Consider the following 57208-nt stretch of genomic DNA (forward strand, 5'->3'; position numbering starts at 1 on the left):
TGCCTGAGGGCCCTGGGCCGCACCCCGTCGTGGTCGTCGTCCATGGCGGCTTCTGGCGTGCGAAGTACGGGCTGGAGCACGTCGGCCACCTGTGCGCGGACCTGACCCGGCGCGGCTTCGCGACGTGGAGCCTGGAGTACCGGCGCGTGGGGCAGGAAGGCGGCGGCTGGCCCGGCACGCTGGAGGACGTGGCGCGGGGCACCGACTTCCTGCGCACGCTCGCGCCAGCGCATGCGCTGGACCTCTCGCGTGTCGTGGCGCTTGGCCACTCGGCGGGAGGGCACCTGGTGGCGTGGCTGGCAGGCAGACACCGGCTGCGGCCCGGTGATGCACTGTTCGCTGAGGCGCCGTTGCCCCTGCGGGGCGTGGTGCCGCTGGCGGGCGTCGTGGACCTCGCCCGTGCGTTCGCCCACCGGCTGGGGGACGGCATCGTGGAGACGTTCCTGGGGGGCACGCCGACCTCGGTGCCAGCGCGCTACCGCGCCGCCTCGCCCGCGGCGCTCCAGCCGCTCGGGGTGTCCCAGGTGCTCGTCCATGGAACGGAGGACGACACCGTGCCCGTGTTGATGAGCGAGGACTTCTGCGCGCGTGGCCGTGAGCTGGGGGACGACGTCCGCTGCGTCACCTTGCCGGGGGCAGGGCACTTCGAGGTCATCGACCCTCGCTCTCGCGAATGGCCGCACGTGGTGGCCGCGGTGCAAGCCTTGATGTGAGGCTTGGGCCGTGTCCGGGACTCGATTCCGAACACGGCCCTCCACGCTCGAAGCGCGCCTGCGTCAGGGGGCTGGCTCAGAAGCCTCGCTGCGCGCCGCCGTCCACCGCGATGGACTGGCCGGTGATGTACGACGCCTGCTCGGAGGCGAGGAACGCCGTCAGCGCGGCCAGCTCCTCCGGACGGCCCAGCCGCCGCGCGGGAATCTGCGGCGCCACCTTCTCGTCCGTCAGCCCCAGCTGCTGCATGCGCTCGGTGGCGTGATAGCCCGGCAGCACCGCGTTCAGCGTGACGCCGTGCTGCGCCACCTCGTTGCTCACCGTCTTCACCAGCCCGAGCAGGCCCGCGCGCAGGCCGTTGGAGATGGTCAGGTTGTTCATCGCCTCGCGCGCGGCCAGCGACGTCACCAGGACGATGCGGCCCCACCCGCGCTCCTTCATTCCCGGGAGCACCGCCTGGATGCCGTCCACCGCGGCCATCCACAGGCTCTGGAAGCCGAGCTGCCACTGCTCCGCCGTCAGCGACTCGAAGCCGCCCGCCGGAGGCCCACCAGAGTTGACGACGAGGACGTCCACGCCGCCCAGCTTCGCGGCGACGGTTTCGACCAGCGCCTTCGCGGCCCCGGGCTGCGTCAAATCACACGGCACCGCGAGCGCCGCGCCCAGCTTCTTCGCGGCCTGCTCCAGCTTGTCGCCGCCGCGCGAGCAGATGGCCACCGTGGCGCCTTCCTTCACCAGCGCCTCCGCGATGGCATACCCCAGCCCCGCGGACGCGCCCATCACCAGGGCGCGCTTACCCTTCAGTCCGAAATCCATCCGCGTGCTCCTTCATGAATGGCGCCAGCCGGCTCCGGATGAGCTCCGCCGCGCGCGCCAGGTCCACGTCCTCGGGCCGGGCCAGGCCCTCGCTCAGCTCGGCGACGATGCCGTCCGTCAGCGCCCCCATCTCATAGGCCAGCCGGTAGGGCACGCGGCTGAAGCTCACCAGCGAGTAGCGGCTGACGAACTCGCCCGGGAAGGCGTTGAGCAGCACCTTCTCCACGGCCTTCCGGAACTGGAAGCGCGGGTCGCCGGTGCTGTCGCGCATCTCGACGAAGTTCTCCACCGCCATGTCGGCGATGGCGTCCGCGTTCGTCTTGCGCAGGCGCTCGAAGTCCGCGAACACGCGCGCCCAGTCGCCGCCCCGGCCCAGCAGCTCATCCAGGACGACGCAGTCCTCGAAGCCGCAGTTCATCCCCTGCCCGAAGAAGGGGACGATGGCGTGCGCCGCGTCGCCCAGCAGCAGCGTCTGCCCGCCCACGTGCCAGGGCGCGCCCTTCACCGTCACCATGCTGCCCGTGGGGCGCGAGAAGAACGCCTCCACCAGGTCCGGGATGAGCGCCTTCGCGTCCGGGAACTGTGCGTCGAAGAACGCCTCCAGCCGCGCGGGCGTGTCCAGTGACGCGAAGCTCACCGGCCCCTGCCAGGGCAGGAACAGCGTGCAGGTGAAGCTGCCGTCCTCGTTGGGCAGCGCAATCAGCATGAAGGTGCCGCGCGGCCAGATGTGCAGCGCGTGCTTCTCCATCTGGAACGTGCCACCGGGGCCCGGCGGAATCGTCAGCTCCTTGTAGCCGTGGCCAAGCTGCTCCTGCGTGCCCTGGAACTCCGGCCGCTTCTCCATCGCCTGACGGATGGCGGAGGCGGAGCCGTCCGTGCCGAACACCACGCGGCCCGGCTCCTGCCGCACCTGGCCGCTTGCGTCGTCGTGCACCGTGAGCGCGCCGGAGCCGAAGTCCACCTGCGTCACCCGCTGCTTGAAGCGGATACGCACCTTGCCGGTGGCCTCGGCCGCCGTCATGAGGAAGGCGTTCAGCCACGCGCGCGACAGCGAGTTGATGTGCTGTGAGTCGTCCTTGCCGTAGGGCTGGTAGACGAGCGCGCCCTGCGGCGGGTGAATCATCCGCCCGCGCATGGGGATGGCGTGCTTCAGCGCCTCGTCCTCCAGGCCCACCTGCCGCAGCGCGTGCAGCCCGCGTGTGGAGATGGCCAGGTTGATGGAGCGGCCCGCGTCGATGACCTCGCGCCGCATGTCCAGGCGCCGCTCCAGCAGCTCCACGGTGTGGCCCCGGCGCGCGAGGTAGATGGACAGCAGCGAGCCCACCAGACCCGCCCCCACCACGGTGACGGTGTCCTTGCGCGCCTCACTCACGGGCATGGCCCTCCAGCGTCTTCACGAAGCGGTACACGTCCGAGAAGGAGTTGTAGAGCGGCGCGGGCGCGGCGCGGATGATGTCCGGCTTGCGGAAGTCGCAGATGATGCCCGCGTCACCCAGCCGCTTCAGCAGGCGCTCGGGCTCGCCGCGGAAGCGCAGGGAGAGCTGCGCGCCACGCTGCTTCACGTCCCGGGGCGTGGTGATGCGCACGAAGCCCTCGGGGAGCCGGTCCAGCAGGAACTCCAGGTAGCCGGTGAGCCGCTCGCTCTTGGCGCGCAGCGCCGCCATGCCGGCTTGGTCGAACAGCTCCAGGGACGCGCGCATCGCCGCGAGCTGGAAGATGGGAGGGTTGGACAGCTGCCACCCCTCGGCGCCCGGCAGCGCGTGGAAGGTGGGCCCCATCTGGAAGCGCGTCTGCTTGTCGTGACCCCACCAGCCCTCGAAGCGGGGAAGGTCCTTCGTATGCGCGTGCCGCTCGTGGACGAACACGCCGCCCAGCGCGCCCGGGCCGGCGTTGAGGTACTTGTACGAGCACCACACCGCGAAGTCCGGCCCGTCGTCGTGCAGTGACAGCTTCAGGTTGCCCGCGCCGTGCGCGAGGTCGAAGCCGACGAAGCAGCCCTTCGCGTGCGCCGCCCGCGTAATCGCGGCCAGGTCGAAGGCCTGTCCGGTGAGGTAGTTCACGCTGCCCAGCATCACGAGCGCGATCTCGTGGCCGTGGCGTTCAATCGTCTCGAGGATGTCCTCGGTGCGAAGCGTCTCCTCGCCCTCGCGGGGCTTCAGCTCCAGCACGGCCTCGCGCGCGTCGTAGCCGTGGAAGCGCACCTGCGAGGCGACGGCGTACTGGTCCGACGGGAAGGCGCCGGCCTCCACCAGGATTTTGAAGCGCTGCTTCGTGGGCCGGTAGAACGACACCATCATCAGGTGCAGGTTCACCGACAGGGTGTTCATCACCACGACTTCCAATGGCTTCGCGCCGACGAGCCGCGCCGCCTGCTCGGTGACGAGCTCGTGGTAGTGCAGCCACGGGTGGCGGCCATGGTGATGGCCCTCCACGCCCAGCCGCGCCCAGTCCTCCAGCTCTTCCTGGATGTAGCGCGCGGCGTTGCGCGGCTGGAGTCCCAGCGAGTTGCCCGCGAGGTACACGACGGGCTTTCCGTCCGGCCCCGGCGGGAAGTGGAACGCGTCGCGGAAGCCGCGCAGCGCATCCTCTGCGTCCAACGTGTGGGCAAAGGCCTCGGTGTCCTCGAAGGGGTACGGCGTCGTCATGGTGCGAAGTCCTCGGGGGCGCGTCCCAGCCAATCGAAGGCGTTGCGCCAGAGCAGCCGCTCCCGCGCGGCGGGCTCCAGCTCCTTCAGGGACTCGATGAGCGTGCCCGGGCGGTCCTCGCCCAGGGGGAAGGGGTAGTCGCTGCCGAGCGCCACCTTGTCCTGGCCGAAGAGCCGGACGATGTAGCGCAGCGCGTCCGGGTCGTGGACCAGCGAGTCCACCCAGAAGCGGCCCAGGTAGTCCCGGGGCGGCACCTTGTTGTCCACGGCCACCAGGTCAGGCCGGGCCTCGAAGCCGTGTTGAATCCGGCCGAGCGTGTGGGGGAACGCGCCGCCGCCGTGCGCGAAGGCGAAGCGCAGCTTCGGGAGCCGCTCCAGCACGCCGCCGAAGATGACGGAGCAGATGGCCAGCGACACCTCGGCCGGCATGCCCACCAGCCACGGCAGCCAGTACTTCTGCATCTTCGCCTCGCCCATCATGTCCCACGGGTGGACGAAGATGGACGCGCCCAGCTCGCTGGCCGCCTCGAAGAAGGGGAACAGCGCCGGGTCGGAGAGGTTCCAGTCGTTGACGTGCGAGCCAATCTGCACGCCCGCCAGCCCCAGCTCCTTCACGCACCGCTCCAGCTCGCGCACCGCCAGCTCCGGCGACTGGAGCGGCACCGTGCCCAGGCCGATGAAGCGCTTGGGGTGCGCCTGCACCACCGAGGCGAGGTGGTCGTTGAGGAAGCGCGACAGGTCCGCGCCGTGCTCCGGCTTCGTCCAGTAACCGAACATCACTGGAATCGTGGACAGCACCTGGACGTGGACGCCAGCCGCGTCGCACTCCTCGATGCGCTTCACCGGGTCCCAGCAGTTGCTCTCGATTTCGCGGAAGAACTTGCCGTCGTCCCGGAGCATGCGCGCGCGGCAGGGCGCGTGGTGGTCCAGGGTGATGAAGCCGCCGTAGCCGTAGCGCTCGGCGAAGCGCGGCAGCTCGGCGGGCAGCAGGTGCGTGTGGATGTCCACCTTCATTGGGCGGGACCTCCCTTGACCACCTTCGTCCCGCACTTCTTGCAGGTGCAGTTGGCGGGGTTGCCGTAGAAGTGCTCGAAGATGGGCGGCAGCTGCGTCACCAGGTTGGTGACGTGCACGTACTCCTCATAGAGCTTCTCGCCGCACCGGGGGCACAGCCACATGAAGCCGTCCAGCTCCTGCGGCTGACGGCGGCGCTCCAGCACCAGGCCCACCGTGTTCGCGGGGCGCTGCGGCGAGTGCGGCACCTTGGGCGGCAGCAGGAAGATTTCCCCTTCATGGATGGGGATGTCCTGCACCTGGCCCTCGTCGATGACCCGCAGGTTCATCGTGCCCTCGAGCTGGTAGAAGAACTCCTCGCCCTCGTTGATGTGGAAGTCCGTGCGCGCGTTGGGGCCGCCGACGACGGTGACCATGAACTCGCGGTCCGCCCACACCTGCTGGTTGCCCACGGGCGGCTTGAGCAGGTGGCGGTGCTCGTCGATCCACTTCTTGAAGTTGATGGGAGTCAGGCGGCCCATTCACTCACCTCCGATGGTGGCGATGCACTTGAGCTCGATGGCAATCGGCGTGGGCAGCCGGTTGATTTCGAGCGTCGTGCGGCACGGCGGGTTGTCCTTGAAGTACTCCGCCCACAGCCGGTTGTAGGTGGGAAAGTCCTTCTTCATGTCGGTGAGGTACACCGTCACGTCCACCAGCTTGTCCCAGGACGAGCCCGCCTCTTCCAGGATGTAGCGGACGTTGCGGAACACCGAGTGGCACTGCGCCTCGATGTCGTACGAGACGATGTTGCCCTCCGCGTCCAGCTCCACGCCGGGAATCTTCTTCGTGCCGCGCTCGCGCGGGCCCACGCCGGACAGGAACAGGAGGTTGCCCACGCGCCGGGCGTGGGGATACAGGCCCACCGGCTCCGGGGCCTTCTGCGAATCGACTCGCGCGCTGTCACTGCTCACGGCGTGCTCCTCACGTTGGGGCTAGGGGCTTTCACAGCTTGATGCAGACGTTCTTCGGCTCGGTGAAGAAGCGCAGCGCGTCCCAGCCGCCCTCGCGCCCCACGCCCGAGTCCTTCACGCCGCCGAACGGCGTGCGCAAGTCGCGCAGCATCCACGTATTCACCCAGACGATGCCGCTGTGCAGCCGCGAGGCGAAGCGGTGCGCGCGCTTCACGTCCTGGGTCCACACGCTGGCGGCCAGGCCGTACTTCGTGGCGTTGGCCCACGCGAGCACCTCGTCCTCCGAGTCGAAGGGCATGAGGCTGGCCACCGGCCCGAAGATTTCCTCCTGGTTGGTGCGGCAGCCCGCGTCCAGGCCCTCGATGAGGGTGGGCTCCACGAACCAGCCGTCGCGGCAGCGCCCGGGCACGCTGGCGCGCTGTCCGCCGGTGAGGATGCGGCCACCCTCCTGCTTCGCGAGGCTCACGTAGCCCAGCACCTTGTCGAAGTGCTGCTGCGACACCAGCGCGCCCTGGTCCGTGCCCGGCTCCAGCGGGTCACCGACCTTGAGCGCGCGCGTGCGCGCCACCAGCGCCTCCTTGAAGCGCTCGTAGAGGGGCCGCTGCACGAAGATGCGCGGGCCGCAGAGACAGATTTGCCCCTGGTTGGCGAAGGACGAGCGGAGCGTGGTGGCCAGCGCCTCGTCGAAGTCGCAGTCCGCGAAGATGACGTTGGGGTTCTTCCCGCCCATCTCCAGCGACAGCTTCTTGAAGGCGGGCGCGGCCACGCGCGCGATTTCGGCGCCGGTGCGGGTGCTGCCGGTGAAGGAGATGGCGCTGATGTCCGGGTGCTCGCTCATCGCGGCGCCCACCTTGGGGCCCAGGCCGTGTACCAGGTTGAGCACGCCCGGCGGCAGGCCCACGTCGCGGCAGACCTGGGCCAGCAGGTACGCCGTCATCGGCGTCACCTCGGAGGGCTTGGCCACCACGCAGTTCCCCATGGCCAGCGCCGGGGCAATCTTCCACGTCAGCAGGTACAGCGGCAGGTTCCACGGGGAGATGCAGCCCACCACGCCCAGCGGCGCGCGCAGGGTGTAGTTGAGGGCCACGTCGTCCGTCTGGTGCGCCTCGCTGGAGAACTGCGTCACCGCATCCGCGAAGAACTCGAAGTTGAGGATGCTGCGCGGGATGTCCACCGACGAGGCCACCGACAGAGGCTTGCCGGTGTCGATGGACTCGGCGCGGGCGAAGGCGTCCAGGCGTCCGCGGATGGCGTCCGCGATGCGGCGCAGCATGCGCGAGCGCTCGGTGGCAGGGGTGGCGGCCCAGGCGGGGAAGGCCCGCGCGGCGGCCTCCACCGCGCGCTGGACGTCGGCCGCGTCGGAGTCGGGGACGAGCGCGTAGTTCACGGCCGTCGCGGGCTCGGGCTTGTCCAGCCACGCGCCGCTCCGGGCGGGCAGCAGCTCGCCGCCGATGTAGTTGAGCACCTTCTCCATGGCCGCGTCCTCCGGTAGCGCATGCCCACGGACCCGGCGACGGGCGTGCCCCGCCAGCCCCTGTGGGAGGGCGCGCAATGTACGCCGCCCCTCCGTACCTCACCAGCACCACGCGCGCCCGCAGTCCACTGTCGTGGATTCACGCCCGCTCGCCTGGAGGCTCCGTGTGATGCCGCACTGCGCGAAGGAAGGTGCCGCTTTCACCCGGTGTGGAGCCTGGGGTACCTGCGACGCCGGCGGGCGCCGCTACGGGCCGTTACCTCGAGCCACGTGGCTCTGGCGGGGCGCAAGTCGCGAAGCGGTGCGGCGTCGCCACAGCCCTCACGCTCGGGCCGCGTGGTTCCGGCGGAGGCGCCGGTGCGGTGCCGGCGCTCCGCCACGGCCGCCACGCTCAGGCCACGGGGGACATGCGGATCGCAGGCCGCCTGTCGCGTGTGCGCGCTGTCCGCTATCCGTGCGCCGGCCGTGGCACGCGCAGTCCGCCCCGGGGAACCCGGTCCTGGCGGCCCGCGCGGCCCAGCGCCCAGCCCGCGGCGATGAGCAGCACACCGAAGACGAGGAAGCCGACATCCCACGCGAGCTGGGCCGGCCCGGGCTTGACGTGATGCAGGTCGAAGAGCTGGTGGTCGAGGAGTCCCTCGACGACGTTGAAGAAGCCCCAGCCCGCGAGCATGGCGCCGGCGAAGGTGCGCGTGGACCAGGGCACGTCGGAGCGCTGGCCCGCGCGCCAGAGCGCCCAGACCCCCGCCAGCGTCATCAGCCAGGTGAACGCGTGGAAGAGGCCGTCCCAGAACATGTTCACCTTGATGCGGACCACGTCGTCGGGAGGCAGCGGCGTGGAGAGCATGTGGTGCCACTGGAGCACCTGGTGCAAGACGATGCCGTCCACGAAGCCGCCCAGGCCCACGCCCAGCAGAAGCCCCGCGAGCACCAGGGGCGCCCGGTTCCGCGCGTTCATCGGCGGCGCCTCGGACCCGGTGCGTCGGAGCGGCTCTTCACCGGCACGGCGGAGGGAACCTCGCGTGTGGCCAGGACCAGCGCCCCCACGATGAGCAGGAGGACGAGGAAGGGCAGGACGGTGAGTGACAGGCGTCCCCAGAAGTGCTCGTTCAGGATGCCGGCCACCACGTCGGGGCGGCAGGTGGGACAAGCGGAGGCCGCCGTGCTCGTCAGCAACGCGGCCGTGGACCCGGTAGTGATGACCCGCCTCATGTGGCGCCCCCTGTCGTGACGGGAAGCTCGCCACCCCGCTGGGACGAGGCAAGCTCGGGGAAGGCACTGGAGGGAGACGGGTCGCCCGCCAGCCCCTCCTTTCCAGGCGGCCCGGTGTCGACAGACCGTCATGCCCAGGTTGCTCGGCTATAAGACAGGCCCAGGGAGGAGTCACCATGTCGCGGAAAGTGGCGCTCATCACGGGAGCCTCGGCGGGTCTGGGAGAGCAGTTCGCGCACTGCTTCGCGCGGGACGGACACGACGTCATCCTGGTCGCGCGCAACGCGGCGCGACTGGAGGCGCTGGCCGCGAAGCTGGAGTCGGCGCACGCCGTGAAGGCGCATGTCTTCCCCGCCGACCTGTCCCGGCCGGAGGCGCCCGAGCAGCTCTTCGAGGCCGTGCGCGCGCGGGGGCTGGCGGTGGACTTCCTGGTGAACAACGCGGGCTTCGGCTCCTGTGGGCCCTTCCTGGAGCAGGAGCTGGCGCGCGAGGCGGAGATGGTGGAGGTCAACTGCACCGCGCTGCTGAAGCTGACGCACCTGTTCGCGCGGCCCATGCGCGAGCGCGGCAGCGGGCGCATCCTCAACGTCGCCTCCACGGCGGGCTTCCAGCCCGGGCCGTACATGGCCACGTACTTCGCGACCAAGGCCTTCGTGGTGTCGCTGTCGGAGGCGCTCGCCCACGAGCTGAAGGGCACCGGCGTGACGGTGACGTGCCACTGCCCGGGCGCCACGCACACGGAGTTCACCCAGCGGGCGGGCAACGGGCAGACGCGGCTGTTCCAGCGGCCGGGCGTGGCGAAGGCGGAGGACGTGGCCGCCCATGCCTACGCGATGATGATGCGCGGCCGGGTGCTGGCCATCCACGGCCTGCTCAACTGGGTGGGGACGGTGGGCGTGCGCTTCAGCCCTCGCGCGGCCGTGCGCGCGCTCGCGGCCAGCCTCAACCAGCAGGGCTGAGGCTGGCGTCCGCGGAAGGACTCAGTTGTACGTCGCCGTGAAGACCAGCGACAGCGTGGTCACATTCCAGCTGTCATTGCTGCGTTCGTTGCTGATGCGGCCCAGCGCCAGCTCGGCGCCGATGCCCAGGCCCCAGTTCTTGCTGACCCACCACTCCTTGCCCACGCCCAGGTGCAGGCCGCCGCCCGGCTCCGACTCCGCCACCGTCTCATCCCCGTCGGAGACGCTGAGCTGGGTGTAGGTGAGCGCGCCGGACAGGTAGATGTTGGCGGGCATGAAGTAATAGGTGACGCCCAGGCCCACCGCGGCGTAGTTCATGCTCACATCGCTGTCCTGCCCCTCGAAGGTGAGGTCTCCCACCTGGACACTCGGGCTCGGAGCGGACGCGCCGTAGAACTTCGCGTGGAGGATGAAGTTGTTGATGAGCGCGAAGCCGATCTCCGCGTTGAAGTTTCCGCTGCCGCCCTTCACCACCACCTCGGGGGAGACGTCGGTCGCCTTGGCCCGGAGGTAGCCACCGCCCACCTGCAGGCGCAGGTAGAAGCCATCGTGCACGTGCTCGTCATATTCCTGGGCGCTGGCAGCCGTGGCGGTGAAGAGCATCGCCGCGATGATGCTGGGGTAACGCATGACAACAACTCCTTCGGAGATTTCCATCCGGTCTGACTTTGCACGTTATGCAACAGATGCCGCCTGGAAGGCCAGGGGCCCCGCGTCTCCAGCGCGTGGTCGCGAGGCTTGCATGGCCGCGCGTGGGTGCCGGAAGCTCCGCGCCCACCATCCGGGCGGGGCGCCATGGGGGCGTGGCCGCAACGACAAGAGCGAGGGCAGGGGATGACCGCGACCGTGGACCATGAGGCGCTGGCACGCACGCTGGATTCGGCAAGGCTGGAGCGCCGCGAGGTGGCGCCGCTCACCCGCGAGCATCCGGCGCTCACGGTGCCGGATGCCTACGCCATCCAGGAGGCCGGCATCCGGTTGCGCCAGTCGCACGGCGAGCGCGTGGTGGGCCTGAAGATGGGGCTCACCTCCGAGGCGAAGCGCAAGCAGATGAACCTGGACTCGCCCGTGTATGGCGTGCTCACGGACCGGATGCAGGTGCCCGCGGACGGCGTGATTCACGTGGCCCAGGGCATCCACCCCAAAATCGAGCCGGAGATTGCCTTCCGCATCGCGCGCGAGCTGCGGGGCACGGTGACGCGCGACGAGGTGCTGGACGCCTGCGCGTCCGTGTTCGCGGCCATGGAAATCCTCGACTCGCGCTACCGCGACTTCAAGTACTTCTCCCTGCCCGACGTGGTGGCGGACAACGCGTCGTCCTCGCTGTTCGTGGTGAGCACCGCCGAGCACCCGCCGCGCGCGCTCGACCTCGCGCGGCTGGAGATGACGATGTCGGTGAATGGCGAGCCCGTCCAGTCGGCGCGCTCGGATGCCATCTCCGGCGACCCGGTGGTCTCCGTCATCCAGCTCTGCGAGCTGCTGGCCCAGCGCGGTCAGGTGCTCCCGGCCGGGAGCATCGTGCTCGCGGGGGCCGCCACCGCCGCCCACATGCTGCGCCCGGGGGACCGGGTACAGCTCACGGTGGAAGGGCTGGGCTCCGTGGCGGTGTCCGCGGCGTAGTCCCGCCGCGCCTCACCCGCCGAGCGGGAGTCCCTCGGGCTCCACCGGCGGGTGCCTCGCGCGGGCGGACGCCAGGCGCTGGAGCAGGTGCCAGGCCAGGTCACGGGCCTGGCTCCGAATCTCGGGCACAGCCGTCGTCTCCCACAATTCGCCCCGGCGCGGAGGGCCCAGGGTGTAGAGGCGGCCAGAGGCCTGTCCGCTGGCGTCCAGCAGCGCGCCGTCCGCGTCCGTGGCCAGGCCCATGCCCAGCGCGTCCGGGCGCACGCGCCCCGCCTCCACCAGGCCTCCGAGCACCGGATGGCCGCGCGTCATGGCGCCCTCCGGCCCGGTGCAGTTGATGACGTGCTGGACGTGCAGCACCGCTTCCTCGCCACCGTGCCCCCGGGGCCTCGTCCGGACCGCCACGCCCGTGGGCTCCAGCGCGAAGCCCCGGATGTGCGCCGCGTGAATCGACAGGCGGCCCTGGCGCCGCAGCCGCTCCACCGTCTCGCCGATGCTGGGCGCCATGCGGTGGCGGTGCACGTCCCAGTACGCGCGCAGGTGACGCAGGAAGCGCCGCCGCTCGCCCACCGGCAGCCGCTGCCACAGCGGCACCGTCACCGGCCGCAGCGCGTCCACCACCTGTCTCCAGTCCGCGCCCGCCCGGGCCGCGCGCCGGACCTCCTGCCGCACGAGGCGCAGGACGGGGCGGATGCGCACCGGCAGCGGCGGGTGCCCCGCGGTGTCCTCCGCGTCCCGGTGCTCGCGCCGCGTCTCCTGCCGCAGCGCCCGCAGCGCGTCCCGGATGCCGGGGGAGACATAGGTCCCTCGTGCGCCTTCCTGGTGCACGTGGGGGAGCAGGCCATGCCGGGAGAGCGCATGGATATGGCCCTGGTGTCCCTGCTCGGCCAGCGACAGCACCGTGTCCACCATGGTGAGCCCGGTGCCGATGAGCAGCACGTCGTCCTGGTCCGTCACGCCCCGCAGCGCGTCCTTCGCCCAGGGGGAGCGGTGATAGCGGCGGCTGGTGTACAGCCCGCCATCAGGCACCCGCAGGTTGGAGGGCAGCGCATTGCCCAGCGCCAGCACCGCCACCCGGGCCTCCAGCCGCGCTCCGTCCGCCAGGTGGAGCCACACCGCGCCGCTGGCTTCCTCCACCGCGGCGACGTCGCGGTCCACCACGTCCAGCATCACGCCAGGGCCGGCATGGGCGCGCGCCTCGCGCAGCACCGACTCCAGGTAGCGCCCGAAGCGCTGACGGGAGACGAAGGCGCCGGGCGACGTCCCGGGCAGCTCACAGCGCACCCAGCGCAGGAAGTGCTCCGGGTCCTCCGGGAAGGCGCCCATCTTCGCCGCCGGCACGTTCAGCAGGTGACAGGGGCTCGTCGTCGAATACGCCAGCCCCAGGCCCGCCCGTCCGTTCCGCTCCACCAGGGCCACGCGGAGCGGCGCTCGCGCGCTCCGCAGCAGGTGCACGGCCAGCAGCGTGCCGCTGGCCCCTCCCCCCACGATGGCCACATCCCAACACCCCTGTGCTCGCACGCCGCAATCGTAGGTCCTGCCTGGCTCGCTGGCATCCTCCCGCGCCTGCCCGGTGTTCAGGCGCCGCGCCTGGACGTCCACCCCTCCTCCCTGGGCAGGGGGTTCCAGGGTGCTCACACTCCGACGCACATCCAGGGAGGTCATCATGCGCGAGCCCCTCATCAGCGAGCGGGAGCAACGTTCCGTGGCGGAGACGCTGCTCGGCTGGCCGCTGCCCGAGCGGCCCGAGGCCATCCCCTCCGTGGCGTGGCTGGTGGAGCGACTGCGCTCCAGCAAGGTGGACTGGGGGCTCTTGAAGAAGCTGGTGCGCTTTGACGCGGCGGGCTACTCGCGGCGCACGCTCGCCCGGACGCCCGCGTGTGAGCTGCTGCTCGTCTCCTGGCTTCCTGGCCAGGCCTCGGGCGTGCACGACCATGGGGGCTCTGGAGGTGCGTCCTGGCTGGTGGAGGGGACGCTGCGGGAGACGCGCTATGCCTGGGCCGGAGACAGGCTGACGCCCGAGCGCATCGTGGGCGCGAGCGAGGGGGATGTCCTCGTCGAGCTCCCGGAGACCATCCACCGCATCGACAACGCGTCTCGCCACGGCGCGGTGTCGCTCCACCTCTATGCGCCGCCGATGGCGGGCATGACGCGGTATGAGTCGCGGCTGGCGCCGGACGCGCTCAGGCCGCCGCGTCCGCCTGCTGCGAGCGCGGCGTCTGGACGAAGGCGCCGGCCACGGGCAACGTGACGCGGAAGATGCTGCCCCGCTCCGGCGCGCTCTCCACCGTCAGCGTGCCGCCCAGCGACGTGACGATGCCATGGCACACCGCCAGTCCCAGGCCGGTGCCCACGCCCAGGGGCTTGGTGGTGAAGAAGGGGTCGAAGATGCGCTCGCGGTGCTCCGGAGAGATTCCGCAGCCGGTGTCCCGCACCTCCACCGCCACCCGGCCGGCCTTGGCCTCGCGGGCGATGACGTGGACCTCGTTCTTCTCCACCTCGCCGGGGACGATGGACTGCGCCGCGTTGAGCAGCAGGTTGAGGAACACCTGGCCCAGCCGCGCGCCATTGCCCTGGACGGGCGGCATGCCCTCGCACTCCACCACCAGCCGGGCGCGGTGCCGCAGCTCGTGCATGGCCATCTTCGCCGCCGTGCGCACCACCGAGGCCAGGTCCGACGGGCCCGTGCCCACGTCCTCCGCGCGCGACAGCGTCTGCAGGTCGCGGACGATGAGCCGGATGCGCTCGGCGCCGTCGCGCGTCTCGGCCAGGGCCTCCAGCACCTCCTGCCGCTCCTGCTCGGGCAGGTGCTCCTTCTGCTGGAGCTCCTGGTGGATGTACTCGAGGTTGCTGAGGATGAAGGCCAGCGGGTTGTTGATTTCGTGGCCCACGCCCGCGGCGATGCGGCCCAGCGCGATCAGCCGATCCGCGAACAGGAGCTGGGCCTGCGTGGCGCGCAGCTGCTCCAGGCTGCGCGACAGCTTGATGTTGGCCGCCTCCAGCGCCGCGGTGCGCTCGCGGACCGTCTCCTCCAGCCGCTCGGCCTCGCTGGCGGGAAGCCGGTGCGCGCGAGGGCGCATGCCTCCCCGCGTGGGGGCCTGGAGCCTGTCGAAGGCGCGCCGCAGCGTTCCCCGCCGCTGCGCGACCGCCGACATCAACTTCACCCTCGCTCGCAGTGTCATCGCGTCCGGCTCCAGCGGTGTGGTGTGTGCTCGTGGAAGGCCCCCGAGCCGCGACAGACCCGGCTAGTCAACACCGGCACGGTGGTACGGGGCAAGGTACGGAAGGGCGGTGCCAGCGTATGCCGCGGGACAGAGACGGTGTGCTCCGCCTGGGCACCTTCGCTTCAATTGGGGCAGGTGCCGCAGTCCGCCAGGCAGCTGTCCGACGAGGCGCCCGTGCCGCAGCGCTCGGTGAACTGACAGATGCCGTCGCCGCAGCGGTGGATGTCACGTGGCTGGATGCGTGTCGTGAGGGGGCGGTACGCCCGTCCGTTGTACGTGCACGATTCGTAATAGGGCGTTTCTTCACCGCCGACAGGAGGCTCCTTGCCCGTATCCGCGCCGGTGGGAAAGGTGGCCTCGGTGGCCCGCTGGCAGAGCGACTGGCAGGTGCCTGCATGGATGATGGGCAGGCAGTCCGCGCTGTTGGGGTTGGCGGACAGGGCGCAGGCGCGCACGGTGCTCTCGTCCATGTTCAGGTAGCCGCGGTCCGTGGCGGCGAAGACGCCGGTGCCGTCGAAGAGGTTGCCGAAGAAGCACGCCTCCTTCTCGCTGTACGTGGTCAGCTCCTGGTCCGTGTACGAGAGGGTCGCGCCACGCGCGTTCCGTCCCAGCACGGAGATGGGGACGGCAATCCCGTACTTGTTGGCGTGGGCCGTGAGGCAGGCGGAGACGACCTCCTGCTCCTCCTGCGTCGCCGGCGAGCCCATGGCCCAGTTGTGGGCCAGCCCCAGGCCGCCGTACCAGACGTATTCCACTCCTGTCACAGGGTTGGTGTACTTGTGCTTCTGGTTCGCCTTCGCCGCGCACTTGATGATGTATCGCATCAGCTCGTCGGCGCGCTCGGGGTCCTCGTTGAACCAGGTGGAGAATCCATTCGTGGACAGGCCATTGGTTGACAAGCCATTGGTGGAGAGCCCGTTTGTCGACAGACCATTGGTCGACAAGCCATTGGTGGAGAGGCCATTGGCGGAGAACGCCGCCGCGCGGGCCACCGCGGGGGTCCACTCCTCTCGGGTGAGCTCCTGTGGGCCACATGCGCCGCTTCCGATACCCAGCACCAGGCTCAGCACTCCCCCTGCGACCCGTGGCGGGTGCAGGTGTTTCAGGCCGCGATGGATGGCTTTTCCAATCGAACAGGCTGGCACGGTGCGCATGGCTTTCCCCCGTTACGGGACACAGGCAAGCCCGCATCCCTGAAGCCATCAGTTCCAGCACGCATGGACAAAAATGCTGTCGCTGATGGTGAGGCCAGTGTGACGGCATTCACGGCCCGGGAAAATGTAGCCAAGCGCGAATGTTTGAGTGCAGGTCCGCCTGGAGACACCTGATGTGTGTCATGCCAGACGGCGCGCGGGACGCCTGCCATCCAGGTGATAACAGATACGTGTTATCCGCTAGCTAATCGCTCTCATCGAACTCCAGCGCCAGCGACGCTGCGGGGGTGAGGGCGAAGCCATCCGGCGAGCGCAGGCGCCAGGTGGCCACGTCGGTGACGGGGCCGCCCACGACCTCGGACTCCTGCGCGTCTCCGCGCGTCTCCGCCTGGCCCAGGTGGATGCAGAGGTGGACGCGGGCATTCACCGGGTCCGCCAGCTTCTGGGCCATCACCTGGAGCAGCCGCAGGGTGCGCTCCGCCTCGCGCAGGTACTCGGTGCGCTCGGCGCTGGGCGTGCCGTTCTCCAGCGGGTGCACGGCCAACAGCGAGGTGCCGGACTGGAGCGCCAGGAGGAAGCCGCCGCCGCGCAGGCCCTGCTCGAGCCCGTCCAGCACGTCCGCGAGCACGGCGTAGACGGCGTCGTCGTCCTGGGCGGAGGCGGCGAGCACCACCTCGGCATGAACGGCGAGCGCCAGTCGCGTGCGGCGTGCGGGCTGCACGGGCTCCTCGGCGGCCTCGCTGAGCGCGGCGAGGAAGGCCGTCACGCTGCTGAAGCGGCGGCCGCCGTCCTTCTCCAGGCAGCGCAGCACCACCGCGTCCACGGCGGGCGACACGGCGGCGATGGCGCTCGGGCGCGGCGGAGGCGCTTCCAGGTGCAGCCGCTCCAGCTCCATCCGGTCCTCGCACTGGAAGGGGTAGCGGCCGGTGACGAGCTGGTGCAGCAGCACGCCCAGCGCGTAGATGTCCGTGTGCGGGCCAATGGGGCCGCCGCGGAACTGCTCGGGCGCCATGGCGTGCGCGGTGCCCAGCCGCTGGCCGGCGATGGTAAGGCCCTCCTGTGCGGGCTCGGCGTGCAGCAGCTTGGCGATGCCGAAGTCCAGGAGCTTCACCCGGGGCCGCTCGCCTTCCTCCACGACGAGGATGTTGCTGGCCTTCAGGTCGCGGTGCACGACGCCGGCCCGGTGCGCCGCCTCCAGCGCGCCGCAGACGGGCTCCAGGTAGGCGAGCGCGCGCGACGAGGACAGCCGGCCCCGCTCCTGCACCACCTGGCTCAGCGTACGGCCGGTGAGCAGCTCCATGACGTAGTAGGGGCTGCCGTCGGGCATCAGCCCGAAGTCATACACGTCCACGATGTTGGGGTGGCGTATCTGGTTCACCACCCGCGCCTCGCGCACGAAGCGCTTGAGCATCTCCCCCTGGTCCGCCAGGTGCGGATGGAGGACCTTCACCGCGGCCCGGCGGCCCAGGATCCGGTGCTCGGCTTCGTACACGCTGCCGTGTCCGCCCGAGGCCAGGAGCGCCGTGAGGACGTATTCGCCCGCGAGCGTGCCGGGGCCTCGCTGCGCGCGGGAGGGGTCGCTGGGCTCTCGCTCGGACGCATGCAGGTCCGCTCGGGCCTGGATGCGAAAGGTGCTCTCGGAGTCCGCCGCCATGGGGTGTCTGATCCTTACACCTTTCACCCGCCAGTCTGCCCGCATGCGCGGCTGAATTCCCGCCGCGCCGCGGCATGGAGGTGCGGGCGTTGACCACCCGTCAGCGGTGCCAGGGGGGAGCACACCGGATGTTCGCTGTCGGAAGGTCGGCTGCCCTGGAGTCGGGGGGGATTGGACGGGAGGGGTCCGGCACTGATGGATTCAGGGGGCGTGACGCTTCGCACGGAGAGCGGGGATGGTGGGATGTACGGGTTCGGGCAGGCGTCGGGGGGCTGCTACATGACGACGTTGGACGACCTCACGACGTGCGCGGGCCTTGCCGTGGCTCCGCCGCCGTCCTCCACCGGAGCTTGTCTCATCCTCATCAGCACCACCACACCCGCGGCCATTGGGAAGGCCTACCGCCTGGACCAGGGGGAGCACGTCATCGGCCGCGGCTCCGACGTCACGCTGCGCATCGACGACCACGGGGTGTCGCGCAAGCACGCGCGCATCGTCCGCACCAGCGACGGCGCCTGCCACGTCACGGACCTGGGCTCCACCAACGGCACGCTGCTCAACGGCGTGCCCGTCAGCACCGCCGAGCTGATGGAGGGGGACCGGCTGCAGATTGGCACCGTCACCGTGTTCCGCTTCTCCAAGCGCGAGGTGCTGGAGCAGCGCGAGGAGCAGCTGCGCCAGGCGCTGTCCGCCGCGCGCGTGGGCATCTGGGACTGGAACGCGCAGAGCGGGCGGGTGACGTGGAGCGAGCAGGTGGACCGGCTCCTGGGGCTGCCCGTGGGCAAGCTGTCGGGCCGCGCCATGGAGCTGTCGGAGGTGGTCCACCCGGCGGACCTGCCCCGCGTGAGCGAGGTGCTGGGCGCCGCGCTGGAGAAGAAGACGCAGGTGGACGTGGAGTACCGCATCGAGCCGCAGGGCAGCGGGTGGCGCTGGATTTCCTGCAAGGGCGACGTGCTGTGTGACGCCTCGGGCGCGCCGGCGCGGGTGACGGGCACGGTGATGGACATCACCGCGCGCAAGCTGGCGGAGCAGGAACTGCACCGCCAGTCCCTCATCTTCGAGAGCATCTACGACGGTGTGGTGATCACCGACCTGGCCGGCGGCATCATCGACTGGAACTCCAGCGCCGAGCGGATGTTCGGGCGGCAGAAGTCGGAGGCCTTGGGCCAGACGCTCTTCAGCGTGCTGCACCCGGACGAGCCCGACCGGCTCACCAGCCAGATTCTCACCGCGCTGGACAAGCAGGGGCGCTGGTCCGGCGAGCTGGAGTTCAAGCGCCGCGACGGCAACACCTGCTGGTGCGAGTCCGTCGTCGTCCCCCTGCGGGACAGCGAGGGGCGCGCCATCGCCAACATCATGGTCCACCGCGACACCACGGAGCGCAAGCAGCTCCAGGCGCACCTCGTGGTGGCGGACCGGCTCGCCTCCGTGGGCACCCTGGGCGCGGGCGTGGCGCACGAAATCAACAACCCGCTGGCCTACATGCTCGTCAACCTGCACCTCATCCGCGAGGGGCTGGAGCGCCTGGAGAGCCAGGCCCCCGCGGCGCCCGTCGCGTCGCTGCAGCAGCTGGTGCGCGAGACGGCCGAGGGCGCCGAGCGCATCGCCACCATCGTCCGGGACTTGAAGGTCTTCGCGCGCGGCGAGCAGGAGGCGCGGCTGATGCCGGTGGACGTGCGCCGGGCGGTGGAGCTGGCGTGCAAGATGGCGGACAACGTCATCCGCCACCGGGCGCGGCTGGTGACGGAGTTCGAGCCGGTGGCGCCGGTGGAGGCCAGCGAGTCCCGGCTGTGCCAGGTGTTCCTCAACCTGCTGCTCAACGCGGCCCAGGCCATTCCGGAGGAGGGCACGCCGGGCGTGGAGCACGAGATTCGCGTGGTCATCCGCGCCGGAGAGAAGGACCGGGTGGTGGTGGAGGTCCGCGACACCGGCATGGGCATGGCGCCCGAGGTGCTGGGCCGCATCTTCGACCCGTTCTTCACCACCAAGCCGGTGGGCGTGGGCACGGGGCTGGGGCTGTCCATCTGCCACGGCATCATCGAGTCCATGGGCGGCTCCATCCAGGCGGAGAGCGAGCCCGGCCGCGGCAGCACGTTCCGCGTGGTGCTGTGCGCCGCCACGCGCGAGCTGGAGGTGCTGCCGCGCCTGGCCGCGGCGATGCAGGCCAATGCGCGGGCCCGCATCCTGGTGGTGGATGACGAGCCCAACGTGACGCTGGCCCTGCAGCGCTCGCTGGCGGCGGACCACGAGGTGGCCACCGCGAACAGCGCCCAGGCCGCGCTCCGGCTGGTGAACGACGGCGGCCGATTCGACCTCATCCTCTGCGATGTGATGATGCCCGGGATGACGGGCATGGACCTGTACCACGAGCTGGGCCGCTGCGCCCCGGAGCAAGCCGGACGGATGGTGTTCATGACAGGTGGAGCCTTCACGCCGCGCACGGTGTCGTTCCTCCGCGACGTGCCCAATGCCAAGATTTCCAAGCCGCTCGACCTGACGCAGCTTCGCGAGCTCGTGGGCCGCTCCGCCGAGGCGGGACGATGACGCCTTCGGTGAGCGGGCGCTCACAGCCGGATGGCCACGCCGCGGACGTCGCGCCCGCCCTGACGCGGGTGAAGGAGCAGGCCGCGCCCCTGGAGCTGACAGCGCGCGCGCTGGGCATGGGCCTGTTGATTGGCGGGCTGCTGGCCGTCACCAACGTCTACATGGGGCTGAAGACGGGCTGGTGGGAGAGCGGCTCCGTCACCGCCGCGGTGCTGGGCTTCAGCGCGCTGGCCACGGTGTCCCGGCGGCGGGGCGCGGCCTACTCGCCCCTGGAGAACAACCTCACCCAGACGGCCGCGGCGTCCGTGGGGGCCATGCCCGCCGCGGCGGGCCTGCTGGGCGCGCTGCCCGCGCTGACGCTGCTGGGGGCGGCCGTGCCGGGCTGGGGCGTGGCGGTGTGGAGCGTGGCGCTGGGTGTGCTGGGCGTGCTCGCCGCGCACCTGCTGCGGCGCCGGCTGGTGGTCCAGGAGGCCCTGCCGTTCCCCACGGGCATCGCCACCGCGGAGCTGATTACCGCCATGCACGCCTCCAGCGGCGCCGAGGTCCGCGCCGGGCGTGGGCGGCTGCTGGCGGGCGCGGGCGCGGTGGCGGTGGCCATCACGGCCGCGCGTGACGCGCTCAAGTGGCTGCCGGGGATGACGGCGCTGCCAGGGACGCTGGGCGGCGTGCCCGCCGCCTCGCTGACGTGGGGCGTGGGCTGGAGCCCCATGCTGCTGGCCATCGGGATGATGACGGGGCCGCGCCTGGGGCTGAGCATGCTCGCGGGCGCGGCGGTGGCGTGGGGTGTGCTGGCGCCGTGGCTGACGGGCGGGGGGCTGCTGTCGGACCCCGGCTACGAGGCGCTCTCCACCTGGCTCACCTGGCCGGGCGTGGGGCTGCTGGTGGGCTCGGCCATGGCGTCGCTGCTGGCGCAGGCGCGCGACTTCCTGCGGGCGGCCCGAGACCTGGGCAGCCTGCGGCAAGGCGAGGCGATGCCGTCATGGGCGCTGGGGGCCGGGCTTGCCGCGTGCGTGCTGGCGGTGGCGCTGGGCGCGACGCTGTTCGGCCTGAGCGTGCCGTACATGTTGCTGGCGCTGGTGCTGGTGCTGCCGTTGTGCGCGGTGTGCGCGCGCGGCGCGGGCCAGGTGGACGTGTCGCCGGTGACGCAGATGGGGCAGGTGACGCAGGTCATCTTCGGTGGGCTGCTGCCGGGGGCCATGGCGCCCAACGTCGCGGCGGGCGCGGTGGTGTCCGGTGCCGCGGCGCAGACGGGCGTCAGCATGTGGTCGCTCAAGGCGGGACACCTGCTGGGGGCCTCGCCGCGCCGGCTGCTCGCCGCGCAGCTCGTGGGCGTGCTCGCGGGCTCGGTGGTGGGCGTGCCGGTGTACCTGCTGCTGACCCGCATTCATGGGCTGGGCTCGGAGGCGCTGCCCGCGCCCTTCGCGCACCAGTTCCGTGCGGTGGCGGAGGTGGCGGTGCGCGGGCTGGACGGGCTGCCGCCCCACGCGGCGCTGGCGGCGTGCGTGGCCGCGGGCGTGGGCGCGCTCCTGACGCTGGCGTCCCGAGGGCGCGCGGCGCGCTGGCTGCCGCTGCCGGTGGCGCTGGGCATCGGCTTCATCCTGCCGGCGTACTACGCGGTGACGCTCTGCGTGGGCGCCCTGGGGCTGGCGGTGGCGCGCTGGCGCTGGCCCGCGGCGGCGGAGCGGAATGTGTCCACGCTGGCGGCGGGCGCCATCGCGGGCGAGTCCCTGGCGGGCGTGCTCATCGCCGCGCTGCTGGCGCTGGGGCTCGCGTAGCGGGGACTGGCTCACGCGCTTCGCGTGTGCACACCGGCGGCGGGGCTCACGTCCCAGGCAGCGGCTCGTGCACCTTCGCCAGCGAGCGACGGATGCGGCCCTCCATGAGGTTGGGGACGTGGCGCGCGCGCTCCAGGGCCTCGCGGAGCACCCGCGCCGCCTCTTCCCGGTCGCCGCGGCGCAGCGCCGCCAGTCCCATCATCTCCAGGACCTCCAGCGGCTCCTGCTCCACCGACACCTGCGCGGAGCGCTCGCGCAGGGCCCACCACGCTTCTGGCGAGGCGTCGCGCGTGGCCAGCTCCACCATGGAGAAGAGGACCTCCTCCGACGGGCTCAGCTCCACGCCCGGAGGCCCCTCCGCCATCACCTGTCGCACCTGGGCCAGCACCTCGCGCGCGCGGGCATGCCGGCCCGTCCAGGCCAGGGTCCTCGCCTGGAGGAGCAGGGCCCACGGACGGGACGCCACCTCCGGGTGCCGGCGCTCCAGCGCGATGGCGCGCGTGATGTGCGGCGTCGCGGCCTCCGCGTCGCCCGCCTGGTAGTGCAGCTCGCCGAGGTTGTGCTCGGCGAAGTACTCCCAGCCCACCATGCCCAGCTCGCGGCCCAGGTGCATGAAGCGCTCCTGGTCCTTCAGCGCGCGCGTCAGCTCCTTGCGCGCCACCCACAGGTTGCGGCGGTTGTTGATGGCGCTGCCCAGGTGGAAGTGGTCACCGCGCTCGGTGCACGCGGTGATGACCTCGTTGAGCACGTGCTCCGTCTCGTCGATGTCGCCCAGGTTGGGGAGGATGACGGCCAGCAGGAGCTGCGCCACCACCTGCGTCTCGTAGCCCGCGTCGCCCAGGCGGCGGGCGCGCTCGGCGGCGGCCTCCAGGGGCATGCGCGCCTCCTGCCACTCTCCCTTGCGGAACTGGGCGCGGCCCAGCGCCAGCAGCAGCCGGGCCTGCACGTAGGGTGACGCCACCGTGGCCGCCAATTGCTGGGCCTCCAGCGCCATGGCCTCGCTGCGCGTGTAGTCGTTCACCCAGTCCAGCGCCATGGCCTCGTCCAGCAGCAGCTCCACCTCCGTGCGCGTGTGGCCCAGCCGCCGCGCGCGCTCGCGGGCCGCCGCGAAGTCCGCGAGCGAGTCGTCGTACCGGCCAATGCGGATGCGCATGAGGCCCCGGCCGCGCAGCGCGGTGAGGCAGCGAAGCTCGTCCGTGGGCTCCAGCAGCTCCAGCGCGCGCGTGTACATGGCCTCGGCGTCGAGGAAGGCGTGGCGGCCCCGGGCCGACTCGGCCAGGTCGATGGTGAGCGCGGCGGCCTCGTCCCGGCGCCCCGCGGCGGCCGCGTGCAGGGCCAGGCGGGGAAGGCGCTGGCGCTCGCCGGCCCCCGCCACGCTGAGGAAGTAGCGGTAGGCGGCGTGGTGGATGCGCTCGCGCTCGGCGGCGGGCAGGGTGGAGGCCACCGCTTCACGCAGCAGCTCGTTGCGGAAGCTCAGCCCGTCGTTGCGGTGGGACACCAGCAGGCCGGAGTCCAGGAGCCGCCGGGTGGCGTGCCCCGCGTCCAGGGGGAAGCCGCCCGCGGCGCCGTCGCGCTCGAGCTCGCGCACCACGCCCTCCGCGGTGGCCGCGGTGAAGTCCGTGCCCAGCAGCGCGCACAGCCGCGCGTGCGCGGCCAGCGACGGGGGCAGCGCGCCCAGCTCGCGCTCGGCCAGCCACTCCACCAGCCGCAGCTCGGGCACCTTCTCCAGCCCGTCGGTGACGAGGTACCAGCTCCCACCCGGCGCGCGCTGGCGCACCAGGCCCTGGCGCTTGAGGCCGCGCACCAGCTCCACCAGGTACAGGGGCACGTGCTGGGCGCGCTCGACGATGCGCTCCACCGCCTGCGCGGGGACGTTCTCCACCGGCTTGAGCAGCAGGCGGCACAGCGACTGGGCCTGGTCGGCCGGCAGCACGGGCAAAGACAGCGTGGCCTGCTTCGCGGCGCGCGTGCCCCAGGTGGGGCGGCTCTTCTCGAAGCCCGGGCGCGCCAGCACGCACACCCACAGCGGGACGCTGGCCTCGGCGAGGCAGGCGTACTCCAGCGCGTCCAGCGCCGTCTCCTCCGCGAAGTGCGCGTCGTCCAGGACGAGGCACAGCGGACGCTCGCGGGCGTTGGCGGCCAGCAGCTCGCCCGCGGCGCGCATGGCCAGCGAGCGCAGCGCGCCGGGCGCGGCGGCCCAGCTCTGGAGCTCCGGCCCACCGGGCGCGTACCAGCCCAGCGTGGCGGCCACGCCGGGCCACAGCTCGGTGCCCAGCGTGGGGCCCAGCCGCTGGAGGATGGCGGCGCGCGTCTGCTGCTCGGTGTCCGTGTCGTCGCGCTCGAAGGCGTTGAGCGCGCAGCGCAGCAGCGTGCGCAGGGTGCCGTCCGGGTCGCCCTGCACCGGCTCCCGCGAGCGCGTGCTGTACACCCGCGCGTGCGGCAGCAGCAGCTGGAGGCGGCGGGCGAGCGTGGCGGCCAGGTGGCTCTTGCCGTGGCCGCGCTCGCTCAGCACGGTGACGATGGTGGGCGCGGCCTCGCCCACCGCGGAGCGGGCGCTCTCCAGCAGCTCCGCCAGCTCGGCCTCGCGGCCCACCAGCACCTCGCTGCCCAGCTGGAGGACGGTGATGTCCGGGCGGGGCGCGGCGCCGGGGGGCGCGGGGCGAAGGAGGCCGCGCAGCTCCGGGACCTCCATGCACGGCACCTCGGGCACGGCCTCGGCGGCCGCGGGGGACATGAGGAGCCCCTGGGCCACCGGCCCGGTGGGGTAGCGGTCCTCCCGCGACAGGATGGCGCCCAGGTAGCGCGGCTCGCCGGTAGGGCGGCGCTGCACGGTGACGGCGGACACGTCCACGAGCCCGCCGGGCACGAGGCCCCGCTCCGTCAGCCCCTCCGCGGCGCGCATGGCGCGGCGCACGGGGTTCTCTCCCGCCTCCGGGTCGAAGACGGCGGCGACGCGCTGGGCGTCGGAGAAGGCCATGTGGCCGCCGTAGGAGGCCAGGGCCTTCTGGAGCGACACGAGGTTGGCGCGCGAGGTGAGGAACAGGATGGCGACGGAGCGTCGCATCTGCGCGGGGCGCGGCTCGCCCGGCGCGGTGGGCCGTGGCGTCGCGGGCGCGGTGGCGCGGTGGGCATGCTCGAAGGCCTCGCGCAGCGCGCTGGCCAGGACGGCGGCGTTCTCCGGACGGCGGGCGGGCTCCTTCGCCAGGCAGCGCAGGACGACCTCTTCCAGGGCGGGCGGCACCGGCGCGAACTCGGAAGGGGGCGGAGGCCGCAGCGCCAGGTGGGCCTGGAGCACCTCCGGCGTCGCGCCGAAGAAGGGCGGCCGGCCGGTGAGCATCTCGTAGAGGAGGACGCCCAGCGCGTACACGTCCGTGCGCGTGGACACGTCCGCGTTGCCGGCGCACTGCTCGGGGGCCATGTACTCTGCGGTGCCGGCGAAGCCGGACGCGTCACTGGGCGTGGTGGCCTCATGGGGCAGGGCGGTGCTCTCCGCGGTGGTGCCTCGCACCAGGCCGAAGTCGAAGACGCGCACGCGGCCCGTCGCCTCGTCGAGGAAGAGGTGCTCGGGCTTGAGGTCGCAATGGGCAAGCCCGTGCGCATGGACCTGCGCCACGGTGTCCACCACCGCCAGCGCGCGCGGCGCCAGCTCCTCGGGCGGCAGCGGGCCGGCGACGCGCGCCAGCCGGTCGGCCAGGGTGGGCAGCGGCACGTACTCCATGGCCAGGAAGCGCGCGCCCCCCGCCAGGGCCCCCGTCTCGTAGAGCGCGGGCACCGTCGGCGGGCCGAGCAGGCGCAGCGCCTCGGACTCGCGGGCCAGCTGCGCGCGGCCCAGCCAGTTGCTCCCGCGCGCCACCTTGATGGCCACGCGCTGGCCGTCCGCCTCGCGCGATGCGCCCAGCAGCACCCCGAAGCCCCCTCGCGCGAAGACGCCGTCCACCCGGTACCCGGGGACCGAGGGCACGGGGGACGGCGAGGGGCTTCCCGCCGGAGCGGGTGGTCCTGGCGGGCACGGCGCGTGAGAGCCTTCCCACCGCCGTCCGCATGTCTGGCATCGCGGCACGGACGGAGACTCTACGCCAGGTGTGCGCCGGTTTCAGGACCCCCGGGGTCGTCTACGTACTAGCCCGGAGGCCCGGGGTTCCCCGGCAACCCCGCTCAGCGCTCCGGGACTTCCACGGCGCGCAGCAGCGTGCTGTCCGAGCCCGGCATGCGCACGCGGAGCAGCAGCGCCGCGCCCGGCTTCGCGGAGGTGAGGGCCTGGACGGCCTCGGAGGCGGTGCCGATTTTCTGGTCGCCCACCTGGACCAGCACCATGCCCGGCACCAGGCCTCCCCGCTCGGCGGGGCTGCCCGGCTCCACGGCCACCACCTGCGCGCCGCCATCGCGCGTGTCCGACAGCTGCACGCCCAGGCGCCTCGGCGCGGAGGCGGAGGCGTTGCGCGGAAGCACCTCCTCCTCGCCGTTGAGGGCGGGCCGCGTGCCCAGCGTGACGTTCACCGTCTGCGCCTTGCCGCCTCGCAGCACGTCCACCTTCACGCGGCTGTCCGGCTTGAGCAGGGCCACGGCGCGGGTGAGGCTGCCCGCGGAGTCCACCGGCCTGCCGTCCACGGCGGTGATGACGTCCTCCTCGCGCAGGCCGGCGCGCTCGCCCGGGCTGTTTCGGTTGACGCCCGCCACCACCGCGCCCTTCATCGCCTCCAGGCCCAGCGCCCGCGCCAGGTCCGGGGTGAGGTCCTGCACGGCGACGCCCAGCCAGCCGCGGCGCACCACGCCCGTCTCCTTGAGCTGCGGCAGCAGCGCCTGGATGAGCTTGCTGGGCACCGCGAAGCCAATGCCCGTGGCCCCGCCGACGATGGCGGTGTTCATGCCCACCACCTCGCCCTTCATGTTGAAGAGCGGTCCGCCGGAGTTGCCGGGGTTGATGGCGGCGTCCGTCTGGAGGAAGTCGTCATAGGGGCCCGCCTGGATGTCGCGGGCACGCGCCGACAGGATGCCCGCGCTCACGCTGGAGGCCAGGCCGAAGGGGTTGCCAATGGCCATGACGGCGTCACCCACGCGCAGCGCGTCCGAGTCGCCCAGCGGCACCGAGGGCAGGTTGCCCGGCGCGTCCTTCAGCTTCAGCAGCGCCACGTCGGTGAGCGGATCCCTGCCCATGACTTCCGCGTCGAAGGAGCGGCCGTCATCCAGCTTCACGCGGACCAAGTCCGCGTCCTCCACCACGTGGTTGTTGGTGAGGACGATGCCGCTGGGTTCGATGATGAAGCCGGAGCCCGCGCCCTGGCGCACCGGGCCACCGCCCTCGCCGCCGAACCCGGGCGGCAGCCCGAAGCGCTCCGCCCAGCCGGGCGGCAGCCGATGCATGGCGGTCGCCCGGCGGGGCTTCGAGCGCACCTCCACGTTGACCACCGCGCCCTTCACCGCCTCCACCAGCGGCGCCAGTGAGGTGATGCCGCCCTGGCTTCCGCCCACGGCGGGGTTGAAGAGCGTCTTCTGGATGGGCAGCGGCGCCTGGGCCGTGGCGGTCGCCGCGACGGTGGGCGCGGGCGACTGCGCCGCGGACGCGGAGCCAATGGCCTGGCCACAGGCGCCAAGCGTGGCGGCGGGAAGAAGGACCAGTGCACTGAGGAACCGGCGAGAGGGGAGCGAGCAGGCCATCGTTCGTTCTCCGAGTGAGAGAGGAAAATGCCGGTTCAGGCGTGGGGTTTTCGCGAGAAAGGTCCCACCTTGGAGGGGTGGAAGGTGACGTCCAGCCGCTGATTGTCCCCCGACGTCAGCAGCGGTCATCGCCATGGGGTCTCTTGCGTGGGCCCCGCGCCCGAACCGTTGCCGGGGCCTATTGCAGCCGGTGGGCCAACGCTTCTCGCCCAGGGTGTTCCTCTGGGCCACGGTCCGCGCGTGCCCCAGATGCCCCAGGGCACCGGGGCAAACTGCCCCGACTTGGGGCATTTCTCCCCGGGCAACGTGCCCCGCGCCCCAGCGCGGCGGCCGCCCTGGGGGCGTTGTCCCGACAAGCCCGGTGTGCGGGGGTGGGACGGGCCCGTCCGCTGGCGGCGCGGCCTCACCCGCCGCGGCTTTCGCCCCTGAGCGCGGCGGTTGATAAATGGGATTGCGCCCGAAGTGGCGCGTGGCGCCGGCGGGGAGGCGGTCGGGCCCTCGGAGGTCGGCCGCCGGCCGGACAGGCCCAGGGGTGTCCTGCCTCGGCCCGTGGCACGGCAGATGCTCATGCGTGAGGCGCCCGGCGCCGCCCCGTCCCCTCGTGAGGAAGGGGCCTGGCACCGGGCGTGCCCACCTCACCAGAAGGAGCCGTCAGTCATGGGGCCAGACGAAATCACCGGGATGAACGAGGACGTGCGGGAGTGGCCGCTGTCGACGCGTGAGTGGGTGGCCCGCCGCAGCGCGCCCCGCATCCTCCTGGGCGAGGACCAGCCGGAGATGCGCAAGCTGCTGCGGCGCGCGCTCGTCCGGCGCGGCTACGACGTGGTGGAGGCACCGGACGGGCCGGGGCTCGTCAAGGCACTGGTCGACGGCCTCCTCGCGCAGCAGACGCAGGTGCCCGACCTCATCATCACCGACGTGCGCATGCCCGGCTTCTCCGGCATCGAGGTGCTGGCCCGCCTGCGCCGCGAGGGGTGGACGACGCCGGTCGTGCTCATCACCGCCTTCGGGGACGCCCAGCTTCACCAGGAGGCGGAGCTGCTCGGCGCGGCGCGTGTGCTCAACAAGCCCTTCGCCATGGAGGACCTGTGCGAGGTGGTCGAGCGGCTCGTCCCACTGCCGCGCTGAGGCGCGCCCCGTCCTCTGGTGGCGCTGCATGAAATCCGTCGGCCCGGAGGTCGCGGGTGCTTGCACCGCAGCACGTCTGCGTCCAGGCTCGCGCGCGGCGGCGGGCGTCGGATGCGCCCCCGCACACGAGGCGTCTCATGTGGAAGTCATCCTCGCTGCTGTCGTTGTTCGCGCTGGGCGCGGCGTGCCATTGCAACCCCACGAACCGGCCCGTGCCGGATGCAGGAGCCAGTGTGCAGGAGCCCGTGCGGCGCGTGGCGCGCATCGTCCGTGACTATCCGCATGCGACGAACGCCTTCACGCAGGGGCTGGTGTTCCACCAGGGCCACCTCTTCGAGAGCACGGGGCACCAGGGCACGCTGCGGCAGCTGTCGCTGCAGTCGGCGCAGCCGGTGTGGATGGAGCAGCTGGGGAACATCTTCGCGGAGGGGCTCGCCAGCGACGGCGAGCGCCTGTACCAGCTCACCTGGACCGAGGGCCTGCTCTTCACCTGGAGCGGCATGCCGCCGCAGCGCGAGCGGACCACGCGCTACGCGGGCGAGGGCTGGGGCCTGTGCTTCTGGGAAGGGAAGCTGGTGCGCAGCGACGGCAGCGCCATGCTTACCTTTCACGAGCCGGATGGCTTCGCGATGGTGGGCGCGGTGCAGGTGAAGCTGCGCGGCCAGCCGGTGGACCTCATCAACGAGCTGGAGTGCGCCAACGGCGTCATCTACGCCAACATCTGGCACAGCTCGGACGTGCTGGAAATCGACCCGGCCACCGGGACGGTGGTGGCCGTCATCGACGCGTCGGCGCTGACGCGCGCGGTGGAGGGCCAGGTGACCAACCCCGAGGCGGTGCTCAACGGCATCGCCGTGGAGCCGGGCTCGGGGCGCGTCTTCATGACGGGCAAGCTGTGGCCCCGCATCTTCGAGGTCCGCCTGGAGCCCGCGGGCTGAGTCAGCCCTTGCGCGCCTCGCCGTCGCGCTCCAGCTTGCGGTACAGCGTCTTGCGGTCCACCCCGAGGATGCGCGCCGCCAGCGTGCGGCTGCCGCCCACCGCCTCCAGCACGCGGTGGATGTAGCGCCGCTCCAGCTCCTCCAGCGTCACCAGCTCCGAGGCGTCCTGCGTCTCCGGCACCACGCGCGGCTGGCTGTAGTTGCGGACGCGCTCGGGCAGGTCGTCGACGGTAATCTCCTCGAAGGAGGTGAGGGCCACCGCGCGCTCGATGCAGTTCTGCAGCTCGCGCACGTTGCCCGGCCAGCCATAGGCCAGCAGCCGCTGCGCCGCCGCCGGGGACAGGCCCAGCACCCGCTTGCCGGTGCGCGAGGCGTACTGCTCGATGAAGCGCTGGGACAGGGCCAGCACGTCGTTGCCCCGCGCCCGCAGCGGCGGCAGCTCCACGCCGATGACGTTGAGCCGGTAGTAGAGGTCCTCGCGGAAGCGGTCCTCCTCCACCGCCAGCTCCAGGTCACGGTTGGTGGCGGCGACGATGCGCGCGTCGAAGGGCACCTCCGTGTCGCCGCCCACCGGGCGCACCGTGCGCTCCTGCAGCGCGCGCAGCAGCTTGGGCTGGAGGGTGAGGGGCAGCTCGCCCACCTCGTCCAGGAAGAGAGTGCCGCCGTTGGCCTGGACGAACAGGCCGGTGCGCGCGGCCTTGGCGTCCGTGAAGGCGCCCTTGGCGTGGCCGAACAGCTCGCTCTCCAGCAGGGCCTCCGGCATGGCCGCGCAGTTGATGGCGACGAAGGGGCCGTCCTTGCGGCGCCCGCGGGTGTGGACGGCCCGGGCCGCCACCTCCTTGCCGGTGCCGCTCTCGCCGGTAATCAGCACGGTGGAGTCCAGGTCCGCCACGCGGTCGATGAGCGCGTAGGCCTGCTTCATGGCGGGGCTCTCGCCCACCACGGTGCCGCCGTCGTCGCGCCGGCCCAGCTCCTGGCGCAGCCGGCGCACCTCCTCGCGCAGGGCGCGGTGCTGCACGGCGCGCTCCAGCACCAGCACCAGCGCGTCCACGTCGATGGGCTTGGTGACGAAGTCGTAGGCGCCGGCGCGGATGGCGGCCACCGCCGTCTCCAGGCTGCCGAAGGCCGTCACCACCACCACGGGGATGTCCGGGCGGTTGAGGGCGATGCGCTCGCACAGCGCCAGCCCGTCCATGCCGGGCATGCGCAGGTCGGTCAGCACCACGTCGAAGTCCTCGGCGGCCAGGCGCCCCAGGGCCTCGTCCGCGGACGGCATCGCCAGGGGCGTGAAGCCCCGGCGTGACAGCCCCTTCTCCAACATCACGCGCATCTCGCGCTCGTCCTCGACGACTAGGACGCGGCCTGGCATGTGTCCTCACCCTTCGGCAGGTAGATGGAGAAGCAGCTACCGCGTCCGGGCTCGCTGCGCACGGCAATCCAGCCGCCATGTTCCTGCATGAGCCCATAGGAGACAGACAGGCCCAGCCCGGTGCCCTCGCCCACGTCCTTGGTGGTGTAGAAGGGCTCGAAGACGTGGGGCAGCACGTCCGCGGGGATGCCCTGGCCCTCGTCCTCCACGTCCAGGCGCACGAAGTCCGCCTCCGGCCCGCCCACGTCCGGGGGTGGGGTGCTGCGGGCGTGGGCCGCGCGCACGCGCACCGTGCCCGGCTGCTTCATGGCCTGCACGCCGTTCATCACCAGGTTGGTGAGCACCTGCTGCACCTGCCCCGCGTCCACCTGCACCGTGAGGCCCGCGGGGATGTCCGTCTCCAGCGTGACGCTGTTGCGCGCGGCCATGGGGCGCAGCAGGGACAGCGAGCGCTCCACCAGTCCCTGCACGTCCTCCGGCGAGCGGTGCGGCTTGCGCCGCCGCGCGAAGTCGAGGAGCTGACGGATGATGGCCGTCATGTGCTGGGCCTGCTGGCTGATGATCTGCGCGCACTCGCCCACCTCCTCGCCCTCCGCCTCGCCGGAGGAAATCATCTTCGCCCGGCCCATGACGACGTTGAGCGGGGTGCCCAGCTCGTGCGCCACGCCGGAGGCCAGCTTGCCCACGGTGGTGAGCCGGTCCGCGTGCCGCAGGTGGTCCACGGCGGACAGGCGCGCGGCCGTCTCGGCGGCGAGCCGGGCGCGCGTCTCTTCCAGTTGCTCGCCCATGCGGTTCATGGCGCCGGCCAGCGTGGTCAGCTCGTCGCCGCGGCGCTGGGGCAGCGGCACGCGGGCGGTGAGGTCGCCCTGGCCGATGCGGTGCGCCAGCGACACGAGCTGCTCCACCGGCTCGCCCACCAGCCTCCGGCCCATGGCCATGGCGGCCACGATGAAGCCAATGGCCATGGCCGCGGTGGCGGCGAAGGTGCCCAGGATGACGGTGTTGACGTACTGCCGCTGCGCGCCCAGCGACTCGGTGATTTCGATGGCGCCCAGGCGGTTGTTGATGAGCACCGGCGTGTACGAGTGCAGCAGGCCTGGGTCCACGGCGGGGTCCACCATGGAGCCGTCCTTGCCCTGGAGCAGGGTCGCTAGCAGCCGTGGCGGGAAGCCGGTGAGCGGCGGAGTGCCAGGGCCCCCATCCAGCCACACCCAGCGCAGGTGGACCTGCTCCTGGAAGCGGTTGGCCTGATGGAGGAGCGTGAGCGCCTCCCGCTCCCCCGCGAGCTGCCACGCCTTGCCGATGGAGCCGGCGAGCGTGTGGCCGAGCAGCCGGTGGTCGTGCTGCATGTCCAGGGCGGAGCGCTCGAGCTCGCGGCGGACCTGGAAGTACTGCAGGCCGGCCATGACGGAGATGGCGAGCAGGACGAGGGCGAGGGTGAACTTGCGGGCGAGTCTCACAGGCGGTTCGAAGAGGCTGCTCCGGTCCGTGCACCTCGAGGGGGGAGGGAGCGCACGGACCGGAGGTGGGTTCTCACAACGTACCGCGAGTGCTGCAACAAGGAAGGCGGCGATTGCCGCCCGAGCCCTCGCCGGGCTTCAAGGCGGGCGGGCCGACTCCTCGTCCTCACTCAGAGCATCCGCTGTGCCAACGGATGGGGTGCGTTGCCTCTGTCGGAAGCCGGGCGGCGTGTCCCCGCCGGGGCGGGGCAGATTGCCCCAGTGGGGGCAGGATGCCCCGGTGTGTCGCTACAGCCCCTTCGTGTCGTAGCTGGAGGGGGCGTCGACGTGGAAGGCGAAGTCCACGGTGCGCTTCTCACCTGGGGCCAGCGTCACCTTCCAGGTCGCGATGCCGTCGCTGGACTGGAGCGCGTAGCCGGCCGTCGTCTCGGGCTCCAGCGCCACCTTCACGTCCTCCAGCTCGGACACGGGGAAGTGTTCGGAGAGCTCCACTTCCTCCGCCTGGGCGCGGAGGTTGTTCAGCGTGAACTGGTAGACGTACCGGAAGCGCTGGGTGTCCTTGAACAGGCCCTCGGGGCGCTGGACCTCCTCCACCACGCGGCGCTCCACGCGCAGGCCCTCGTCCACGCCGAAGGTCAGCTCGAAGGGCGCGCCCTGCGCCACGTGGTCCAGTGACTGGCGCCCGATGAAGCCTGCGCTCCGGTAGAGGTCCACTTCTCCCGGCAGCAACGGGAAGGGCGCGGCGTTGTTCATGCGGGCCACGCGGAAGATGACGGGGTGCAGCTTGGGAATGGTGCGCCAGCTGAAGGCGGCCTTGAGGCGGCTGCGAGCCACCTGGACCCGCACGGCGCTGCCGTCGCCGGGGATGCTCACGGGCGTCTGGGCCACGAGCTGCACGGACAGACCCTGGGGCACGGCCTCGAGCCCCTTCGACTTAGCGGTGTGGTCTGTCCCCCCGGCGTTGGCGTGCTGTGGCTGTTCGTCGCGGCGCACCAGGACCACGCGCTCCTTCGGCCGTTCCACCGCGGTGACCTTCAGCGGCTGGATTTCTGGAAGCGTGGCATCCCGCTGCGGCTGTGCCGTGGAGAGCACCAGCTTCGCGTGCGACCAGTCCTCGCCGGTGGACTGGCGCACCGTGGCCAGCGTGGTCAGCTCCACCATCCGGGTGCTGTCGTTCGCGCGGGCCTCGTAGGACGGTGTCCAATCGACGTTGCCCACCAGGTACGTCAGCGCCACGCGGGCCTGTATCCCCTCGGGACAGGAAAGACGCACCTCCACATGTCGCTCCCGTCGTTCGGAGGCGGCCTGAAGCTTCTTCAGTTCGGCGTCCACCTGGGCGCGCTGCTTCTCCAGCACGCGCCCCTTCTCGGCCACGTCCTGGTCTTCGGTCATCGCGCGCTGCCGCACGGCCATGGCCGAGTCGAAGGCGGCCGTCCATGCTCGCGTGTCCGGCTTCCCGCCTGTCAGCTCGCGGGTGACCCGGTCCACGGCGACATCCGTGTAGCCGCTCGCGAGCTCCCGGAGGTCCTTCACTCGCTCCGCCGCGTCGTTCAGGGCGGCCTGCTCACGGGCGAGTGCGTCTCTTCGCGCTTCCAGTCGGGTGCGTTCTTCGCGATGGGCCTCCTCGCGCGTGCGCTCCTCGCTGATGAGCCCTTCCACCGTGGCGCCGATGGCGTAGGCCCGGAGGCTGTCGGCCGCGGCGGCGAGGGGGACGGCTTCGAAACGGGCAATGGTGGGACCCCGGCACGTCACCGTCTCCTCACGGGTGACTTGCGCGCGGTCCGGATACACCACGACGGTGGACACCTTGGCGGACGCGACGAGCGCCCACAGCGTCAGGGGCAGGGCAGGCATGGTTCGGTCCTCGGACTACTGCTGGTTCAAACGCCATCCCTTGGGGCGGCTCAGGGTGTAATGGAAGGAGACGGTGGACTTGCCAGACGGAGGCACCGTCACGTCCCACTGGAGTTTCCCCGTGCTCTTGTCGGGCTGGGCGGAGGGCTCGGCACGGACCAGCGCCACCTCCACCTTGCCGTCGGTGTTGAGCGGAAGCTGGTCCACCACGCTCACGGCCAGGGGGAAGGGATAGGGATTGGGAACCTCGATGGTGACTTCGTAGGTGCCCACCTCGTCCTTGGAGATGAAGCCCTTCTCCGACTCGACGAGCCGGACGTTCCGGGCGCTGCGCACCGCGCGGTCGATGCCCAATGGCAGGATGAAGGCTTCACCGGGGACCAGGGTCGACAACGTCGCGGTGCCGGCCGGGTCGGCGCCCACGAAGAGCGAAGCTTCTCCCCCTGGGAACACGTTCCGCGATGGGCCCTGAAGCGTCGCGACGAGGTACGTATTCGGCGAGAGCGCGGGGAACACCTTGCGCTCCACCTGCACGGGCCAGAACTCGGAGACCAGCGGGAGGGTGCGTTCGCCCTTCCCACTGAGGAGGGTCTCCCGGTGCTGTGAAGTGAAGGTGAGGTTGTAGCCTCCCGCGAGGGCAATGGGTGACGCAGGGTCGAAGGTCGGAGGACGCCAGCCGGGCGGTGGGCTCAGTCCCACGGGCTGCCGGACGGAGTCCCTGTGAACGAACTGTTGAGTGACATTGACGCCCGCGACCCCGGAGCCGACGTCGATGGTGGGCGGAGCACCAACAATCTCGACGATGGCGCGCTCGGATTCGGGAAGCAGCTCCGCATTGACTCGAATCGTGCGGTTCAGACGGAGCTGAACGGCGCCGCGGGCATAGGGCTTGTAGCCCTCATGCGCGAACTGGAGGTCGTAGTAACCGGCTGGGAGGTTGGGGAGGCGGTACTCACCTCGTGCGTCTGTCACCGCCACGTGCTCGTATTCGCTCGAGGATGAGTTCGCGGTGACGACCACGTCGGAGACCGTCTGTCGGGACCGGGCGTCGATGACCGTGCCGATGATGTTGCTCGACCCCTGGGTGTCGCCTGTCGAGGGGGCTTGAGCCGTCGAGCGCTCAGGCTGGGCCGGAGGCTGCTGCCCGGCGGCTTGCATCAACTGCGCGCGCAGCGCCTGCTCGGCGGATGCCGTGGTCTGGGGCTGGGAGGGCGGAGTGGAAGCCGCGGGCCGGATGGACTCGGTATGGGGGCGCGGCGTGGGGATGAAGCGGTCCCGGACGCCCAGCTTCCAGGTGCTCAGCTTCGGCAGCGCCGTGGCATGGGTGGGCACGGCGGTGCTGAGCGTGAGCCGCGCGCCCTCCCAGTCCTCGCCCGTCTCCTGGCTGACGCGGCCGTAGAAGGCCATCTGCATCCGCTGCATCTCCGGCTGGAGCTGCAACTCATAGCGGGGATACCAGCGGGCGCCCGTGATGAGATACGTCAACGCCACCTTCGTGGCGCCCTTGCCCGTGAGCGTGGCGGTGACCTCGACTCCGGGCTCGCCGAACGTCTTTCCCAGCGTCGCCGCGCGGTCCTTGTACTGCTGACGTTCCTTCTTGAGCGTCTCGGATTGCGTCTCCAGCTCCCGCATCCGGGCTTCCAGCCGGGCCACGTTGTCCACGAGGAAGGACACGGCGGTGTTCCACGCGGCGGGCGCCGTCTGGCCTCGAGCGGCCTCGCTGCCGGATTGCACCGAGGGGCGGACACGCCGGAGCGCTTCGACCTGTGCGTGATGGACATCGCGTTCGGCGGTGATGCGCGTGAGCGCCGCGTCGATGTCCTCCATCCGTGCCATCAGCTTCTGCGCTTCGTCATGGGAGAAGGCCTCTCCCTTCACGACGCGCACGTCGACGTGGGACACCTCCGCGCCCTCGGCCTCGACGCGGATGGAGTCGGGGTCCACGTTCCTGGGCAGCCGGGGAAACGCCACGCGCTGCGAGCCAGACACCGTGAGGCTGCCGGAGCGAACCACGCGCGCCTGGTCGCTATAGACGGTGACCGACGTGACGGGGGTGTCGAGCGTCGCCCCCAGCACGCCCACGGCCATCAACCCGAGTCCGAGGATGAGCATGCGTCCATGCTGGCGATGGACGCGGCGGCAATCACGTCATGGTTCCCGCACGAAATCCTCACGGAGGAACCGGCGGCGGAGCGTGCGGGTCACCTCCGCATCCCACCGGGCGGAGAACACCTCCACGAAGGTCCGGCGGTAGTGCAGCGCGCACGCCAGGCACAGCAACGTCGAAATCAGCCCGATGACCGCGTTCTGCCAGGAGGCGAGGTTCCACTGCCCCTCCCAGAACCACTCCCGCATGCTCGTGGGCCAGTAGTAATAGATGGGCCACCCGGGTCCACTGCCCGCGAGGTCGCAGAGCAGGTGCAGATGGAAGGTGAACAGGGACAACGCCGCCACCCGGAGCCGCTGTCGCGCCAGCGCCGCGCAGGCCGCCGCGGTGACGAGGGCGCCCACGTAGCCATGGAAGAGGACGTGGTGGTACTTGACGTAAGACGCCTCGCCCGCGAGCAGCGTGAGCCCATCCAGGTCCGGTGCGAGCCCCGCGCAGGTGACGAGGATGCGGTCTCTGCGCTCGCGCAGCCCCTGGGCCGCGAGCCAGGCCAGCTCGGCGTGGACAATGGGGTTCATGGTGCTCGCAGCCTACGCCACGGCCGCGCCGCGTTTCATCCGAGCACGGGCGCGCGCCGGGGCGTGCCCAGTAGCTCCAGCGTGCGAATCGCCACATCCGCCAGCGAGGAGGCGCACGGCAGGCAGCCTCCGCCACAGCAGACCGGCCATTCGCCCTCCGGGTCTCGCAGCAGCGGATACACGCAGCCCCGCAGTGAGACTGGCAAGCCGGCCTCCTCGCACGCACGACGCAGGGCCGCCTGCACGGTGTCGTCCTTCACGTCCAGCACGGTCCGTTCATAACGCCAGGGCCGCCTGGCGCCACGCCCGGTGCGGCCCCTCCCTTTCCATTTGCCTTCAACGGTTAGGCGCCTTACGAGGTCAGGGTCGTGCCTACCCGACCTCCCAGCCCACTGACCTCCGCGGACGCGCCCCGCTATGAGCGGCTCCGGCGCCTGGCACAGCGTTTTCCAGAGCTGGACACCCGTGCCATCGAGACGTGCATCGCCCTGCTGCGGGCCTCGCATGACCTGTCGGGGGCCTATGAGGCCCACCTGGGTCGCCACGGCCTGTCGATGGGGCGCTTCACCGTGCTGGTCCGCCTGTACTCCACCGAGGACGCGGAGAGCGCGGGCGGGCTCACGCCAGCGGACCTGGCGGAGAGCTCCGGCGTCAGCCGCGCCACGATGACCGGGCTGCTGGACACGCTGGAGAAGGACGGCCTCATCTCCCGCGAGGACCATCCGGAGGACCGGCGCATGTACACGGTCCGCCTCACGTCCAAGGCCCGGCTGTTGATTGAAGGCATGCTGCCGGACCACTACCGGCGCATCGCCGCGTTGATGGCGCCCCTGAGCGAGGAGGAGCACACCACGCTGCGCGCGCTGCTGGCCAAGGTCTCCGCGGGGCTCCACATCCTCAAGGAGCCCTGACCCGCGGCGCGCGCCGGACCACTCAGCGCTTCGCGTGCGCGTGGGCCCGGGCGGCCTTCCGCCGGCGCACGAACAGCGCGCTCAGCGAGAGCAGGCCCACCGCGGCGGACAGGGGCAGGCTGGACGCTCCCTTGCCGGAGGCGCTGCAGCCACCCGCGCTGGGGGCACCCAGGGGATTCTCCGGGGTGAGCAAGTCGTCGCCGGTCATCACGCCCCACCGCGTCTGCGGCTGGGGAACAGGGGTCTCGACGACGGGCGCGTCGGGCGTGGACGGCTCGGTCGTGGGGTCGACGGGCACATCCGGCTCGGGGACGGTCGGCGCGGGCTCGGGCTCGGGAGCTGGCGGCATCACCTCCTCCAGCGTCGAGGCCATGAGGAAGCCGTCGTGGTACACGCTGGCCTCGGGGCGGATGGCATCGTCGCGGTAGAGGCCCAGCTTCAGGTAGTTCAGCTCCGTGCCGAACTGCGTCGCGACGGACGTCCTGGGCACCACGACCGCTCCGTTGTGCCAGAGCTGGACGTGACCCGTCTTCGCGTTGGGGGACCACTTCACCTCCAGCACGAAGTCATTCCAGTCACCGCGCCGCAGCGGCGCGGTCCACAGCACCTTGCCGCTCGCGCCACCCACGCGCATGAACATCTCCTCGCCGCGCACGTAGAACTCCAGCGGCGGCGAGCCACAGCAGCCCTCCTGGTGCCACTGCGCGAAGACCTGCCACCCGTCGTCGAGCGGGTAGTCCGCCGGGAAGAGGGTGCTCCACTTGTAGAACCACGTGGAGTTCGTCTGCTCCTGGCTGATGTAGAGCAATTCGTTGCGGTTGCCGCTGGCGCCAATGGGGTCATCGCCCTGTCGCACCGTGGCCTTCAGGGCATAGCGCCCCTCGCGGACGACGTCCGTCACCACCTGGAGCCGGCTGTTGGCGACGCTCTGGCTGCGCGTCCACTGCGAGGTGTTTCCCGTCTCGAAATCGCCCCTCCACACGACGTCCGCGGAGGCGAACGTGGGAATCAGCGACACCAGGGCGGCGAGTCGAAGCAACTGCGTCAAGCGAGGTCCTTTCGTTCCAGGTTGGCGCAGTAGGACACTCAGGCGGACGTGCTGCTTCCCCCTCGTGCCCTGTCGGGAAACCCCCGGGCCTGCGGGCCCCCGCCGTCTCATGTGCGGGGCGCCCTGGCGGGCGGGCCGCTGGCGTCATGCCGGCTTCCAGACGCCCGCGGGCAGTGATTCCGGAGGGATGCGAGGATGCCCTGCACTCAAGGTTTTCGGCGCAAGCCGTCTCCAAGTCAGGCCGGCTGGTTCACGGCCTGACCACCCGGCGCACTGCGGGTGGGCGGTAGGGGAGGGAGGGCCAGAAATGCGGAGAAAATCCACCCGCTGCCAGCCACCCGAGCCCTGCCAGGAGTCGGTGGCGAAGGATTGATGGTGTACAACGGGGTCGCTGGGCGGCTGTTTCGGGGGATGGCGCCCCAGGGGGCAGTATGTTGAAGCCGGCGTACGACAAAGTCCTGGTCCTGGCGCTGGCCACGCCCGTGTTGGTGCTGACCGTCCTCCTTGCCCGCACACCGTCCAAGGGAAGCGGGGCACCCGTGTCCGCGCAGTTCTGGGCGGAGCGGCGCGCCGCGTCGCGCATCGAGGCCCGGCTCACGCACCCCGAGGCGGACCTCTACCGGCCGCGCACGTCGGCGGGCGGCTGCCCGGTTCCTCCCGAGCCCATCCCGCTGCGCGACCTCGCGCGCCTGGAGGAGGCGGGTGACCTGTCGGGTATCGCGGCTGCCTATGCCCTCCAGGGCGAGTGGAACCAGGCGGCGACCTTCCTGGAGCGCATGCCTGCCTCGCCGGACCGCGACAGTGACTTGGCGGCGGTGTACCTCGCCCGGGGCGCGCATGAGCAGGCCCTGCGGCTGCTGGACGGCGTGCTGAAGGCCCAGCCGCGGCATGCGCAGGCCATGTGGAACCGCGCCCTCGTGCTCCAGGAGATGGGGCTCACGATGAAGGCGGCGGACACCTTCGAGCAGGTGGCGCTGCTGGGCGAGCAGGGCTGGAGCCGCGAGGCGAAGGCCAACGCCCGCGAGCAGCGCGACGCGACGATGGAGCGGGCCCGCCGCTGGAAGGAGGCGCGGGAGGCCACGCTCGCGCTGGTGGATGACCCCCAGGCGCCCCTGCCGCTGGAGGCGGCCCGGAAGGACCCTGGCATCGTCCGTCAGGCCTTCTACGAAGCGGTCCGCGCGGCGCCCTCGAAGGAGCGCGTCCTGGCCCTGCTGCCCCTGGCGCAGGAGCTGGACCGGGGCCACGGTGGGTCCACGCTGGCGGACTACGTCAAGCGCGTGAGCGGCCGGAACTTCGCGCGCCGCGGCGCGCTGGCGCGAGAGTATGCGTCGCTGGTTCGCGGCAAGCTGGCCCGTCCCGACGAGCTGCTGGCGCGGGTGCAGGACTCCGGCGAGGACGACCTCTTCCTGGGCACGGTGCAGCACGCGCGCGCCACGCGCCGCCTGATGTCCCAGGTGGTGGAGCGCGCGAAGCGCCAGAACGACCCCTGGTTCAACCTCTACATCGAGCGGGAAGAGGCCATCCGCGAGACGGCCGAGGGGAAGTGGTGGAAGGCCGAGCAGCGCTTCTTCAACGCGCTCCAGCGCTGCCGCGAGGACGGCCTCTCCGCGCGCTGTGTCGACCTGGAGCTGAGGCTGGGCATCCTCTACGCCGACCTGCAGCGGCTCACCGAGGGCGAGCAGCACACCCGCACCGCCTGGGCCTGGGCGCGCCAGCTGCGGGAGTGGGACATGGAGTTCACCGCGCTGGAGGTGCTGGCCGCCATCACCCGCTCGCGCGGGGACTTCGCCAGCTCGCGCGCCTATGTCGAGGAGTGGTCCGCGCGCGGCCGCGACAACTGCGTCTGGCCCCGGGAGAACCTGGCGCACACGTACTACCTGGACAACCGCATGGACGACGCGCGCCGCGAGGTGGACGCGAACGCCGCCTGCGAGAACGAGCCGCTCAGCCTGCTGTTCGCCGTCAACCTCGCGGAGCTGTCCCGCACCCGGCCGAAGCCCGGAGACGAGGCGCTGCTGCGCCGGGCGCTGACCTGGGCCAGTCACAGCAATCCCATGCCCAGCGATGCCGTGTATGCCCGCTACGTGGAGGGGCGCTTCCTGCTGGACGGCGACCGGGCGAGGGGGCAGGCCCTGCTGCGGCAGACCATCACCGAGGCGGAGGCGCTGCCGCGCGGGGATTCGCTGGCGCGCGAGGCGTGGGCGCTGAGCTACTCCTCGCTCGTCACCGACGCGGGCAGGGCGGGGGAGTTCACGCAGGCCCTGACGTTGATGGCCGCGCAGCTCGGCACGCCCGTGCCTCAGCGGTGCGCCCTGGCGGCGGCCGTCCATGGCGAGCGCACGGTGCTGGTGGCGCGGGGCGCGAAGGGCGAGGTGCTGGGCCACTACGAGACGGACCGGCAGGGACCGTTCAGCCGCGCGGACACCTCGAAGCTGGTGCCGCAGCGGCTGCGTCAGGCGCTGCGGAGCTGCGAGCGCGTGGACGTGCTGGCGTGGCCGCCCGTCTTCGGCCGCACGGACCTGCTGCCCCCGGAGGTGCCGTGGAGCTTCCGGCTCGGCCGCACGGCCCAGCCGCGCACCGCGCCCACCGCGCGGCGGCTCGTCGTCTCCAGCGTGGACGCGCCCGCGCTGCTCCAACTGCCGCGGCTGCCCCAGTGGCTGCCTTCCCCGGAGCCGGAGGCGGTGCCGCTGCAGGTGCTCTCCGGCTCGGACGCCACGCCCGCGCGGGTGCTGGCGGACATGCGGGACGCCACGGAAATCGAAATCCACGCCCACGGCATCATGGACCCGTCGCTGTCGGACGCCTCGCTGGTGGTGCTGTCTCCGGAGACGAGCGGCCGCTACGCGCTCACCGCGGACGTGGTGCGTCAGCAGAAGCTCACGGGGGCGCCCATGGTCTTCCTGGCGGCGTGCAGCGCCGGCCGCGCGGCGAGCTCCACCACCAGCCACGAGCCCTTCAGCCTGCCCGCGGCGTTCATCGACGCGGGCGCGCGCGCGGTGCTGGCCTCCACGGTGGACATCCCGGACGCCGCCGGTCGCTTCTTCGACGGCGTGCGCCGCCGCATCCGCGAGGGGGCCGAGCCCGCGGTGGCCCTGCGCGACGAGCGCCAGCGCTGGCTGGAGCGGGACCGCCGTGCCGGGTGGACCCGGCACGTCATCCTCGTGGAGTCCTATTGAGTGGGCACGGCGGCGCGGTGCGGCCGCCTACTGCGGGGTCCTCAGGTGCGTGTTTCCTCCCGGGAGCTGGAAATGATGGAACGTGACGGTGGCGCTCACGTCCAGCGCGCGCACCCAGTGCCACCACCCGACGGGCAGGAAGAGCAGCTCTCCGGGCTCCACCACGCCCTCCAGGACGGTGGCCTCGCCGTAGAGCGGGAAGCGCGCCGGGTCCGGTTGGTCCGCGTCCACCGCGCTGAAGGTGCCATGTCGCGGGTAGACGAGGTGGCGCTGGAAGGACGGCACCAGCCGCACGTGCTTGCGGCCCATCACCTGCCCCAGCAGCACGTTCATGTTGTCATGGTGCAGCGGGGTGACGGTGCCCGGCGGGCCCAGCAGCAGCGTCGTCATGTCCGGCCGCAGCTCCGGGTCGACGATGCCCGCGGGGGCGCGGATGTCCTCGCGCAGCCGGGCCAGGCCGTCGCGCTTCCAGTTCTCGTTGCGCGGCACCATGTAGAAGTCGTTTGTCTCGCCGGCCGTCTCCACCCGGTGCACGTAGTCGCGCAGCGTCACGACCTCGCGGTGCTTGTCGGGCTGCGAGGCATGGTCCGGGTTGGCATTGCGCCCGGACATGATTTCCACCTCCACGTCCCCGAAGCGCTCCCGGAAGTCCGCGAGCGACCAGCGGCGCATGGCCGGCCAGTCTTCCATGAAGCCTTGCAACACCACCGGCCGGTGGCCGAAGTAGTAGCGGGAGAAGAACTCCTCCGGGCTCACGTCGCGCCGCTTCTCCAGCCGCACCTCGCCCGACTGGCGATGCAGCTCCGCGTAGAGGTCCGCCAGCGCCTCCAGCCACTCGTAGCGCCGGCCAATCCGCCGCGCCGCCACCACGTACGGGTGGGCCTGCGCCGCGGCAATCTCCCGCTGCGCCAGCGACGTCTCCACGCCCGCATCCACCAGCACCCGCTGCGCGTCCTCCGCGCTCACGCCCAGGGCGAGGTTCTCCGCCAGCCAGGTGTGCCATTCCAATGCCAGGCGCGAGTCTTCCCTGTTCATTCAGAACTCCGTGAATTCCGTGTCGTGAGTCGTCCCGTCAGATGCGCGGGGGTCGCGCGTGTCATGATAAGAACTGTACGTGTTGTCCGTATCACCCATGTCTGCTTTCAGCCCAACCCCACTACGAGGTGCGAGCGCCCATGACGCCCGTTGAATCCCTCTTGGCCGGTAGCTTGGATTCCGAGTCCGGCGAAGCCCACGTGAAGAACACCTACGTCAACTGTGACACGGCCACGGTCGCCCCGCGGAAGCGGCTCCCGCTGCCCCCGCCGGCGGTTCCCCCGCTGGCCGGGCCGGAGCATTCCAGCGCCAGCGAGGCCCGCTGATCTCCAGGCCCGGGCTGGGTTTTTCACCCTCCCGGGCATTTTTCTGCCCGATTCCTTCTTTTTTTCTTCTCAAGGATTGGGCCGCCGCGCGTCTTTGACTGGGAAACGCGCAGGCGCGCATGTGAGCGGGGCTTCATGTCGGACCTCTTCAACCGGGAGCGGAGGCGCTTCGAGGCGTTCATCCGTCAGCATCGGCCCAGCCTTCTGGGGCTGGCCCGCCGGTTGTGCGCCCGCTCCAGCCTGGAGCCGGAGGACCTGGTCCAGGAGACCTTCGAGCGGGCGATGCCGGAGTTCGAGCACCTGAAGGACAGGACGGACTCTGCGGCGGCTGCGTGGCTGTGTACGACGATGACGAACCGCTTCCTGGACTACTGCCGCCGTCAGCGGACGGAGTCCCGGGGGCTGCCGCACCTGGCGCTGGTCCAGGACCTGGCGGTGTCACCGGAGGAGGCCCAGGAGAACTGGGAGCTGGTGAGCACCGACGCGTTCCAGAAGGCCATCGAGCGGCTGAAGCCGCACCTGCGTGACGCCTACCGGCTGCACGCGGAGGGCAAGCGCTACACCGCCATCGCCGAGCATTTCAATGTTCCCGTGGGCACCGTGGGCAGCTGGCTCACCCTGGCCCGCAGGGATTTGAAGGAACTGCTGCTGCCCCAGGTGGCGGTAGCCCGGGAGCAGGGGGCAACGAGCTCATGAATACGCCATGCACCAAGCTGCACCTCTTCGTGGACGGTGAGCTGTCCGCTCCCGACGCCGAGGCCTTCCGCCAGCACCTGGCGCGCTGTCCCGAGTGCGAGGCGGGCCTGCGAGATGTCCTGCAACTGGAGTTGCTGGCCGCCCGGGCCCTGGGCGGCGCCGATGAGGTGAAGGCGGAGGCGCCGGCGAAGGTGACGCCGTTGCGGCCGTGGATGCAGCGGGCTTCTCGCGCGCTGGTGCCGGTGGCGCTGGCGGCGGGGCTGGCCGCGGTGGGGGTGTTCCGCTTCCAGGCGCAGCCGGAGGACGCCTTCGACGTGTGGCTGGCGGGCGCCGACTCGCGCACGCTGGAGGCGCGGCTCAGCTACCCGAAGGCGGACCGCTTCCTGCCCTATGAGCCGATGCGCGGCACGTCCGGCACGTCGAACCCGCTGCCGCTGCGGCCCCTGGCGGAGCTGGAGGAGCGGCAGGACTTCCAGGGCATCGCCGCGGCGTATGCGCTGCGGGGAGACTGGCAGCAGGCGGAGTCCTTCCTGTCGCGGGCGCCCGCCTCGGCGGACAAGGACAATGACCGGGCGGTGGTGGCGCTCAGCGGGCAGCGGTGGGAGGAGGCGCTGAACCTGCTCGGCGGTGCGCTGAGCCAGGAGCCCCGGCACGCCCAGGCGCTGTGGAACCGGGGGCTGGCGCTGCGGGGGCTGGGGCTGCTGAAGCAGGCGGAGGCGTCGTTCCGTGACGTCGCCGCGCTTCCAGGGCAGGAGGCGGAGTGGAGGCGGGCCGCGGAGCGGCGGGCGAACGAGCTGCGCGCGCTGCGCGACGCGGAAGCCGCCCGGCGGCAGCGTCAGGTGCGCGAGACGTGGGCGCGGCTCACCGAGGGCGTGGCGGAGCCGTCGCACCTGGTGCGGCAGCAGCCGGCGGTGACGCGGGCCGCGCTGTATGAGGCCGTGCGCACGGCGCCCTCCGCGGCCGCGGTGTCCGCGCTGATGCCGCTGGCCATCGAGCTGGACCGGCTGGGCGGCGGCACGGTGCTCCAGGATTACGTCCGGGACACGGCGGCGCGTGACTTCGCCGTCCGTGCGCCGCTGGCGCGCGACTATGCGCGGCTGATGAAGGGCGAGGCCATGCCGGGGCTGCTGGAGACGCTGAGGGCCTCGCAGGAGACGGACCTGTACGTCGGTGCCCTGCTCCACACGGGCGAGGCGGCGACGGACGCCGAGGCGCTCAAGGCCCTGCAGCGCTATGCCCACGGCTCGAGGGACCCGTGGCTGAACCTGCTCGCCGACCGGGAGCGCGCGCGGGGCGAGGACGCCGCGGGCCGCGCGGCCAGCGCCGAGCAGTTGCTGCTGGCCACGCTTCGCACGTGTGGTGCGTACAACACCCTCTTCCCGTGCGCTGAAATCAACTGAGCCCGTCCTCCGCGTGAGGAGGGTTGCCCGCCCGGTGCCATCGCGGCACGTTGGGGCGATGCGGAGGCCGGCCCGTGACAGGGCCGGCCTCTTGCTTTCATGCACATCGTGCAGGCGCGTGTCCGCCACCGGGCGGAGGCGGCACTCGCGCCGGACGGACCGGATTCGGCATGGCAGGCTCTGGTGGTTGGTTTCTCTCACCCAGGAGTCCGCACCATGCCGCTATCCCCACCCCGGAACATGAACGACTACGAGGCCACCCGTCGGGACTTCCGGTGGGAGCGGCCCGAGCACTTCAACTTCGCCGCCGACGTCATCGACCGGCACGCCGCGGAGCGCCCGGACGCGCTGGCCCTGCTGTGGTCCGACGAGGCGGGGCAGGCGCGGCGCTTCACGTGGGCGGACCTGCGCCGGCGCTCGCTGCACGCGGCCCACTTCCTCACCGCCCAGGGGCTGCGCCGGGGCGACCGCGTCTTCATCATGATGCCGCGCGTGCCGGAGTGGTGGTTCCTGGTGCTGGGGTGCATCCGCGCGGGCATCGTCTTCATGCCCGGCACGCCCATGCTCACGCCCAAGGACATCCGCTACCGGCTGCAGGCGGCGGAGGCCCAGGCGGTGGTTGCGGACGTGAGCTGCCTGGAGCGCTTCGAGGGGCTGGTGGGGATGGCCCAGGTGCGGACCTGGGTGGCGGTGGGCGAGGGCGCGCCCGCGCCCTGGGTGCGCTACGTGTCGGGCGTCGCGGAGGCCGACGCGGGCGCGGCGTTCGAGCCGACGCGCGCGGACGCGCCGCTGCTCATCTACTTCACGTCGGGCACCACGGGCATGCCGAAGATGGTGCTGCACACGCAGGCCAGCTACGGGCAGGGCCATGTGATTACCGGCCGCTACTGGCTGGACCTGACGCCGGAGGACCGGCACCTGACGCTGAGCGACACCGGCTGGGCCAAGTGCGCCTGGGGCAAGCTCTTCGGCCCGTGGAGCCAGGGCGCGTGCAACGTCGTCTATGACTTCCGGGGCCGCTTCGAGCCCGCGAAGCTGCTGAAGGTGCTGGAGACGCAGCAGGTCACCACCTTCTGTGCGCCGCCCACGGCGTGGCGGGCGCTGGTGCTGCAGGACCTGAAGGCCTTCGACCTGTCCTCGCTGCGCCACACGGTGAGCGCGGGCGAGCCGCTCAACCCCGAGGTCATCGACACGTGGAAGGCCGCCACCGGGCTCCACATCCGCGAGGGCTACGGACAGACGGAGACGGTGATGATTGTGGGCATGTTCCCCTCCATGGAGCCGCGCGTGGGCTCCATGGGCAAGCCGTCCCCGGGCTTCACGGTGGGCGTCATCGACGACCGGGGGCAGGAGGTGGCGGATGGACAGGAGGGGGACATCGCCGTGCGCGTGTTCCCCGAGCGCCCGGTGGGCCTCTTCCAGGGCTACCTGGGCGACGACGCGGCCAATGAAGCCTGCCGGCGCGGTGACTGGTACGTGACGGGAGACCGGGCCGTGAGGGACGCGGACGGCTACTTCTGGTTCGTGGGCCGCGCCGATGACGTCATCAAGACGTCGGGCTACCGCGTGGGCCCCTTCGAGGTGGAGTCCGCGCTGCTGGAGCACGACGCGGTGGCGGAGTCCGCCGTCATCGGCGTGCCGGACGAGAAGATTGGCCAGCGGGTGAAGGCCTTCGTGGTGCTGGCGCCGGGGCACACCGCGTCCCCGGCGCTCGCGCAGGCGTTGCAGGAGCACGTGAAGCGGACCACGGCGCCGTACAAGTACCCGCGCGAAATCGAGTTCGTCACCGAGCTGCCGAAGACGGTGAGCGGGAAGATTCGCCGCGCCGAGCTGCGCTCCTCGCAGAAGTAGCGGCGGCCGTCAGGCCTCGAAGAGGACGGGGAAGCCCAGGAGCGCGCTGCCCTCCTGGGTGAACCAGCCCTCCGCCACCGCCGCGTGCTGGGTGAGCGTGTGAATGTCGCGGAAGCGGCGCTGGAGCGGGGTGCCGTCGCGCACGGAGGTGCCGCCGCCCGCGTGGTAGCAGGCCGTCACCACCTCGGCGGCCGTCTCCACGGCCCAGGTCAGGGTGGATGACACCTGCGGGGCCAGCGTGTAGGCCGTCGCGGGGGACTGCTGGCAGGCCTCCCAGAAGACCTCGCCCATGCGGCGGAGCGCGTCGTGCGCGGCGCGCGCCCCCGTCTCCGCGCGGCCCAGCCGGTTGCGGAACACGGGCGAGTCCACCATGGAGGTGCGCGCATACAGCCGGCGCTTGCCCGAGCGGGCGAGGGTGAGCAGGTCATCCACCGCGCCCTGGGCGATGCCCACCGCGACCGCGCCAATGTGCATGGCGTAGTGCAGCACGGGCATGACGAAGCCGGGGCCCGGCACGGAGGACTGGCCGGTGAAGATGTCGAAGCTGTAGCGCTGGGGGACGAAGGCGTCGATGGCGATGTCGTGGCTGCCGGTGCCGCGCAGGCCGAGCACGTCCCAGTGCTCGACGATACGGACGTCCCGGGCGGGCAGCATCATGGCGCGCGTCTCGGGCACGCCCTCGGCGGGGCCCGGGCGGGGCTTGCCATCCGGACCGAGCACGACGCAGTTGCCGAACAGCCAGTCGCTCTGTCGGCAGCCGGTGGCGAAGGTCCAGTGGCCGGTGACGCGGTAGCCGCCGTCCACCTGCACGGCCTGGCCCTGCGCGTTGAAGGCGCCCCCCACGGCGACGTTGGGGCCGTGGGCGTAGATGGCGTCGAACTCCTCGCGGGAGAGCAGCGCGAAGAGCTGGGGGCTCTCCGAGGCAATCATCATGGTCCACGCGGTGGAGGCATCCGCGCGAGCCAACTGGGCGAGGACGTCCAGGCCCGTGACGAGGTCCAGCTCCGTGCCACCGTGCGTGCGCGGCACGAACATCTTGTAGACACCGATTTCCTTCAGGGTGGCGACGAGGTCCGACGGGAGCTGTCGTGCCTGCTCAATCTCCGCGCTGCGAGCAGAGAGGGCAGGGGCCAGCTCGCGTACCGCATGCAGCAGCTTTGCTCCGGCATCCAGGGTCATGGTCGAGGCTCGTTGTGGGAGAGACTCAACGATGCCCGATGCGCGGTGTTCATGAAAGGTGCGACGCGCAATGCCGTGCATCACACGCGTTGGTTGTCTTTTGGATTGGATGAAATTTGTCAGGCTTCCTCGAACGGAAATCGCTCGGGGCCGGTTCGCGCCAGACCGGGTCGAGGATGACGCACGGTCGGAGAGCCGTATTTCAGGGGAATTCTTGTTTGTATTCAGGGGCGCGACGCTCACCGGCCTGCGTCGCGCGGGGGCTCGATGCATCGAGCCCCGCGCTCCGTCATGCGCCTGCCGCCGGGCTACTCGGAGTAGTCGTAGCGGTGAACGAGGCGCCAGTCGCGGTTGTAGGTGTGGCGCATGGAGAACCAGCCGCTGTGGCAGCTGCCGCTGTTGCTGGCGCGATAGCCATAGACGAAGCCGTCTTTGACGAGGGACTCGAGGGTGGGATAGCCGGGGTTCTCGCAGGACTGCGTGATGCGGACGGCCTGATAGGCGGCCTCGGCGAGCGCCTCCTCCTCGCCCTCGAAGTCGTAGAGGGAGTGGACGCGGGTGGCGGTGAAGGTGGAGGGGGCGGTGAGCTGCGCGGCCTGCTCGGCGTCGCTCAGCGCGAGGAACGCCTGCAGCGCGGAGAGGGCGGTGGCCTCGGAGGTGAGCGAGCCGACGAGCCGGTGAACGGCGCCGTTGTCATCGGAGAGCGCCGTGCGGATGGCGGCGATGCCCGCCGGGCCCTGGTACACGGAGGTGTCGCCCCAGGTGAAGCTGAGGGCGGTTCCGGCGCTGTAGGCGTCGAGCGCGCAGGAGCCGTCAGCGGCGGCGGTCTCGACGAGGATGACCTTGCGGAGGCGGTACTCGGGGTTCACGAGGGCGATGCACTCGTTGCCCGCGACGCCGTCGTAGTTGCCAGCCGGGAGCACGGCCTCGACGATGTTGTAGAGGCGGAAGTTGGGGTCCGTGGCCTGCTGCTCGATGGCCTGGACGGAGTCGGTTTCCTCCGTCTCGGGGCCGAGGCAGCCGGTGGCGAGGGATGATGCGAGGACGAGAGACGACAAACGGAGAGAGGTTCGCATAGCTGGGAAAGCTAGCATGTCTCGGCCTGTCGGATTCGAGCACTTGTTTTGCTGGGCAGGAATTGGCACGTGCCCGTCACACATTGTCATTGCTTGTGACGAAGCTGGAGCAGGCGCACGCCCCGGAAGTGCCGCTAGCAATGTCTCGCGGCCTGTATTGTTGAAAACATACAGCTCCGCTGTCTTGGTTTCGCGCCCGGGCGCCCTGGTGAGCGCCCGGGAGACGGGGGGCCGAAGCTACTTTCCCCACTCCGTATGGACGAAGCCCGCGTCCGGGCGGTCCTTGCGCTGGTACGTGTGCGCGCCGAAGGCGTCGCGCTGGGCCTGGGTGAGGTTCTGCGGCAGCTCCGCGGTGCGGTAGCTGTCCAGGTACGCCAGCGAGGCGCCGAACACCGGGACGGGGATGCCCACGCGGGTGGCCACGCCCACCACCTGCCGCCAGGCGGGGGCCATGCGCTCCAGCACGGGGGCGAAGGCGTCGGACACCACCAGGTTGGGCAGCGTGGGCTGCTGCTGGAAGGCCTCGCGCAGCGGCGTGAGCAGCTTCGCGCGGATGATGCAGCCGCCCCGCCAGATGCGCGCCAGCTCTGCCAGGTGGATGTTCCACTGGTACTCCTGGGACGCCGCCTGGATGAGCCGCATGCCCTGCGCGTACGTCACCACGCGCGCCGCGTAGAGCGCGTCGTGCGTCCAGGCCGCCAGCTGCGCCTGCTCCTCCTGGCTGAGCTGCGCGGCGGGGGCCTTCAGCTTCGTCGCGGCGGCGACGCGCTCGTCCTTCAGGGAGGACAGGATGCGCGCATCCAGCGCCGCGGCGATGGAGGGAATCGGGACGCCCAGGTCCAGCGCCACCTGCACCGTCCACTTCCCCGTGCCCTTCTGGCCGGCCTTGTCCAGCACCAGGTCCACCAGCGGCTTGCCCGTCTCCGGGTCCTTCTGGCGCAGCACCTTGATGGTGGTCTCCAGCAGGAACGAGCCGGCGATGCCGGTGTCCCACTGGGAGAGCAGGTCCGCCAGCGCGTCCGCGTCCAGCCCCAGCCCCCGGCGCAGCACGTCATACGTCTCCGCGAGCAGCTGCATGTCGGCGTACTCGATGCCGTTGTGCACCATCTTCACGAAGTGGCCGGCGCCGTCCTGTCCTACGTAGGTGACGCACGGGCCCAGGTCCGTCGTCGCGGCGATGGCCTCGAACACGGGCCGCACCAGCTCGTACGCCGCGGGGGCGCCGCCCGGCATGATGGAGGGGCCGTTGCGCGCGCCCTCCTCGCCGCCGGACACCCCGACGCCCAGGAAGTGGATGCCCCTGGCCTTGCACTGCTCCTCGCGGCGGCGCGTGTCCAGGAACCACGAGTTGCCCGCGTCCATGATGACGTCGCCCTCGGACAGCAGCGGCAACAGGCGCTCCACCATCGAGTCCACCGCCGCGCCCGCCGTCACCATCAGCAGCACCTTGCGCGGGCGCTCCAGCCGCTGGACGAAGGCCTCCAGCGACTCGGTGCCCCAGATTTCGGGGTGGCCGTGCTTCCGGTGCATCTCGTCGATGCGCTCCGCGTGGCGGTCCCACACGGCCACCCGGAAGCCGTGGTCCGCGATGTTGAGGGCGAGGCTCGCCCCCATGACGCCCATGCCCGCCACGCCGAACTGCGCGCCCTTTGCCTCACTCATCGTTGGTTCCTCCTGACCGCCCCGCGGCGGCGGGGTCCAGCATCCACTCCGTGTTCGTCACCCGGGCCACCGGGAGGCTTTCGTCCCCCGCCAGCGCCCGGCGCACCGTGTCCCGCTTGCCCGCCCCCGACACCAGCGTCAGCACGTGCCGCGCGGCCTGCAACACCGGCAGCGTCAGCGTCAGCCGCCAGGGCGGTGGCTTGGGGCCCACCACCGCCAGCACGCGCTGCTGGCGCTCTTCCAGCGCGGGGTGGCCCGGGAAGAGGCTGGCCGTGTGGCCATCATCCCCCATGCCCAGCAACACCACGTCCAGGACGGGCGGCAGCCTCGCCGCGTAGTCGCGCGCGGCGGCGTCGCGGTCCTCGCGCTCGCCCTCCATCCGGAAGACGTGTGACGGCGGCAGGCGCAGCGGGCGCAGCAGCGTGTCCTCCACCAGCCGGTAGTTGCTCTCCGCGTGGTCGGGCGGAACGAAGCGCTCGTCCACGAAGTAGACGTCCACGCGCTCCCACGGCAGCACGAAGCCCGCGAGCGCCCGGTAGGCCGGGCCCGGGGTGCTGCCGCCCGACAGCGCCAGGCTGGCGCGGGGCCGGGTGGCGAGCGTGTCCTGGAGCGCCTTCGCCATCCACTCCGCGGCCCGCTGGGGCAGCGCCTCGGTGGGGACGACATACGTGCGGGCGGCGCTCACAGCGAGGTCCACCGGCGGCCGTCCCGGGCCAGCAGCGCCGCGGCGGCATCCGGCCCCGCGCTGCCCGCCACGTAGGGATGCGCCGGGCCGCCTTCGCCGGACTCGAGGGCCTGGAGGATGGGCGTCACGTAGGTCCACGCCTGCTCCACGCTGTCCTGCCGCGCGTAGAGCGTGGCGTTGCCGCGCATGCAGTCCAGCAGCAGGCGCTCGTAGGCCTCGGGCACGGGGCGCTGGAACGTCTCCTGGTAGTTGAAGTCCATGGTGACGCCCGCGATGTTGACGTCCTCGCCGGGGACCTTGGACTCGAAGGAGAGGGCGATGCCCTCCTGGGGCTGGATGCGCAGCGTGAGCACGTTGGGCTGCAGCCGCTGGCAGGTGGCGTTCTCCCCGGAGAAGAGGCTGATGGGCACCGACTTGAAGTGGATGGACACCTCCGTCACGCGCCGCTTCAGCCGCTTGCCCGCGCGCAGGTAGAAGGGCACGCCCGCCCAGCGCCAGTTGTCGATGTTCATCTTCATGGCGACGTAGGTCGGCGTGCGCGAGCCGGCCTTGACGCCCTTCTCCTGGAGGTAGCCCTCGTACTGGCCCGCCACCACCGCCCGCGACACCTCGCGCCCCTCCAGCGGGCGCAGCGCGCGGAAGACCTTGTTCTTCTCGTCGCGGATGTCCTCGGCGCCGAAGGACACCGGCGGCTCCATGGCGCACAGGGCGAGCACCTGGAGCAGGTGGTTCTGCACCATGTCCCGGATGACGCCCGTCTCGTCGTAGAAGCCGGCGCGGCTCTCCACGCCCAGCGTCTCCGCCGCGGTGATTTCCACGTGGTCGATGTGCTGCCGGTTCCACAGCGGCTCGAAGATGGCGTTGGCGAAGCGGAAGACGAGGATGTTCTGCACCGTCTCCTTGCCCAGGTAGTGGTCGATGCGGAAGATCTGCCGTTCGTCCAGCACCGCGGCCAGCTCGCGGTTGAGCGCGCGGGCGCTCTCCAGGTCATGGCCGAAGGGCTTCTCGATGATGAGCCGCTGCCACGGCTTCGCGTCGGCCTGCTCCTGGCGCTTCAGCAGGCCCGAGTCCGCGAGGCCATGGAGGATCTGGGGGAAGGTGGAGGCCGGGGTGGCCAGGTAATAGACCTGGTTGCCCTGGGTGCCGAACTTCCGGGCGACCTGGTCCAGCTCCTCGCGCAGGCGGACGAACGACTTCGGGTCGTCATAGCCGCCGGCGATGAGCTGCAGGCGCGGGGCGAAGCTCTGCCAGACGGCCTCGTCCAGGGGCTGGGTGCGGGCGAACTTCTGGAGCGACGCCTTCACGTGCTCGCGGAAGGCGTCGTTGTCCGCCTCCGAGCGGCTGAAGGCGACGACGGCGAAGTTCTCCGGCAGCAGGTGGTCGCGCGCCAGTTCGAAGAGGGCCGGGAACAGCTTGCGCTGGGCCAGGTCTCCGGTGGCGCCGAAGAGCACCAGCGCGCAGGGGTCCGGTCGCCGGGCGCGGACCAGCGGGTCGCCTTCTCGGGGATGGGTCTCGATATGCAGGCCCTGATGCGCGTCCATTCCGCTGCCTCCCTCCGGGTTGAGTCCGGCGGGCACCTTACGCCGCCCGCGTGGCCGCCGGGCAAGCGAGAGTGCAGGCAGTGACGTCCGCGTGACGTCTCTGCTGGCCAGGGAATGAACCCCGCGTCCACCGCCGCGCTCCCTCAAGACTGCTGGCCGCTGCTCTAACGGTGGGGCCGCGAGCCCGCCATGCAAGTCGGGGCACGAGCCGCCCGGGGCGGACGCGGCTGCGTCTGGCGCGGAGGTCGGGAACCCCGGCGAGGCGCTCGTCTGGCGCGGCGACACATCGGCACGCGGGGGGACGGCTCGGAAGGTGGGATGCAGCGCGCCCGCCCTGAAGGCAGGCATTGCCGCGTCGGGCGTCAATGCCAGCGACGCCGGAGCAGGGGCGCCAGGCTGGCGTGGCGGCGTGTTGGCACGCGTGGTGCGGGCCGGAAGGTGGTATGCAGGGCCCCCGCCATGAAGTACGTCGTCACGCTCTGGTTCTGGGTCGTCTTCCTGCTCACCGCGCCGGTGCTGTTCACCCTGGGCGCGCTGCTGCTCGTCGTCACGTACCCGTTCGACCGGGACCGGCGGCTGCTGCACGCGCTGGTGTGCCGGTGGTGCTACGGCCTGTGGCTGCACGCGTCCCCCGGGTGGCGCACGCGCATCGAGGGCCGGGAGCTCATCCCGCCGGGGCCCTGCGTGCTCGTGGTGAACCATCAGTCCGCGGCGGACATCCTCGCCGTCATGGGCCTGTTCCATCCGTACAAGTTCGTGGCGAAGGCCTCGCTCTTCTCACTGCCCCTGGTGGGGTGGATGATGACGCTGCTGGCCTACGTGCCCATCGTCCGCGGTTCCTCCACGGCGATGCACCAGCTCCTGGACCCGTGCCGCCGCTGGCTGCGCCGGGGCATGCCGGTGCTCATCTTCCCGGAGGGAACGTATTCGAAGGGCGGCCAGCTCCTGCCCTTCAAGCGCGGCGCCTTCCAGCTCGCGCTGGAGGAGCACGTGCCGGTGGTGCCCGTCGTGGTGGAGGGCACGCCGGAGTTGCTGGATGGAGACGGGCCCTGGATGAGCCCGACCGCGTCCATCCGCGTGCGGGTGCTGCCCGCGCTGCCGCCCGAGTCGTTCGGAGCGGACCCGCAGGAGCTGGCCACCCGCGTGCGCACGGTGTTCGAGCAGACGCTGACCGCCACGGGCTGAGCGTCTGTGTCACGCGTCGCCCTGGAGCCAATCTCGCGACGGTGCAAAACGACGGTTGAGCAGGAAGGTCGCTCGCGGGATGCCGCACCGTGTCTGGCACGGTCTCCGAGCCAGGAAGCGGAAGGCTGTCGGGCGCCGGAATCGTGGTGGCTGGCGACGGCCGCCCGCGAGGTGGCACTGCGGGTGCGCTATCGTCCTGGCACATGCGCTCACTTTTGATGTCACTCGGGTTGCTATGGCTGTCATCGCCGGCATGGGCCGCGGTGCCCTCCGGCTTCGTGGAGACCCCCTTCACTTCCAATAGCCTCTCGCAGGCCACGGGAATGGCATGGGCTCCGGATGGCTCGGGCCGCCTGTTCATCACCCGCAAGACGGGCGAGGTGCGGGTGGTGTCGCTGAAGGACGGCCAGCCCGAGACGCAGCCGGGGAACAACACGCTGGTGACGCAGGTGTTCGCGACGGAGCTCCCCATCCACACCGACAGCGAGTCTGGCCTCATCGGCATTGCGTTCGACCCGAACTACGTGGTCAACCGCTACGTCTACTTCTTCGTCACCGTCTCCGCGTCGGAGCAGCAGATTGTCCGTTACACGGATGCGAGTGGGACGGGCACGGCGCGCACTGTCGTCGTCGATCGGCTGCCCACGCGGGGGGCGAACCATAACGGCGGCGCCATTGGCTTCGGTCCGGACGGGAAGCTGTACTGGGCCATTGGCGACCTGGGCAACGGCACGGGTGTGGACGCGGACCTGACGTCGATGGCGTCCAAGGTGAGCCGCGCGAACCTGGATGGCACGCCCGCCAACGACAACCCCTTCAACGACGGGGTGGGGCCCAACAACGAGTACATCTGGGCGCGCGGCTTCCGCAATCCCTTCACCTTCACCTTCCAGCCCACCACCGGCCAGCTGTGGGTGAACAGCGTGGGCACCAGCTACGAGCAGGTCTTCGTCGTCGGCAGGAGGGCTCACGCCGGCTACGACGACTACGAGAACAACCAGCCCAGCACCAACGACTACATCACGCCTGCCGTGAAGTACCGCACCAACGGCGTCGACACCCGCAATGTCGTCCCGGGCAACGGCGCCACGCGCAGCGCCGGAGTGGCCACCTTCGCTACCTCTGGAGACCATGGCTTCCGCAAGGGCGAGTTGCTCACGCTCAGCGGGGTGGCGGACCCGAGCTTCAATGGCCAGTTGCGGGTGGCCAGCGTGCCCTCTCCCTCGACCTTCACCGTGGCGCAGCCTTCGCTGCCGGACGCCACGAGCGGCGGGGGAACGGCCACGACGCAGCGACTCGGTGGCTCCATCACCGGTGGCACCTTCTACGATGCGACCCTGTTCGACGAGGCGTACCAGGACAACTTCTTCTTCGGTGACTTCAACTCCGGCCAGCTGACGCGAGTCACCCTGGCAGGGGACAACTCGGTGGCCACGGTGGACGAGTGGGCCACCGGCTTCAGCTCGCAGGTGGACCTGTCCGTGGGCCCGGACGGCGCGCTCTACGCGATTGGCGCGACGGGCGGCACCCTGCGGCGCATCACGCCCGCGACGCCGGGACAGAAGCTGGTGGTGTCCGGCCTCCAGCCGCGCGTCGAGGAGGGGGGACGTGCCGCCTTCACCGTGCGCCTGGCCGAAGCGCCGAGCGCCGACGTCTCGGTGCACGTGTCCCGGGCGATGGGCGGCTCCGAGGATTTGAGCGTCTTCGGCGGGGCGTCGCTGACCTTCACCGCGTCCAACTGGAACGTGCCCCAGGTGGTGACGCTCACCGCGGCGGTGGATTCCGACACGACGCCGGATGTCGCCACCTTCACGGTCATGGCCGAGGGACTGCCGGAGGTGGCGGTGGTGGCCACCACCATCGACAACAACTCGCCGCGGCTGGTGCTGACCTCGACCCAGGTGACTGTCGAGGAGAGTGGGACGGCGACCTTCGGTGTGTCGCTCTCGGAGCGGCCCTCGCGCAACGTCACGGTGACCGTGGCACGCACCCGCGGGGACGAGGACATCACCGTTCAGTCCGGGACGACGCTGACCTTCAGCACCTCGGACTGGAACACGCCCAAGGACGTCACCCTGGCCGCCGCGCCGGACGCGGACAGTCAGGCCGGCACGGCCACCATCACCGTGGCCGCCGCCGGGCTCGACGCGCGCGAGGTGGAGGCCCTCGAGCAGGATTCGGATGGGCTGGCTCCCGTCATCCACACCGAGCCGGTGACCACCGCCACGGTGGGCAATCCCTACTGGTATGCCGTCCAGGCGCTGGCCCAGCCCGCTCCCACCTACGCGCTGCTGAGCACGGTGCCGGGCATGAGCATCGATGCCACCACGGGCATCATCAGCTGGACGCCCACCCAGGCCGGCACGGTGGAGGTCTCGGTGCGCGCGAGCAACGGCGTGCCGCCGGACGCGGAGCAGACCTTCACCATCACCGTGAGCCCGGATGAGGCTCCCACCGCCATCCTCACGCACCCCGTGGACGGGGCGCGGGTGTCGGGCGCCACGGCGGAGTTCTACGGGGACTGCGTGGACGACGTGGGCTGCACGCTCGCGGAGTTCTACGTGGACGACGTGCTTCGCTACATCGACGTGAAC

General features: G+C 71.3%; 45 protein-coding genes (2 of these 45 running past the window's edge). 16 read left to right on the forward strand and 29 right to left on the reverse strand.

What is annotated here, in order from left to right; all coding sequences use genetic code 11:
- Positions 1 to 713: the 3' portion of an alpha/beta hydrolase family protein gene (locus tag VZL07_RS18925; RefSeq protein WP_426756988.1), read on the forward strand. The gene continues 94 nt to the left of window position 1, outside the view; 713 of the gene's 807 nt are visible here — the last part of the coding sequence; its start codon lies beyond the left edge, outside the window; the stop codon is at positions 711 to 713.
- A 76-nt stretch (positions 714 to 789) separates the two neighbouring features.
- On the opposite strand, the gene VZL07_RS18930 is transcribed toward VZL07_RS18925, so the two are convergent.
- The 9 genes from VZL07_RS18930 to VZL07_RS18970 all read right to left on the reverse strand — a co-directional run bounded on the left by VZL07_RS18930 (position 790) and on the right by VZL07_RS18970 (position 8824).
- A complete protein-coding gene (locus tag VZL07_RS18930; RefSeq protein ID WP_426756989.1) occupies positions 790 to 1527 on the reverse strand; it encodes an SDR family oxidoreductase in 738 nt (245 codons plus the stop codon).
- Positions 1505 to 2899 (reverse strand): FAD-dependent oxidoreductase, encoded by a 1395-nt coding sequence (locus VZL07_RS18935; protein WP_426757324.1) that lies wholly within the window; start codon positions 2897 to 2899, stop codon positions 1505 to 1507. The genes VZL07_RS18930 and VZL07_RS18935 overlap by 23 nt, the downstream gene beginning before the upstream one ends.
- Positions 2892 to 4172 (reverse strand): kynureninase, encoded by a 1281-nt coding sequence (gene kynU / locus VZL07_RS18940; protein ID WP_426756990.1) that lies wholly within the window; start codon positions 4170 to 4172, stop codon positions 2892 to 2894. The genes VZL07_RS18935 and kynU overlap by 8 nt, the downstream gene beginning before the upstream one ends.
- A complete protein-coding gene (locus tag VZL07_RS18945) occupies positions 4169 to 5185 on the reverse strand; it encodes an amidohydrolase family protein (protein WP_426756991.1) in 1017 nt (338 codons plus the stop codon). Before VZL07_RS18945 ends, kynU begins: the two co-directional genes overlap by 4 nt.
- Positions 5182 to 5706 (reverse strand): 3-hydroxyanthranilate 3,4-dioxygenase, encoded by a 525-nt coding sequence (nbaC, locus tag VZL07_RS18950; RefSeq protein ID WP_426756992.1) that lies wholly within the window; start codon positions 5704 to 5706, stop codon positions 5182 to 5184. Before nbaC ends, VZL07_RS18945 begins: the two co-directional genes overlap by 4 nt.
- On the reverse strand, positions 5707 to 6138 hold the full coding sequence (locus tag VZL07_RS18955) for a RidA family protein (RefSeq protein ID WP_426756993.1): 432 nt from the start codon (positions 6136 to 6138) through the stop codon (positions 5707 to 5709).
- A gap of 31 nt (positions 6139 to 6169) precedes the next feature.
- Positions 6170 to 7612 carry an aldehyde dehydrogenase gene (locus VZL07_RS18960; protein ID WP_426756994.1) on the reverse strand — a complete coding sequence of 481 codons (1443 nt, stop codon included), beginning with the start codon at positions 7610 to 7612 and terminating at the stop codon, positions 6170 to 6172.
- Between the two features lie 448 nt (positions 7613 to 8060).
- Complete coding sequence (locus VZL07_RS18965; protein ID WP_426756995.1) at positions 8061 to 8570, reverse strand: DUF2243 domain-containing protein; 510 nt, start codon at positions 8568 to 8570, stop codon at positions 8061 to 8063.
- Complete coding sequence (locus tag VZL07_RS18970; RefSeq protein WP_426756996.1) at positions 8567 to 8824, reverse strand: hypothetical protein; 258 nt, start codon at positions 8822 to 8824, stop codon at positions 8567 to 8569. The genes VZL07_RS18965 and VZL07_RS18970 overlap by 4 nt, the downstream gene beginning before the upstream one ends.
- A gap of 176 nt (positions 8825 to 9000) precedes the next feature.
- On the opposite strand from VZL07_RS18970, the gene VZL07_RS18975 reads away from it, so the two are divergent.
- Positions 9001 to 9783 (forward strand): SDR family NAD(P)-dependent oxidoreductase, encoded by a 783-nt coding sequence (locus VZL07_RS18975; protein WP_426756997.1) that lies wholly within the window; start codon positions 9001 to 9003, stop codon positions 9781 to 9783.
- 21 nt (positions 9784 to 9804) lie between these two features.
- Here VZL07_RS18975 and VZL07_RS18980 read toward each other — a convergent pair whose 3' ends face one another.
- Positions 9805 to 10413 carry an outer membrane beta-barrel protein gene (locus VZL07_RS18980; RefSeq protein ID WP_426756998.1) on the reverse strand — a complete coding sequence of 203 codons (609 nt, stop codon included), beginning with the start codon at positions 10411 to 10413 and terminating at the stop codon, positions 9805 to 9807.
- 204 nt (positions 10414 to 10617) lie between these two features.
- Between VZL07_RS18980 and VZL07_RS18985 the strand changes: the two genes are divergently transcribed.
- A complete protein-coding gene (locus tag VZL07_RS18985) occupies positions 10618 to 11403 on the forward strand; it encodes a 2-keto-4-pentenoate hydratase (RefSeq protein WP_426756999.1) in 786 nt (261 codons plus the stop codon).
- A gap of 12 nt (positions 11404 to 11415) precedes the next feature.
- Here VZL07_RS18985 and VZL07_RS18990 read toward each other — a convergent pair whose 3' ends face one another.
- Complete coding sequence (locus VZL07_RS18990; RefSeq protein ID WP_426757000.1) at positions 11416 to 13041, reverse strand: FAD/NAD(P)-binding protein; 1626 nt, start codon at positions 13039 to 13041, stop codon at positions 11416 to 11418.
- Between the two features lie 28 nt (positions 13042 to 13069).
- On the opposite strand from VZL07_RS18990, the gene VZL07_RS18995 reads away from it, so the two are divergent.
- Complete coding sequence (locus VZL07_RS18995; protein WP_426757001.1) at positions 13070 to 13654, forward strand: cysteine dioxygenase; 585 nt, start codon at positions 13070 to 13072, stop codon at positions 13652 to 13654.
- Here the strand turns inward: VZL07_RS18995 and VZL07_RS19000 are convergent.
- The 3 genes from VZL07_RS19000 to VZL07_RS19010 form a co-directional block, all read right to left on the reverse strand.
- On the reverse strand, positions 13587 to 14585 hold the full coding sequence (locus VZL07_RS19000; RefSeq protein ID WP_426757002.1) for a sensor histidine kinase: 999 nt from the start codon (positions 14583 to 14585) through the stop codon (positions 13587 to 13589). The two genes, VZL07_RS18995 and VZL07_RS19000, sit on opposite strands and share 68 nt — an antisense overlap.
- Before the next feature lie 164 nt (positions 14586 to 14749).
- Entirely contained in the window at positions 14750 to 15781 is a 1032-nt protein-coding gene (locus VZL07_RS19005; protein WP_426757004.1) for a hypothetical protein, read from the reverse strand.
- A 244-nt stretch (positions 15782 to 16025) separates the two neighbouring features.
- Positions 16026 to 17435 (reverse strand): serine/threonine-protein kinase, encoded by a 1410-nt coding sequence (locus tag VZL07_RS19010; RefSeq protein WP_426757005.1) that lies wholly within the window; start codon positions 17433 to 17435, stop codon positions 16026 to 16028.
- Positions 17436 to 17678: 243 nt separating this feature from the next.
- On the opposite strand from VZL07_RS19010, the gene VZL07_RS19015 reads away from it, so the two are divergent.
- Both VZL07_RS19015 and VZL07_RS19020 read left to right on the forward strand, forming a co-directional pair.
- The gene (locus VZL07_RS19015; RefSeq protein ID WP_426757326.1) at positions 17679 to 19979 is read left to right on the forward strand and encodes a PAS domain S-box protein; all 2301 of its coding nucleotides are present in this window, start codon (positions 17679 to 17681) and stop codon (positions 19977 to 19979) included.
- Positions 19976 to 21754, forward strand: a complete 1779-nt coding sequence (locus tag VZL07_RS19020; protein WP_426757006.1) for an OPT/YSL family transporter — start codon at positions 19976 to 19978, stop codon at positions 21752 to 21754. The genes VZL07_RS19015 and VZL07_RS19020 overlap by 4 nt, the downstream gene beginning before the upstream one ends.
- A gap of 46 nt (positions 21755 to 21800) precedes the next feature.
- Here the strand turns inward: VZL07_RS19020 and VZL07_RS19025 are convergent, their stop codons facing one another.
- Together VZL07_RS19025 and VZL07_RS19030 are read right to left on the reverse strand one after the other, a co-directional pair.
- Positions 21801 to 25814 (reverse strand): serine/threonine-protein kinase PknK, encoded by a 4014-nt coding sequence (locus VZL07_RS19025; protein WP_426757007.1) that lies wholly within the window; start codon positions 25812 to 25814, stop codon positions 21801 to 21803.
- 95 nt (positions 25815 to 25909) lie between these two features.
- Positions 25910 to 27409, reverse strand: a complete 1500-nt coding sequence (locus VZL07_RS19030; protein ID WP_426757008.1) for a Do family serine endopeptidase — start codon at positions 27407 to 27409, stop codon at positions 25910 to 25912.
- A gap of 657 nt (positions 27410 to 28066) precedes the next feature.
- On the opposite strand from VZL07_RS19030, the gene VZL07_RS19035 reads away from it, so the two are divergent.
- On the forward strand, positions 28067 to 28537 hold the full coding sequence (locus tag VZL07_RS19035) for a response regulator (protein WP_426757010.1): 471 nt from the start codon (positions 28067 to 28069) through the stop codon (positions 28535 to 28537).
- Between the two features lie 137 nt (positions 28538 to 28674).
- Positions 28675 to 29475 carry a glutaminyl-peptide cyclotransferase gene (locus tag VZL07_RS19040; protein WP_426757011.1) on the forward strand — a complete coding sequence of 267 codons (801 nt, stop codon included), beginning with the start codon at positions 28675 to 28677 and terminating at the stop codon, positions 29473 to 29475.
- Position 29476: 1 nt separating this feature from the next.
- Here VZL07_RS19040 and VZL07_RS19045 read toward each other — a convergent pair whose 3' ends face one another.
- From VZL07_RS19045 to VZL07_RS19070, 6 genes are all read right to left on the reverse strand, one after another.
- A complete protein-coding gene (locus tag VZL07_RS19045) occupies positions 29477 to 30844 on the reverse strand; it encodes a sigma-54-dependent transcriptional regulator (RefSeq protein WP_426757012.1) in 1368 nt (455 codons plus the stop codon).
- Positions 30826 to 32304: an ATP-binding protein gene (locus VZL07_RS19050; protein ID WP_426757013.1), complete on the reverse strand. Its 1479-nt coding sequence runs from the start codon at positions 32302 to 32304 to the stop codon at positions 30826 to 30828. The genes VZL07_RS19045 and VZL07_RS19050 overlap by 19 nt, the downstream gene beginning before the upstream one ends.
- A 288-nt stretch (positions 32305 to 32592) precedes the next feature.
- Positions 32593 to 34158 (reverse strand): mucoidy inhibitor MuiA family protein, encoded by a 1566-nt coding sequence (locus VZL07_RS19055; protein ID WP_426757014.1) that lies wholly within the window; start codon positions 34156 to 34158, stop codon positions 32593 to 32595.
- A 15-nt stretch (positions 34159 to 34173) separates the two neighbouring features.
- Entirely contained in the window at positions 34174 to 36270 is a 2097-nt protein-coding gene (locus tag VZL07_RS19060; RefSeq protein ID WP_426757015.1) for a mucoidy inhibitor MuiA family protein, read from the reverse strand.
- A 36-nt stretch (positions 36271 to 36306) separates the two neighbouring features.
- Positions 36307 to 36843, reverse strand: coding sequence for a metal-dependent hydrolase (locus tag VZL07_RS19065; RefSeq protein WP_426757016.1), 537 nt, complete (start codon positions 36841 to 36843; stop codon positions 36307 to 36309).
- Between the two features lie 35 nt (positions 36844 to 36878).
- The gene (locus tag VZL07_RS19070; RefSeq protein ID WP_426757017.1) at positions 36879 to 37112 is read right to left on the reverse strand and encodes a hypothetical protein; all 234 of its coding nucleotides are present in this window, start codon (positions 37110 to 37112) and stop codon (positions 36879 to 36881) included.
- Positions 37113 to 37211: 99 nt separating this feature from the next.
- Here VZL07_RS19070 and VZL07_RS19075 point away from each other — a divergent pair, with 99 nt between their 5' ends.
- Positions 37212 to 37754 (forward strand): MarR family winged helix-turn-helix transcriptional regulator, encoded by a 543-nt coding sequence (locus VZL07_RS19075; protein WP_426757018.1) that lies wholly within the window; start codon positions 37212 to 37214, stop codon positions 37752 to 37754.
- Positions 37755 to 37776: 22 nt separating this feature from the next.
- Here the strand turns inward: VZL07_RS19075 and VZL07_RS19080 are convergent, their stop codons facing one another.
- Positions 37777 to 38802 carry a polysaccharide lyase gene (locus VZL07_RS19080; protein WP_426757019.1) on the reverse strand — a complete coding sequence of 342 codons (1026 nt, stop codon included), beginning with the start codon at positions 38800 to 38802 and terminating at the stop codon, positions 37777 to 37779.
- 431 nt (positions 38803 to 39233) lie between these two features.
- Here VZL07_RS19080 and VZL07_RS19085 point away from each other — a divergent pair, with 431 nt between their 5' ends.
- Entirely contained in the window at positions 39234 to 41978 is a 2745-nt protein-coding gene (locus VZL07_RS19085; protein WP_426757020.1) for a CHAT domain-containing protein, read from the forward strand.
- A 27-nt stretch (positions 41979 to 42005) separates the two neighbouring features.
- Here VZL07_RS19085 and VZL07_RS19090 read toward each other — a convergent pair whose 3' ends face one another.
- A complete protein-coding gene (locus tag VZL07_RS19090; RefSeq protein WP_426757021.1) occupies positions 42006 to 43013 on the reverse strand; it encodes a cupin-like domain-containing protein in 1008 nt (335 codons plus the stop codon).
- 161 nt (positions 43014 to 43174) lie between these two features.
- On the opposite strand from VZL07_RS19090, the gene VZL07_RS19095 reads away from it, so the two are divergent.
- The 4 genes from VZL07_RS19095 (at position 43175) to VZL07_RS19110 (ending at position 47286) form a co-directional block, all read left to right on the forward strand.
- Complete coding sequence (locus tag VZL07_RS19095; RefSeq protein WP_426757022.1) at positions 43175 to 43339, forward strand: hypothetical protein; 165 nt, start codon at positions 43175 to 43177, stop codon at positions 43337 to 43339.
- A gap of 135 nt (positions 43340 to 43474) precedes the next feature.
- Positions 43475 to 44035: an RNA polymerase sigma factor gene (locus VZL07_RS19100; RefSeq protein WP_426757023.1), complete on the forward strand. Its 561-nt coding sequence runs from the start codon at positions 43475 to 43477 to the stop codon at positions 44033 to 44035.
- The gene (locus VZL07_RS19105; RefSeq protein ID WP_426757024.1) at positions 44032 to 45435 is read left to right on the forward strand and encodes a zf-HC2 domain-containing protein; all 1404 of its coding nucleotides are present in this window, start codon (positions 44032 to 44034) and stop codon (positions 45433 to 45435) included. The genes VZL07_RS19100 and VZL07_RS19105 overlap by 4 nt, the downstream gene beginning before the upstream one ends.
- A gap of 216 nt (positions 45436 to 45651) precedes the next feature.
- Positions 45652 to 47286, forward strand: a complete 1635-nt coding sequence (locus VZL07_RS19110; protein WP_426757025.1) for an acyl-CoA synthetase — start codon at positions 45652 to 45654, stop codon at positions 47284 to 47286.
- Positions 47287 to 47295: 9 nt separating this feature from the next.
- Here VZL07_RS19110 and VZL07_RS19115 read toward each other — a convergent pair whose 3' ends face one another.
- The 5 genes from VZL07_RS19115 to zwf all read right to left on the reverse strand — a co-directional run bounded on the left by VZL07_RS19115 (position 47296) and on the right by zwf (position 53429).
- Positions 47296 to 48465 (reverse strand): acyl-CoA dehydrogenase family protein, encoded by a 1170-nt coding sequence (locus tag VZL07_RS19115; RefSeq protein WP_426757026.1) that lies wholly within the window; start codon positions 48463 to 48465, stop codon positions 47296 to 47298.
- Positions 48466 to 48773: 308 nt separating this feature from the next.
- A complete protein-coding gene (locus tag VZL07_RS19120) occupies positions 48774 to 49523 on the reverse strand; it encodes a hypothetical protein (RefSeq protein WP_426757027.1) in 750 nt (249 codons plus the stop codon).
- Between the two features lie 255 nt (positions 49524 to 49778).
- A complete protein-coding gene (gndA, locus tag VZL07_RS19125) occupies positions 49779 to 51203 on the reverse strand; it encodes an NADP-dependent phosphogluconate dehydrogenase (protein WP_426757028.1) in 1425 nt (474 codons plus the stop codon).
- On the reverse strand, positions 51196 to 51888 hold the full coding sequence (gene pgl / locus VZL07_RS19130) for a 6-phosphogluconolactonase (protein ID WP_426757029.1): 693 nt from the start codon (positions 51886 to 51888) through the stop codon (positions 51196 to 51198). The genes gndA and pgl overlap by 8 nt, the downstream gene beginning before the upstream one ends.
- Positions 51885 to 53429: a glucose-6-phosphate dehydrogenase gene (gene zwf / locus VZL07_RS19135; protein WP_426757030.1), complete on the reverse strand. Its 1545-nt coding sequence runs from the start codon at positions 53427 to 53429 to the stop codon at positions 51885 to 51887. Before zwf ends, pgl begins: the two co-directional genes overlap by 4 nt.
- A gap of 459 nt (positions 53430 to 53888) precedes the next feature.
- On the opposite strand from zwf, the gene VZL07_RS19140 reads away from it, so the two are divergent.
- Together VZL07_RS19140 and VZL07_RS19145 are read left to right on the forward strand one after the other, a co-directional pair.
- Positions 53889 to 54614 (forward strand): lysophospholipid acyltransferase family protein, encoded by a 726-nt coding sequence (locus VZL07_RS19140; protein WP_426757031.1) that lies wholly within the window; start codon positions 53889 to 53891, stop codon positions 54612 to 54614.
- A 218-nt stretch (positions 54615 to 54832) separates the two neighbouring features.
- On the forward strand, positions 54833 to 57208 hold the 5' portion of the coding sequence (locus VZL07_RS19145; RefSeq protein WP_426757327.1) for a PQQ-dependent sugar dehydrogenase. The gene runs 324 nt beyond the window's last position; the window shows 2376 of its 2700 coding nt (coding positions 1-2376); its start codon is at positions 54833 to 54835; its stop codon lies beyond the right edge, outside the window.

The organism is Pseudomyxococcus flavus, from assembly GCF_050038885.1.
GTDB lineage: Bacteria > Myxococcota > Myxococcia > Myxococcales > Myxococcaceae > Myxococcus > Myxococcus flavus.

What these genes read in the sequence shown, in the direction of transcription:
- VZL07_RS19060 (WP_426757015.1), bottom strand. Translation starts at nt 36,270, where the DNA reads ATGCTCATCCTCGGACTCGGGTTGATGGCCGTGGGCGTGCTGGGGGCG.
- VZL07_RS19090 (WP_426757021.1), bottom strand. Translation starts at nt 43,013, where the DNA reads ATGAACAGGGAAGACTCGCGCCTGGCATTGGAATGGCACACCTGGCTG.
- VZL07_RS18945 (WP_426756991.1), bottom strand. Translation starts at nt 5,185, where the DNA reads ATGAAGGTGGACATCCACACGCACCTGCTGCCCGCCGAGCTGCCGCGC.
- VZL07_RS19100 (WP_426757023.1), top strand. Translation starts at nt 43,475, where the DNA reads ATGTCGGACCTCTTCAACCGGGAGCGGAGGCGCTTCGAGGCGTTCATC.
- VZL07_RS19005 (WP_426757004.1), bottom strand. Translation starts at nt 15,781, where the DNA reads ATGCGCACCGTGCCAGCCTGTTCGATTGGAAAAGCCATCCATCGCGGC.
- VZL07_RS19140 (WP_426757031.1), top strand. Translation starts at nt 53,889, where the DNA reads ATGAAGTACGTCGTCACGCTCTGGTTCTGGGTCGTCTTCCTGCTCACC.
- VZL07_RS18960 (WP_426756994.1), bottom strand. Translation starts at nt 7,612, where the DNA reads ATGGAGAAGGTGCTCAACTACATCGGCGGCGAGCTGCTGCCCGCCCGG.
- VZL07_RS19040 (WP_426757011.1), top strand. Translation starts at nt 28,675, where the DNA reads ATGTGGAAGTCATCCTCGCTGCTGTCGTTGTTCGCGCTGGGCGCGGCG.
- VZL07_RS19085 (WP_426757020.1), top strand. Translation starts at nt 39,234, where the DNA reads ATGTTGAAGCCGGCGTACGACAAAGTCCTGGTCCTGGCGCTGGCCACG.
- VZL07_RS18985 (WP_426756999.1), top strand. Translation starts at nt 10,618, where the DNA reads ATGACCGCGACCGTGGACCATGAGGCGCTGGCACGCACGCTGGATTCG.
- VZL07_RS19010 (WP_426757005.1), bottom strand. Translation starts at nt 17,435, where the DNA reads ATGGCGGCGGACTCCGAGAGCACCTTTCGCATCCAGGCCCGAGCGGAC.
- VZL07_RS18970 (WP_426756996.1), bottom strand. Translation starts at nt 8,824, where the DNA reads ATGAGGCGGGTCATCACTACCGGGTCCACGGCCGCGTTGCTGACGAGC.
- VZL07_RS19065 (WP_426757016.1), bottom strand. Translation starts at nt 36,843, where the DNA reads ATGAACCCCATTGTCCACGCCGAGCTGGCCTGGCTCGCGGCCCAGGGG.
- gndA (WP_426757028.1), bottom strand. Translation starts at nt 51,203, where the DNA reads ATGAGTGAGGCAAAGGGCGCGCAGTTCGGCGTGGCGGGCATGGGCGTC.
- VZL07_RS19030 (WP_426757008.1), bottom strand. Translation starts at nt 27,409, where the DNA reads ATGGCCTGCTCGCTCCCCTCTCGCCGGTTCCTCAGTGCACTGGTCCTT.
- nbaC (WP_426756992.1), bottom strand. Translation starts at nt 5,706, where the DNA reads ATGGGCCGCCTGACTCCCATCAACTTCAAGAAGTGGATCGACGAGCAC.
- VZL07_RS19035 (WP_426757010.1), top strand. Translation starts at nt 28,067, where the DNA reads ATGGGGCCAGACGAAATCACCGGGATGAACGAGGACGTGCGGGAGTGG.
- VZL07_RS19045 (WP_426757012.1), bottom strand. Translation starts at nt 30,844, where the DNA reads ATGCCAGGCCGCGTCCTAGTCGTCGAGGACGAGCGCGAGATGCGCGTG.
- VZL07_RS18975 (WP_426756997.1), top strand. Translation starts at nt 9,001, where the DNA reads ATGTCGCGGAAAGTGGCGCTCATCACGGGAGCCTCGGCGGGTCTGGGA.
- VZL07_RS18965 (WP_426756995.1), bottom strand. Translation starts at nt 8,570, where the DNA reads ATGAACGCGCGGAACCGGGCGCCCCTGGTGCTCGCGGGGCTTCTGCTG.
- VZL07_RS19055 (WP_426757014.1), bottom strand. Translation starts at nt 34,158, where the DNA reads ATGCCTGCCCTGCCCCTGACGCTGTGGGCGCTCGTCGCGTCCGCCAAG.
- VZL07_RS19015 (WP_426757326.1), top strand. Translation starts at nt 17,679, where the DNA reads ATGTACGGGTTCGGGCAGGCGTCGGGGGGCTGCTACATGACGACGTTG.
- VZL07_RS19020 (WP_426757006.1), top strand. Translation starts at nt 19,976, where the DNA reads ATGACGCCTTCGGTGAGCGGGCGCTCACAGCCGGATGGCCACGCCGCG.
- VZL07_RS18995 (WP_426757001.1), top strand. Translation starts at nt 13,070, where the DNA reads ATGCGCGAGCCCCTCATCAGCGAGCGGGAGCAACGTTCCGTGGCGGAG.
- VZL07_RS18930 (WP_426756989.1), bottom strand. Translation starts at nt 1,527, where the DNA reads ATGGATTTCGGACTGAAGGGTAAGCGCGCCCTGGTGATGGGCGCGTCC.
- VZL07_RS19105 (WP_426757024.1), top strand. Translation starts at nt 44,032, where the DNA reads ATGAATACGCCATGCACCAAGCTGCACCTCTTCGTGGACGGTGAGCTG.
- VZL07_RS19110 (WP_426757025.1), top strand. Translation starts at nt 45,652, where the DNA reads ATGCCGCTATCCCCACCCCGGAACATGAACGACTACGAGGCCACCCGT.
- VZL07_RS19000 (WP_426757002.1), bottom strand. Translation starts at nt 14,585, where the DNA reads ATGACACTGCGAGCGAGGGTGAAGTTGATGTCGGCGGTCGCGCAGCGG.
- zwf (WP_426757030.1), bottom strand. Translation starts at nt 53,429, where the DNA reads ATGGACGCGCATCAGGGCCTGCATATCGAGACCCATCCCCGAGAAGGC.
- VZL07_RS18980 (WP_426756998.1), bottom strand. Translation starts at nt 10,413, where the DNA reads ATGCGTTACCCCAGCATCATCGCGGCGATGCTCTTCACCGCCACGGCT.
- VZL07_RS19115 (WP_426757026.1), bottom strand. Translation starts at nt 48,465, where the DNA reads ATGACCCTGGATGCCGGAGCAAAGCTGCTGCATGCGGTACGCGAGCTG.
- kynU (WP_426756990.1), bottom strand. Translation starts at nt 4,172, where the DNA reads ATGACGACGCCGTACCCCTTCGAGGACACCGAGGCCTTTGCCCACACG.